Below are 56910 nucleotides of genomic sequence, written 5' to 3' on the forward strand. Positions count from 1 at the left end.
TTGCTGTTTACAGCCGCTAGGAGAATCACCCCAGGTGCAAGTACCGCGCTTGGATGAATACTCACCTCACCACTAATGTAAGAATCAAAGTTATTGCTGAGGTGTAGTAGCGGCACAGACATGGAAATTTTAACCTCGGAAGCCGGAAAATTAGAGAGTTAGGAGTTAGAAGTGAGGAGTTAGGAGTTGATTAAAAGTTAGGAGTTAGTTAAAAGTAAGAGTTATAAATTTTAAGTTTAGAGTTATGAATTAACAATTTTTTTCAACTCCTAACTCCCAACTCTTAACTCCTAACTCCTAACTCTTAACTCCTTAAGGTCGTTGAATAATCGTTTCTAATACCCGACGCTTGGCTTTGGGGTCAACACCAATTAAGCGCACGTATTCACCTGGATATTCGCCGAGGTGCCCCTCTACGGCTGCGATCGCTTCTCTTTCTGAGGAGGCTTGAATTTGACCGCTACTAGTCCAGGAACCTGTACGGAAGCGGCGCTCATCTACGTGTTCAATGCTAATTTTAGAGCCGCCAGCCAATAATTGCCGGAGTTGGTCTACTACTTCAGTACTCAAGCGGGTACTGGTAGCTGTTGCTCTAGCAGTAGCAGAGGGTGCACTGCTAGTAAATGATTTCTGACTTCCAGAAGAGGCTACTTGACCATTTGGACGTTGGATAATGGTCTCTAATACCCGCCGTTTGGCTTTGGGGTCAATCCCAATTAAACGCACATATTCCCCTTGGTATTCGCCGATCTGTCTTTCTACGGCTGCGAGCGCTTCTCTTTCTGAGGAGGCTTGAATCTGACCGGTACTAGTCCAGGAACCTGTACGGAAGCGGCGCTCATCTACGTGTTCAATGCTAATTTTATATCCACCACTCAATAATTGCCGGAGTTGGTCTACTACTTCAGTACTTAAGCGAGTACTGGTAGCTGTTGCCGTTGCTGGACTGTTAGTAAATGATTTCTGACTCCCAGAGGAGGCTACTTGACCATTTGGACGTTGGATAATGCTTTCTAATACCCGCCGTTTTGCTTTGGTATCAATGCCGATTAAACGCACATACTCGCCTTGATGGCTTGCTATACATTCTTCCAAGGCGGAGATCACTTGATTTATGGAAGTTGCTTCAATTGGCTTGCAACTAGTCCAGGAACCAGTTCGGAAGCGACGCTCATCTACGTGTTCCATACCAATTTTGTAACCACCTGCCAAAAGTTGGCGGATTTGCTCTACAGTTTCGTCATTGACTTTGCCACTGCTAGAGGCATTACTATTACCATTACTGCTGCTGTAGCTGCTATTGCCACGACTAGCAGGAGCTTTAAAGCTGGTAGCTGGTTTAGCATCACCATCTGGGCGTTGGATAATGTTTTCCAATACGCGCCGTCTACCTTTGTCAATGCCAAACAGTCGGACATACTCGCCGCTATGGTCTTTTACACAGCTTTCTAATGCTGCGATCGCTTCACCGATCGATCTCGGTTCAATTGGTTGGCAACTAGTCCAAGAACCCGTGCGGAACCGTCTTTGGTCTACATGTTCCGTACCAATCTTATACCCTTGCTCCAATAGATAGCGCAACTGCTCTATTGTTTCTGCACCCAAGCTATTGCTCGACACTTCACTACTCCTTTCCAACTCTAGGACAGTAATACCATTACCTGTATAAGATTTAGCAATTTCATCCCGAATGGGTGCTATACATTGGCTATCCGCAGCACAGAGATAACCAGCTCGTAGCGCCTGATTAATCCCAACCACATGATGAGCAAATTCCTTATCCTGATCTTGTACATCTGGCAAGCGGTCAGCTTGCTGCTGGCTGGTAATTATCGCTCCCGAAGGTACGTATTTACCTGAGGGAATCTCTACGTCTTGAATTAAAGCGTGCATCATCACGATGCAACCTGCACCCACCCTGGCATTAAACACTGTAGAGCGAAAGCCAATGAAGGAATTATCCCCTACATAAGCTGGCCCGTGAATTAGAGCCATGTGGGTAATGCAAGTATTTTTACCAATCCATACCGAGTATTTATTTTGGTCATCGCCAATTACTCGACCTTGCTCCAAACCATGAATCACAACACCATCTTGAATATTAGTGTTTTCACCAAGATAAAAAGGTGTGCCTTCATCCGCTCTAATCGTAGTCCCCGGAGCAACGATTACATTTGCACCTATTCGTAAATCCCCAATCAGGTTGGAGAATGAATGTACAAAGGCAGTTTCATGGATTTTGGGTTCAGCTAAATTCCTTGACCACGGGGTTGGGGGTGCCGCCGTGCTGCGGACTGCCATCGCGAGATTCCTCCTGTATTAAGTTAGGAGTTAGGAGTTATGAGTTTTAACTCCTCACTTTTCTAACTGTTGACTATCGATTTAAGTTATGAATCATGAGTTATGAATTATGAGTTTTAACTCTTAACTCCTCACTCCTCACTCCTCACTTCTCTAACTGTTGACTATCGATATTGATCTTTTTTGCTGTAAATCAGACGGTCTTCAACGTGAATGGTGTCTATGATCGCCACCACCACTGCATCTAATGGACGTTGCTCATTGCCTATAACTTGACGAGCAGCACTGCCACGACTGACAAGTACCCACTCATCTACTCCTGCTCCCACACTATCTGCTGCTACCTCGTATTGTGGGAGGATGTTTCCATCTTCATCTACTAATTGTAACAACAGTAGTTTGACACCTCTGAGACTTGGGTCTTTTTGGGTGCTAACTACTGTGCCGCGAACTTTGGCGACTTGCATTACAAATTACGGTCTTCTACCGAAAGGACGAATTGCATTCACATTTTCACGGAACTGCTCTACGTCTTCGGTATAACGAATTGGCAAGACATATTCCAAGTTTTCGTGAGGACGAGCAATGATGTGAGTAGATAGCACTTGTCCGCCGTTGACTCGCTTTACAGATTCAACACCTGCGGCCACGGAAGCTTGCACTTCCGACACGTCACCCCGGACAATCACTGTAACCCGACCACTACCGATTTTTTCATAGCCTACTAAAGTGACGCGGGCAGCTTTCACCATTGCATCAGCAGCTTCCACCACTGCTGGAAAGCCTAGCGTTTCAACCATTCCTACTGCAATTGACATTAGTTTTAATTCCTATTTAAAGTTTTTAGCCTTGGACAAAAGTGATGCTCAATTAAGCAAAGAGCGTTAATTACTTTGTTTAAACAGCTTTTAAGTGCGGAACTGTTCCACAGCTTCTGTGTAACGTATCGGCAAGACGTATTCTAGGTTTTCGTGGGGACGAGCAATGATGTGAGTGGATAACACTTCACCACCATTGACTCTTCTAGCAGCTTCAACCCCAGCTGCTACGGAAGCTTGGACTTCCGATACATCTCCCCTAACTATCACGGTGACGCGAGCGCTACCAATTTTCTCATATCCTACTAAAGTGACACGGGCGGCTTTCACCATCGCATCAGCAGCTTCTACGACTGCTGGAAAGCCTTTAGTTTCAATCATTCCAACTGCAATTGGCACCGCAGAACTCCTACAAAATTAATCCAATCTGTACTGTCTTTTGAAATTTTTGACGGGGAGAGCTTTATCTTAAGCTAAGAAAACACTTCCAAATTAAGCATAGGAAAGCTTGGCGTCCCTGGCAATATAAATTACTATAATAGTTTATGATAAGAAAGTTTTAAAAAACTTAACAAATATTTATCTGTGCTTCTGAGCAATTAAAGTTTACTAATTCCTAGAGCAGCCACTTATGCTTTATAATTTCTTTATCACATTTAAAAAATGACATTCATAACCAAGGCTAATTCTATCTGCCGAGGGAGGATCAGCGGCTGTATCTTATGCTGTCTCTATCTTTCGTGAAATTTAGTTATATGCACAATGACTAGGTGAAAAATATATAATTTTTTTAAATATATCCTATAAAGTAGTTTGCTCAAAGTAGAAATAGAAATGTAAAAAGGGAGGTGAGGTTAAGGGAAGTAACTGCTTTTACATATGTAAAGTTATATTTTATCGAACTTTAATAGGGTAAACTAAAGTAAAAATACTTCTGAGAATTTAGTTGAAAAAATAGTAAAAAAACATTGATATTTGACTAAAATTAATTTTTTAAAATAAATAATTGTCTGAAAACTTTTTTAAAATCAAGGCTGAGTCGTCAAGGGAAATTTAAATGAATCAATTTCTATTTTCAACAAGTTGGTTTGTGCCTTTATATAGCTTATTGGGCGCAATTTTGACGTTGCCGTGGGGAATAGGAATAATTCGGCGAACAGGGCCAAGACCTGCGGCATACATCAACTTGTTAACGACCGTTTTGGCTTTTGCCCATAGCCTGTTTGTATTTAAAAATATCTGGGATAGAGAACCAGAAAACTTACTGGTCAATTGGTTCAAGGCTGCGGATTTAGACTTATCTTTTAGCTTGGAACTATCGCCAGTCAGCATTGGGACAACAGTCTTAATTACAGGGTTAAGCTTACTGGCACAAGTTTACGCTCTGGGTTATATGGAAAAAGACTGGTCGTTGGCGCGTTTTTTTGCATTGCTGGGATTTTTCGAAGCAGCGCTGAGTGGTCTAGCGATCAGTGATTCTTTGTTTCTCAGTTATGCACTTTTGGAACTCCTGACGCTTTCGACTTACTTGCTGGTGGGGTTCTGGTATGCTCAACCGCTAGTAGTAACAGCAGCGCGAGATGCGTTTTGGACTAAACGGGTGGGAGACTTGTTGCTACTGATGGCTGTGGTGACGCTTTCCACCTTAGCCGGCAGTTTGAACTTTTCGGATTTATATGAGTGGGCGCAAACAGCTAATTTAAGCCCAATGACATCAGCATTGCTGGGGTTGGCGTTAATTGCTGGGCCTGCTGGTAAATGCGCCCAATTTCCACTACACCTGTGGTTAGATGAGGCGATGGAAGGGCCCAATCCCGCCTCGGTAATGCGAAACTCACTAGTAGTCGCTGGTGGTGCTTATCTACTGTATAAACTGCAACCATTGTTAGCCCTGTCGCCAGTTGCCTTGAATACCTTGGTAGTCATGGGCACGGTGACAGCTATTGGGGCAACATTAGTATCCATAGCTCAAATTGACATTAAGCGATCGCTGTCTCATTCCACCAGTGCATACATGGGCTTAGTGTTTTTGGCGGTGGGGTTGCAGCAAGGGGGTGTGGCCTTGATGTTGCTGTTAACTCATGCGATCGCTAAAGCATTATTATTCATGAGTTCAGGTTCAGTAATCTTGACTACCCAAAGCCAAGACTTAACAGAAATGGGCGGTCTGTGGTCACGGATGCCAGCCACCACCACCGCCTTTGTTGTCGGTTCAGCGGGGATGGTAACACTGCTACCATTGGGAAGTTTCTGGGCAATGCTAGCATGGGCTGACGGTTTCGTGAATATTAGCCCTTGGGTAATTGGGGTTTTATTATTGGTCAATGGCTTGACAGCATTGAACTTGACCAGAGTCTTCAGATTAGTCTTCTGGGGGAAACCGCAACAGAAGACCCGTCGCACCCCAGAAGTTGGTTGGCAGATGGCCTTGCCAATGGTGATTCTCACAGTCTTGACTCTGCTTGTGCCTCTGATGCTACAGCAATGGTACTTGCTACCCGATTGGGAAAGTATTAATTGGTATTTGGCGTTAGCGTTGTTTACTTCTACCGTAGTGGGGGTGGGTTTAGGGTGTACAGTTCATCTGCACAAAGCTTGGTCAAGATCCAGAATCTTGGCGTGGAGATTTCTGCAAGACTTGTTAGGTTATGATTTCTATATTGACCGAGTTTATCTCGTAACGGTGGTGAGTGCAGTAGCACTGCTATCTAAAATCTCTGCTTGGAGCGATCGCTACTTGGTTGACGGTTTAGTAAACTTGATTGGGTTTGCGACAATTCTCAGCGGACAAACTTTAAAGTACAGTATTTCTGGGCAATCTCAGGGCTATATGTTGACCATCCTAGCAGTTGTCAGCGTCCTGGGTTTTTTCATCAGCTGGTCATCGGGTTTACTAGATAAATTGCCTTTTTAAAGATGTTAATTAGTGGGCATTGAGCATTGGGGAAAATGAAAAATTACTTCTTTCCCCTGTGTTCCCTGCTCCCTGCTCCCCACTCCCCACTCCCCATTCCATAACTGCTTATGCTTAGTGTTTTAATTCTAGTGCCGTTAATCGGCGCAGCTTTAATTGGTTTCTCGCCCTCTGGCATCAGTGGGAAATTTGCCCGTGGGGTGGCTTTGGTCTTTGCCAGTATCGCTTTCTTGTGGACAATCGTACTAGCAATTCAGTTCCATCCACGGGAAATTACTCAACAGTTTGCCGAGTCTTTCCCTTGGGTAGATGTTTTAGGCTTGAACTATAACCTTGGGATAGATGGTTTATCTTTGCCGTTGCTGGTTTTAAATGGATTGTTAACTTGCATTGCCATTTACAGCAGTGATGAATCCTTGCAGCGTCCTAAATTTTATTACTCTTTGATCCTATTATTAAGCGCTGGGGTGACTGGAGCCTTCTTGGCACAGGATTTACTGCTATTTTTCCTGTTTTACGAATTGGAACTGATTCCGCTGTATCTATTGATAGCTATTTGGGGTGGTGCCAAGCGGGGTTATGCTGCTACCAAATTTCTCATTTATACAGCCGTTTCAGGAATCCTGATTTTAGCAAGTTTCCTCGGCATGGTTTGGCTGAGTGGTTCTTCTAACTTTGCACTAGCAACCTTGAACGCTACGACTTTACCTCTAGCAACACAGCTTTTACTACTAGCAGGAATTTTGGTAGGTTTTGGAATAAAAATTCCCTTGGTTCCCTTCCATACTTGGTTGCCAGATGCTCACGTTGAAGCTTCCACACCAATTTCAGTGCTGTTAGCTGGGGTGCTGTTGAAGTTGGGAACTTACGGCTTACTGCGATTTGGCATGAACTTGTTACCAGAAGCTTGGGCTTATGTGGCTCCTTGGTTAGCGACTTGGGCAGTAGTAAGTGTACTGTATGGTTCATCCTGTGCGATCGCCCAAACCGATATGAAAAAAATGGTGGCATACAGTTCCATTGGACATATGGGCTATGTGCTTTTAGCAGCGGCGGCAGCTACACCCTTAAGTGTTTTGGGTGCTGTCATGCAAATGATTAGCCACGGCTTAATTTCGGCAATGCTGTTTTTGCTGGTAGGGGTTGTGTATAAAAAAGCCGGAAGCCGGGATTTAGAAGTCCTCCAAGGACTACTGAACCCAGAACGGGGTATGCCCGTAATCGGTAGCTTGATTGTTGTGGGAGTCATGGCCAGCGCTGGTATACCGGGAATGGTAGGGTTTATTTCCGAATTCGTAGTTTATCGGGGGAGTTTTCCAGTTTTTCCAGTGCAAACCTTGCTATGCATGATTGGTACAGGCTTAACTGCGGTTTACTTCTTAATACTCCTCAACCGCGCCTTTTTTGGACGCCTATCTGCACAAGTTACCAACTTGCCGCGTGTGTATTGGAGCGATCGCGTCCCAGCTGCAATTTTAGCTGTACTGATTGTGATTTTCGGTATTCAACCTGGTTGGTTAGTGCGCTGGACTGAACCAACAATTACAGCAATGGTGAATAGCCAAAATGTAGTATTAGCAGTGTCCTTGGATAAAGCAATGGGGAGTAGGGAGTAGGGAGTAGGGAGTAGGGGGAGCAAGAATTTTAGATTTTGGATTTTAGATTGAAGTTTAATCCAAAATTTAAAATCCAAAATCCAAAATTGCATTGCCCAATGCCCAATACCCAATGCCCAATGCCCTAATTCCTATACTTTTTGGAGAGATTGCAATGGTAACTATTAAAAAGAAAGCTACTCACAATCCATTAGCTGAGTATATTGAACGTCTGCAAAAAGGAGAAGCATTACTTCCCAATAGTCCAGAGAATGTGCTGGAAGTTGTTGGTATTCTTAAAAGCTATGGCGTAGTTTTAGATGCCTACTCAAAAAATCTTAACTATATTGCCGAGCATCAGTTTTTAGTCTTTTTCCCATTTTTTAAATACTTTAATGGAGAGGTTTCTGTTCAGAAATTACTCCGTCACTGGTGGCATGATCGAATTAATTTTGAATATGCCGAATATTGTATGAAAGCCATGATGTGGCACGGTGGCGGTGGATTAGATACATATTTAGATACAACAGAATTTCAAGAAAGAGCGCAAGCCGTTATTGCCGCAAAATTTAAAAATAATCCTTTAATTCCGGGTATTAACCAACTGTTTCCAGACTTCTTAACGGAACACTTGCGCGTTTCTGCTTACTACACAGGTTTAGGTCAGTTCTGGCGAGTAATGGCTGATATGTTCCTCAGTTTATCAGACCGCTACGACCAAGGCGAAATCAAATCGATTTCCCAAGTTGTAGACCATATTAAAACAGCGTTAGTGGCAAATGCCTCAAACCCAATTACCTATGCCGTCAAAATTCGGGGTGAAGTCTATGAAATCATTCCCAAAAGCGTTGGTTTGACCTTCTTAGCAGATACAGCAATACCTTATGTAGAAGCAGTATTCTTCCGAGGAACTCCCTTCCACGGTACAGTTTCATACAACGCCCAAGGATATCAAATTCCCCCAGATCAAACCCGATTTCAGTACGGTGCATTGTATGCCGATCCTTTACCCATTGGGGGCGCGGGTATTCCCCCCACATTGTTGATGCAAGATATGCGTCACTATCTTCCAGAGTATTTGCACGAAATTTATCGTCGCAGTCTTCGGGGTGAAGATGATTTGCGAGTCCAAATTTGTATAAGTTTCCAAAAATCGATGTTTTGCGTGACAACAGCAACGATTTTGGGGCTGATGCCTTATCCTTTGGATACTAAAGATCCAAATGAGGAGAAAGGTAATCGAGTTTATTTAGAGAAGTGGATGAGTCGGTTACAAACTTCGCGGTTGCTGGATGTGAATAAATAGTTGCTTTTAGGCTTTTCTAATGACTTAGGCGTTCTAAGCTTGATTTTAAAGTCTAATTTTGATATTTAGCTAATAATTTGGCATAAGCTGACGCGCATCTAAATTTGATAATTTAGCGCCTGAAACCGTTTGCTGCTTTACATTGCCTTGTAAAACTAGATGGCGAACAGCTTAGCAAGTACTGAAGAACCTTTCTTCTTCTGATCAAAGATTGACCTATTATATTTTTGGGCCGATGTACCCAATGATGATTTTGCCAGCCCCTAATTCTGTAGAAAAATGAAGCCGCCAAGGTCCTGCACCAGTCATTCTTAAGTGCAAACTGAATAGGCGATACACATCATCAGGACACTTAAAGGTTAACTTATCCTCTAACTTCTGAAGCCTAGAGTCACTTTCTGGAGTAGCTTTACTAGCAAGAGTGTCTAAATTAAAATCTCCATCTGTCCAAGTTTTACAGCCGTTTTCTAGTTCAAACAACTTTCTCAGAATTTGTCGTAACATAGGACTACCATTCCCAAGGCTTTGTATCTGCTTGCTAACACTTTCGCAAAAGAGTAGAGAAGGGAATAATTCTCCTCTGCGGTTCCATAAATCTAAGCCGTCACTAACTCCTTGACGTATACGCTCTTGAAAACCGTCAATCCAATCATAGTGTTCCTGCACATGGTTACTACAACTGGCATGTAACACATTTTCATACCTGATAATTAATGGCTCTTCTTGTTCTTCTTCATCTACTGTTATTACCTGCAACTGCAAGCTACTGCAATCCCACTGTGGTTCAGATTTTAGGCTCACTGCAAGAGAATTAAACACAAAAGCATAATAAAGTCCAGTAGCTTGTTGTCCTTGATAACTTACCTCAATTCCCGGATCTGGAATTTCTTCTAAAGGGAGATCGTTTTTATCTTGAAGAGTTTTAAGGAATCTTCGAGCTTCTAAATCTACATCTGGATCGTTACGCCACTGCACTACTCTATAATCTGGTGCAAGTTCTGAGTAATTAAAATCACTTTTAGTGCGAAGCTTTCTCTTTATTCCACTAGGAGTCTTGATTGAAAATATTGTATTAATAAATTCTGTCATCAATTGTCTTGCTGTAGTAATATCAGAAGCACAAGTGTGTAATGAGAGTTCATTAAAAACGATTTCTAAATCCACCGTTTTATTCTCCCACTGGTTCTAATAAAACTTCCAAACTCTTGTCCCATTCATCAAAGAATCCATCTGGCCATTTGTCAATTCTTCCACTGCGATTAATTCGTGGTGATATTACCTCTGTCAAAGCTTGTCCTTGTTTTTCTTGTTGCTGAAAGTAATGCAACTGGACATAATGCGGGGGAATAATACCACCATGAACAGCAAGACGAATCCCGTTTAAAACATGATCACTATGAGTTTCTATCACAAGCTGAATATCACAACTAGCCGCTAGTGCTAATAATTCTCCCATTTTGGCTTGTCCTCTAGGATGAAGATGAGCTTCTGGGTTTTCAACTAGGATTAGTGTACCAGGAGGAGATGAAAGTATAGCGACAATAATTGATAAAGTGTAAGTAATTCCGAAACCAACATTGGTTGCACGGTAAAGATTACCATCTCCATAAAAATATTTTATAGTCACCAAACCCATCTCTGAATTAGCTTCAATTTTTAGGCGTATACCAGGGCTAACCTCTCTCATCCATGCTTCTACTTGGTCTATTAAATCCATCGATTTAGCTTGTGGATAGCTAAGATTTGATATGGGAATTGGTTCACGTCCATAAATATAAAGAAAATGTGCTGTATATTCTCCTCTAGTGCCAATTTGTCTAAGCCGTGTGACTTGATAATCAGACATTTCGTTAAATGAACGTGGGCCAATACGTTCTGCTTGAAGGTAGTGAAAATATTTACTAAAAATATTTGATTTATAGATTTCAGAATCATTTGGTTCTGAAATTACATTTATGACATCTTCTTGTTTTTTTTCTGGGTTGTAATTAAAATCCCATATACCTTCATACTTTTCCGAAATAATCTCAAAGCTTATATGGTTATCTTTAGCACTCTCATACAAAGCATCTTGTGCTGTACCAATATTTACTAAGTCACCGTTTAGCGCCAAGCCAGTTTTTGGCAATAAACCCTGTTGATATGATTGACGTAGTAGTAGTAGTGATTGAAGCACAGAAGATTTACCAGTGCTATTGAGACCAGAAATTAGTGTTAAAGGTCTAAATTCAAAAAACTGATTATTAAAACGTTTGAAGTTGATCAGGCGAAGAGAATTAATCATGAAAGCACTTCCTGAATTATTTTTTCTATAGTACTAAATCTATACTGTACTTTCTCGGCAGCCTGAGATATAGATTCTAAAAAATATTTGTCATTGTCTATATATGTCTTGAATACATCAATCAATTTTTGTTTTCTATCTATTAAGAATAGTATTTGATCGTCACTCAATTTACTCAGAAGTACTGACCAAGATTCAAATAGAGCTTTATTTATAGGAAACTTTCTTTTCTGAGAATTAGATATTTTCCGAAATGCATATTTACCAAAGATGTTCCAGGTAGCTATAATTGTTCTTTGAAAATTATTTTCAATGTTAGATAACTCAGCTTCAGAGAGTTTATTTGTTTTAGATAGTGCTTTAGTTAAAAAAATATCTCTGTTGTCGGTATAATCTTTATAAGGGGTCAAACTAAAGGCTAAAAAACCTAGTATAAATTCCCGATCATCCATACGCATTTTGCGATCTTTACCAAGTTGAACTACTTGCTGAAACTCTGGAGATGCTGCAAGTTTAGTTAAAAACTTTGTTCCCTTTCCAGGATTAAGAGCATGGCGTAATTCTTGAGGAGATAAAGCAAGCCCTCCTGTATTAATGCGTTTAAAAATATTATATTTTATTTCTGGAGGTGTGCCTTTTTCGATTAAATATACTGTTAGTTGAGTTTCTTCAAGGCGGCGTTGGTATCTGCGATCAATTTGATCGTAAGTTCTACCTTCCAGATTTGTAAGATATTCTAATCCAGATAGTTTGAGTTTTTTGTCGAGAATAAAGCGCTTTAGTGCAAATAAACGCTGTAATCCATCGACTACTAACCATTTATCTTCATTAGTAGCATCTATATAAAATGCTGGTATGGGGATGCGGATAATAATAGATTCTATAAGCCTGCTTTGGGCATCTTCTTTCCATATATCCGCATGACGTTGGAAATCAGGTGCTAAATCAAGGGCTTCTTCATTGATTCTTTTAAGCAATAACTCTATTGTTGGTTCCCTAGTTACAATGTTAATTTTATCAGGATCATACTGGAAAATAACTTTTTCTTCTTGATCTTCTTCTTCTTCTAAAGTTTCTTCATCAGCTAATTCTATATTGTAATTACTCAAATCTGTCATAGAGCTTATTCCTTAGTATTAACATTTATTTGTTCACTCAGTTATTAGTGATGCTTGATGTAACTACATCAGCAAATGGGGCTTTTTAACTGGTGTACTTCAATCCTACTATCTCTACAAATTATAGAGACGCGAAATTTCGCGTCTCTACGTACCTAGTCTATTACTTGTTTACCTTCCCCAAACAAATCCAAAATTGGCGCGATCGCACCTTGAAGCCAAAGACCTAAACCTCTGGCTCAACGCCGAGCGATCGCAATTGGGCAGTTAAGCGATCGGCTCTTTGTCTTTCCTGTTCAGCCCGTTGTCTTTCCTGTTCAGCCCGTTGGTGTTCTTGTTCGGCTCTTTCCTCGCCAGTCAACAACAAATTACCCTGCAAATCCCACCAACGCAACCAGGGCAATTGGGCGTTTTGATATTCTCCTTGCCAAATACCTAACTCAACACCCAAGGGTGTAATCAGATAATGTCCGCGTTCATTTGCTGTTAATAACTGATATTGTCCACCAATTAATTCATAAACTTCTACACTGGCTTTATTCACTTCATAAATGCCATAATAAGCTGGATGAATTACTTGCTCGTAAATCCAAAATTTGCCTTGAAAAGGAGTTTTGTCTCGTTCCTCATTACCATCCCCAGAGACAAATTCTAAAGCAATCAAAGGGGCAATATACTCTCGCCACAACACATAAGACCTCCGCGTTTGTCCATCAAGCAAGGGCGGTACATTGCCTACATAAAACCAATCTGGTGCTTCTGCGCCTTTTTCTAGGGGGTCTGTCAAGCGCCAGTAAATACCTAAGTCCTGACCTATACAATATTGACCATCAGGATGTAATTGTTTCAGAATGGGTGTAATTGAGTCAGTGAGTAAGATGCTTTGGGGATGCTCTTGCCAATTTTTCACAAATGTGCCATCAGACTCTGGTAGCTGCGTATGGTCTGGGAACGGTGTGAGGGCGGTGGATGGATCGGTTGCAGAGGTCATAAGGCTACCTTTGCAGGAGTAAGGGTTGTTTTTTAGTTTAGCTTGCTATTAGGCTTCTGGTTCAATACCGAGCGATCGCAATTGAGCAGTTAAGCGATCGGCTCTTTGGCGTTCTAATTCTGCTCTTTGGCTTTCCTCTTCCGCTCTTTCCTCACCACTCAACAACAAATTACCTTGCAAATCCCACCAGCGCAGCCAGGGTAATTCTGCATTCTGATATTCTCCTTGCCATAAGCCTAACTCAACTCCCAAAGGCGCAATAGTATAATGTCCCCGTTCATTTGCTGCTAATAGTTGATATTGTCCTTCAATAATGTGGTAAACTTCTACACTGGCTTTATTCACTTCATAAATGCCGTAAAAAGCCGGATGAATTACCTGCTCATAAATCCAAAATTTGCCCGTCCAAGGGGTTTTATCTCGTTCCTCTGCACCGTTTCCAGAGACAAATTCCAAGGCAATCAATGGAGCAATGTGTTCTTGCCAAAGTACATAAGAGCGGCGCATTTGCCCATTCAGTGTAGGTGGCACATTCGGTACATAGAACCAATCGGGAGCTTCTGCACCTCGTTCTGGTGGGTCAGTAATCCGCCAATAAATACCACTGTCTTGACCTATGCAATATTGCCCGTCAGGATGACGTTTTTGCAATACTGGTTTAATCGACTCCGTTAGTAAAATGCTTTGGGGATGTTCCTGGAAGTTTTTCACAAAGGTGCCGTCAGACTCTGGAAGTTGAGTATGATCTGGAAGTGTAGTACTAGTAGCTGGATTCGTTGCAGTCATAGGGCTACCCTCGCGTTTTTCGTGAGGTTTGTTATTTAGTCTACCAAAGGTAAGCACAAACAGAAATTTGAAAAAACTAAGTATTCTAGTCTGCGGGAACACTTAATAGCGATCGCTAAAAGAGTAATCTCAAAGTACACGCAGTAAGCTAGGAATGCTTTCAATCGCTGACAAATTCCGAATTTCTGCCAAAGCTTGCCGAAAGTTACCTTCCCGTACATCATGGGTGACAACCACAATCTCTGCTAGTTCCCCTTGAAAGCCAGTTTGGACAATTGACTCTAAGCTAACGCCATAGTTACCAAAGCAAGTCCCCAATTTACCGATAACTCCAGGTTGGTCATTGGTGAGGAAACGGGCGTAAAACCGAGTTATCAGTTCTGCCATTGGCGCAATTTGGCAGTATTCCTGATGTCCACAAGCTAATAATGGATTTGGAACTGCTGTATTGGTTTTGAGGACAGCAACTAGATTCAAGATATCTGATGTGACAGCACTGGCGGTTGCACCAGCACCAGCACCGGGGCCGAAAAACATTACTTGCCCGATGGGTTCTCCTTCGACAAGAATGGCATTGTAAACGCCGTTGATGCTAGCCAAAGGGTGGGCTTGAGGCACTAAAGTAGGATGAACTCTGACCGATAAGGGAGATGAGGGAGTATTACGTTTAGCGATCGCTAATAATTTAATCACAAATCCCAATTTTTCGGCGTAGGCAATATCTGTTTTGCTGATTTGCTGAATGCCCTCGGTATAAACATCTTGCAGGTTGATGCGTCCACCAAAGCCTAATGATGCCAGGATGGCAATTTTATCTGCTGCGTCTAAGCCATCAACATCAGCTGTAGGGTCAGCCTCAGCATAACCCAGACGTTGGGCATCAGCTAAGACATCGCTGAAGTTGCTGCCTTCTGTTTGCATCCGCGTCAGGATGTAGTTAGTTGTACCGTTCACGATGCCAGTTATAGTGTGAATGCGGTTAACACTTAAAGACTGCTTCAGGGGTTGAATCACGGGAATACCACCACCCACAGCGGCTTCTAACATGACATATACGCCAGCTTGATTAGCAGTTGTGAAAATTTCTGCCCCAAAGCGGGCGATCGCTGCTTTGTTGGCGGTGACTACGTGTTTACCATTACTTAAAGCTTTGAGGATGAGCGATCGCGCCGGCTCCAGTCCGCCCATCACTTCCACAACTATATCTACCGCCGGATCGTTGACAATCGCTTCTAAATCTGTAGTTAAGACTTCCGTAGACAATTCTACTGCCCGGGGTTTATCGAGCGATCGCACTCCCACCCGATAGATTTCTATCTCTTGCAACAAAGGGTGACGCCCAACCAAATCTTGCAACAACTGCACTGTCCCCGTTCCCACGGTGCCTAATCCCAGTATTCCTAGTTTCACACCCACAAATTTTGCACCCAATTTATTTTTTAGTGCTGAGTACTGAGTGCTGTTAGCGATAGCGGGGCGTTTAGCCCGTGCCGAGTAGTTATAAGTATTTAGTACTTTACCACTCATCACCTAGAACTCTTTCCTCAGTTATTGATAATATTCATAACAAAACAATTGTAGGGTGAGCACCGCCCACCCTACTGATTCATAACTCAGAATTCAGAACTCAGCCCTTAGTAGGTTTCTACATGCCAGCGATGAGCTTTCTTGAGTTCCTTCTGGTAATCACTCCAGGTTACGCCTTCCTTAGCAGCAGCAGTTGTTAAGGCAGCATCAATACCTTCTTCCATACCCCGCAAACCGCAGATGTAGGTGTGAGTTTTTTCATTTTTAATCAACTGCCACAATTCATCAGCATGTTCCGCTACGCGGTCTTGGATGTACATTCTACCGCCTTGGGGATTTTTCTGTTCGCGGCTGATGGCACCAGTGAGGCGGAAGTTCTCAGGATATTTTTGTTGAATTTCTTCCAGTTCTTCCTTATATAAAAGGTTTGGAGTTGTCGGCACACCAAATATTAGCCAAGAGAATCCTTTAAATTCGTAGTCTGGGTTAGCTGCTCTTTCCGCATCTTTAAACTGACGCCAGAGATAAGCCCGCATCGGGGCAATACCTGTTCCAGTTGCCAACATGATCACATTAGCATCAGGGTCTTGGGGTAACAACATTTCCTTACCCACAGGCCCTGTAATTTTTACATCTGCCCCTGGTTCCAAAAAACACAGGTGTGTAGAGCAAACACCGTACACTGTTTCGCCAGTTTCCGGGTGCTTATATTCCAACTGGCGGACGCACAGTGATACTGTCTTGTCATCTACATCATCGCCATGACGAGTTGAGGCGATGGAATATAGTCTAAGTTTTTCCGGCTTGCCGTTCTTGTCTAATCCTGGTGGAATAATGCCAATACTTTGACCTTCTATATACTTCAAATCCCCGGCGGAAATGTCAAATTTGAGGTGTTGAACAATACCAATCCCACCTTCTTTGACTAGCGGTTCATTAGATATTACCTTGCCAATAAACGGAGCATTGGGACGGTAAGTGTTGACAGGAATGTCACCGTGGTCTTTTTTGGCTTTCGCTTGAGTCATGGTGTTGCCTTTCTTGTCCTTGTTCTTGAGCTGTTCTTCAGCTGGTGGTTTAGCGAAGCCTTTGGCTTCACTATGAGCATTTACAGGTGTGGCTTTACCATTCCCTTCACTGTTAGCAGTTTCCTCTGATGTAGCTAACTCGCTGACTTCGCTTGTAGCACTCCCAAATGAGGCTTTACCATTAACTTGCTCTAGAGCAGTTACAGGCTGGATGCTAACAATTGTGCCGCCTAGACGAGTGATACGTCGCATTTCTTGATTCATGCGGTTGTAAGGCACTCTGATGAACACACTGCCACTTTTACGAATTGGGTAGTTAGTTTGATCAGTTTCTTCGCTCTGACGCAAACCCACTACTTCATATACGAAGACGCGGCTACCTAATTCTGTGTTGGCAGCACCCTCAACAGCACCTTGATTGTACATTCGTTCTACCACTCCGATAATTTACTTAACCGTTTTTCAAAAAAACTATTCCCATCCCATGCCAGCTTTAGTTTACCGGATTTTCGTTTCACAAAACTGGAGAAAGAAGGAAAAACGGCATCATTAAATTAATGCCTTGCTAAGTACACTCACCAAAGACATGCAGGCACAGCAAAAAACACACCTGTTCACCTTCTAAGGTAAAGGATAAGTCTTGTGGAGAATGTTAATAATGAGTCAATTTAATCTTTTTTTCGTTAACTACCATCCCGATCAGGGAGATAGCTTTTTACCTTACTACCCAACGAGCAATTCACAATGACAGATATTGTAGGAGGCTTGCTTTGATTGGTGGAAGCTACTGCTTAGTTTCCCTCCAAAAATTGCGGTTGTGCTTGCCTACTCCAAGGGTTTAAATCGGAGAATGCCAATCCCGCAAGGTTTTCTTCCGATTGGTTTTATTTCTCCCAATCTACTACTGTCCTGGAATGTTGTTAGCTATATTCATGACCTGTCTATGGATAATTACATGACTAGGACAAATTCCAGCTACAAACATAACTACAGAGAGAACCGTGATTTAAGCAACTATAATCAGTTTTACTTGATGTGAATAATCTGTCAACCTCTATCAGTACTTTGCCATAACGCCGACACTTCTATTTGAGCATATCCATAAATTTACAGCGAATAATTTGACTAGTGCAACTTGTTGACTCATTCGTTAGATAGATTTTGGCTTTGAATATCTAAAGCATTGTCGAGTAGGAATTACAATTTAGGAACGTCAAAAAATTCATCGCAAAGAATAAATTATACCTTATAGACTTGATTATATAGAGTCACAACTAGCAGAATGACAGCGCCGCAACACTTATGGAGATGCTGATCCCCATTTTTAAATTAACAACTAAATCAACAAATGATTGATGAACCATGCTAATTCTTCTTGAGGGCAAATATTGTATGGGATACCCCCTTCTGTTAAAATCAAATATACCACTAGGATTAAATACTTACCGGCACCAAAATTCAGGCTAGTCCAGCGAGTAGCAACTTAATTACTTTGTTGTCTACGCGTTTGGTGTCTTATAGCTGTGCTGGGTAGCAAGAACGCAGGATAAACCAAAGGGGTAAACTCCTGGCTTCAGAATCTGCTGTGTGAAAAATTATTGACACAACTTTAGTATTTTAGAGGAAATTTATGACAAGTAAGCCGGAACGCGTGGTACTGATTGGAGTAGCCGGAGACTCTGGGTGCGGTAAATCTACGTTTTTGCGTCGTTTGATAGATTTGTTTGGTGAAGATTTAATGACAGTCATCTGCTTGGATGATTATCACTCCCTGGATCGCAAACAGCGCAAAGAAACGGGGATAACGGCACTAGACCCCAGGGCGAACAATTTTGACCTGATGTATGAGCAAATTAAAGCGCTCAAAAGTGGTCAAGGCATTGATAAGCCGATTTACAACCACGAAACCGGCTTGATTGATCCGCCAGAGCGGGTAGAGGCGAATCACATTATAGTTGTTGAAGGGCTGCATCCTTTATATGATGAGCGGGTGCGATCGCTAATCGACTTTAGTGTTTATTTTGACATTAGTGATGAAGTCAAAATTGCCTGGAAAATCCAGCGAGATATGGCTGAACGCGGTCATCGCTACGAAGATGTCTTAGCACAAATCAATTCCCGCAAACCTGACTTTGAAAAGTTTATCGAACCACAAAGAGAATTTGCCGATGTAGTTCTCCAAGTATTACCCACGAACTTAATCAAAAACGACACCGAGCGCAGAGTCCTAAGGGTACGTATGCTCCAGCGGGAAGGTAAGGAAGGCTTTGATCCGACCTACCTATTTGATGAAGGGTCAACAATTAATTGGACTCCCTGTGGACGCAAGCTGACCTGTTCCTACCCTGGTATGCAACTATACTACGGTTCAGATGTTTACTACGGTCGCTATGTCTCAGTCCTAGAGGTGGATGGTCAATTTGACAACTTGGAAGAAGTAATTTATATCGAAACCCATCTCAGCAATACATCCACGAAATATCAGGGTGAATTGACTCACTTGTTACTCCAGCACCGCGAGTATCCAGGTTCCAATAATGGTACTGGTTTCTTCCAAGTGCTTACAGGTTTGAAAATGCGTGCTGCGTATGAGCGGTTGACAGCTACGGAAGCAAAGTTAGCAGTTCAGGTTTAAAAGCAGCAGTGTTTGTGTCAAAGTTTGTGGGGGCGCTTCTGAGTGCCCCCCTTTTTTTGTGTTATTAAATACATTTAGCCCACAAAATAACTAGCATAAATTTATCTTCTTTACAGATACTTACCTTAGAGCTAGTAGTTTTTATCAATATTTAGAAGATACTAACTACTGAAGTATAAATATTGTTATGATTTCATAAATTAGGTAGTTGAACTAAATACCACATTTAGTCAGCGAAAAAACTCAAGTCAGGAGGAATTTCCTTTGTCTCGTCGATATTTATTTACCTCTGAGTCAGTCACCGAAGGTCATCCAGATAAAATCTGCGATCAGATTTCTGATACCATTCTGGATGCCTTACTGACACAAGACCCCAGCAGCCGTGTTGCTGCTGAAGTAGTAGTTAATACTGGTTTGGTGCTAATCACAGGTGAAATAACCACCAAAGCCAATGTGAATTTCGTCAATCTCGCCCGCAAAAAAATTGCCGAAATTGGCTATACCAATGCTGATAATGGCTTTTCTGCTAACAGTACTAGCGTTCTGCTGGCTTTAGACGAACAATCACCCGATATTGCCCAAGGCGTTAATACCGCCCAAGAAACCCGCGAGCAAGATAGTGATGAACAATTCGACAAAATTGGCGCGGGCGATCAAGGTATAATGTTCGGTTTTGCCAGCAACGAAACACCAGAACTGATGCCCTTACCCATCAGTCTCGCCCACCGCATTGCTCGCCGATTGGCAGCAGTCCGCAAAACAGGTGAATTGCCATACCTGCGTCCTGACGGCAAAACCCAAGTAACAGTGGTTTATGAAGACGGACGCCCCGTAGGCATTGATACTATCCTGATTTCCACCCAGCATACAGCCACTATTGGGGAAATCACAGATGAGGCAGCGGTACAAGCCAAGATTAAACAAGACCTCTGGTCAGCAGTAGTCGAACCTGTTTTTGGTGACATTGACGTTAAGCCGAATCAGGAAACACGTTTTTTAGTCAACCCCACTGGCAAATTTGTCATTGGCGGTCCTCAGGGAGACTCTGGTCTGACAGGACGGAAAATAATTGTTGACACCTACGGTGGTTATTCACGGCATGGTGGCGGCGCTTTTTCCGGCAAAGACCCCACGAAGGTAGACCGTTCTGCTGCCTATGCGGCTCGCTATGTAGCGAAAAATATTGTCGCCGCCGGGTTGGCAGACAAAGTTGAAATCCAGCTATCCTATGCTATTGGCGTAGCACGACCAACAAGCATTCTGGTAGATACCTTTGGCACCGGTAAAGTGGATGAAGAAACCTTACTGGAATTAATCAACCAGCACTTTGAACTCCGTCCGGCGGGGATTATTCATACCTTCAACTTACGCAACTTACCAAGTGAACGAGGCGGACGTTTTTATCAGGACGTCGCGGCTTACGGTCACTTTGGGCGGGCTGATTTAGACTTGCCTTGGGAACAGACCGATAAAGCTGAGTTGTTGAAGCAAGCAGCAAATGAGTCACTTTCGGCAGCAGTTGCTCAGGCACTAACTTAGACTAAGCTGAAAAACATCTAACATTTAACTTTTAATGTTTGGTAACGCTTGCGCTCAACCCAAACGTATTCGGGTATAGGCAACTTAATAACTTACCTATGCCCTCATTTTTTTCATAGCCACAAGATTAACAATTCAAAATTGAAGAAAGTTTCAGTAAACTTGAAATCAGAATATTAATAACTCCTAACTAATGACTAAATCCAGTAATAAGCCAGGATGAGAGTTAGGACAGTTAGCGGTAGACCAAAACGTAAATGTTCCCAGAATGATAACTGATAACCAAGTTTTGCAACAGCCTCAGCAACAATTAAATTAGCAACTGAACCTAATAAAGTTAGATTACCTGCCAAGGTAGAACCTGCTGCTAATAGTAACCAGGTTTTTGTGTCTGGATGGGGAAGTAAATGTTGTAATAGCAATACTGCTGGAACATTGGAAACTAAATTTGAAAGGAGAGCAGTAACTCCTAAGATGCTCAGGGGAGTATGAACTAAACCGCTAAATAAATTCAATATTCCTAATTTTTCCACTCCAGCAGTCACAATAAATAGTCCAGAAAACATCACCAGTAAATCCCAATCTACTTTATTTAAAACTCGTTGCGGTTTGATTCGCCTAGTAATAAACAGTAAACTAGCAGCTATAAGTGTTGCTTGGGCTGGGGGTATCCCAATTAAAAATGCAATTAATAGTCCTGTGGTTATCAATAGGCTTTTAGTAAGTAAGGGTTTAAATATGCGGTAACGCACGGGGGTTACACTCGGACAAGACTTAGTAGAACGGACATCAGGATAAAGCCACCACAATAACCCAATTTGAATCAACAAACTTACTAATGCGATGGGAGTCAATGCTTTAGCAAAATCGAGATAGCTGATACCAGAGAAGGAACCAATCAGGATATTTTGCGGATTACCACTTAAAGTGGCCACTGAACCCAGATTAGTTGCTCCCGCCAAGGCAAGTAAGTAAGGAATAGGATTGAGGTTCAAAATTTGGGTTAAACCGAGAACCAAAGGAGTCAGAATTAGAGCGATGGTATCATTCAGAAAAAAAGCGGAGAGAATTCCACTGCCAAAAGTTAAAACAATTAGTAAACCCAAAGGGCTGCGGGTAAAGTGTGTAACTGTATCAAGGGTTAGTTGGAAAAAACCAGCGTAAGCTAAGTTTGTGCTGATTACCATCATGCCAAACAAGAAAATCAGCGTTTTATAGTCTATAGCTTGCCATGCTTCTTTGAGGTCTAATACCCCGAATGCCATCAGCAAAGATGCACCAACTAAAGCAATACTGGCTCGGTTCATCCGCAAACCAGGTAGATATCCTAAACCCAAACCTATATAAGTCAGCCCAATGATGATGTATCTGAAAACAATCATGATTTCGCTAGATTCTTTTGAAGTGATGCTTTTCTATTAACTCCTATTTTTGTTTCAGGTACACAAAACCAAAAAACTCCTAAAGCCACAACTGCGATTGCTGCTAAAATCAAAAAACCAACATTGTAAGCAGCACTTTTAAACACAAATCTAAGCTTTCACATTGCTCAAACCCGCACCAACGCCAATAGCAGTGTTGAGCATCCCTTGGGTAACATTAAAGCGCCCTGTGCCTTTAGCCAAATCAGCTACCATCAACACTGAAAGCACACCAAAAATCCCGGCTCCAATTCCATCCAAAATTTGCACAGAAACGAGAAAATGCGTCTCACTCGTTTGTTGCAATTGGTTGAGATGAATATTGTTCACTTGAACAATAAAGTATTCTAATGCTTGACTTGCCTTTTGTTGCTGTTGGGTTTCGTCAGACACATCATAGCAACGATAAGGTGAAGTCACTCCCAATATAAATTTCTCTTGTTCAGCTTCTAACAATTCAACGGCTGTGTTAGCAGCAAGCGAATTTTTCTGAAAAGGAAAAGAGGTAACTATACTAGCAACTATAGAAGCAATAGCTGGGCAGAGTACAGGGAGCCACTTGAGCCAAGCTTGTCCTGCTTCTAATTTGTCTACCAGAACTAAAATTGGTGTGACCCCTGATAAAAAATTTGCAACCTATAGTAAAGGTTTCTTGATACACCCCTAATTCTTTTATAATCGTCAATCAAGTCTTGGCTGTATTGTAAAGCTTTCCCTCTGGTTAGAGTCAGCGTATCTTTATCCCAAGAATTAGCATTGGTCAATAAATAACTATATAGTTCAGCTTTTTTGGTAAGTTCTGACTGATAAGCCGCCTTCTTATAGTTCTGGAATACTTGTCTATTGATGAGCAACAAAAAAAACAAAAAAGTTAAAGATACCGCTCCAGAAATTACAACTTTTTTATCATCCAAAAGGAAAATAATTAAGAGTCCAGAAGAGACAAAAGCTGCAAGTAATAAATACTCAATTACCTTCAAGTTAAACAACTTTTTTTCATCTGATGGGGAGGATAAATTTTCAATCCTATCAGAAATCTTACTTTGGTTTTTTTGCTCAATATTAGTTAATTCAGAAGTAGTCATTGCCTCTTACTCAATTCCTTATAGGGTGAAATGTAGCAATAAAATGAATAGCAACAAGTAGAATTGTTCGAGTGGGTAGAAGTCAGGATAACTTCGCAAATAGCTAACCTTCTAACTTTTGCTTAGACATCCCTTCTATTACTGCTCTTAAGTAGTTTCTCCTTTCCCAAAAACTTCTAGCATCTGCTATTGGCTCCTACTTTGCGATTGACTAGTTGCCTTAGAATGCTTTACCAAAGTCAGAAATGTTTCTTTCTGTTGATGTAAAATCATCTAAGTCCAGTAAGTCTAGTCAATCGTAACCATACATACATTTGATTGATAATATAAGGCTTTGTCATTAGTAATTTTACGTATATAAAAAGTATTTTTGACATAAGTAGGGTGCTTGCCCCAAAAAATATATGATTTGGACTTTGCAATACTTGAATTGTTTTTTTGGGGAATTTTAACCCTATCTGGGGTGTTAAGCTGTCGCGCAGAGATTGGCGACAACTTTTTCGAGAGGAAATTATCCAAGAGTCTGTGATTTATCAAGATATCCTTCAAAGAGGAAGACAGCAGGAAGCGCTAGCACTGATAAAATGCGAACAATTGCAGAAATTAACGAGAAAATCAGCCGCCAACGTGCGGTAGTGTTGACAACTGAAGAATTAAAAGCACGAGTTGTAGAAATCGGTGTTACTAAAGCTGCTAAAGAAGTTGATGTAATTACCACTGGCACCTTTGAGCCGATGGAATCAAGTGGTGCAATTATCAATCTCGGACACACTGACCCCCCGATAAAAATTCGCCGCTGCTGGTTAGATGGCGTGCCAGCATACTCTGGTTTTGGGGCAGTAGATTTATATTTGGGTGCGAGTTGTGCTATGGAAGCGATGGACGGGGAAGAAGTCCGAGAACGCGGCGGCGGTCATGTAATCGAAGATTTAATCGCGGGTAAATCTATACACGTAAAAGCCCAAGGACAAGTAACAGATTGTTACCCCAGAGCAAATTTTGAAACTACAATTACTAGTGAAACGATTAATCAGTTTTATTTATTCAATCCGCGCAATCTTTATCAAAATTTTATTGTTGGTGTAAATGGTGGCGATCGCCCCCTCTTCACCTATCTCGGTCCTTTACAACCGCGTTTGGGGAATGCCGTTTACTCTAACCCCGGCGCTATTTCCCCCTTACTCAACGACCCCGATTTGCAGCTCGTTGGTATAGGGACTCGAATTTTTTTAGGCGGCGGTGTTGGCTATGTCGCCTGGGAAGGCACTCAGCACTTCCCTTTACAAAAGCGTTTAGCTAATCGTACACCGATTGGGCCTTCCGCCACTTTAGCTTTAATTGGTGATGCCAAGCAAATGGATGCTCACTGGGTACGGGGTTGTTACTTCAAAAGTTATGGCCCCTCATTGATGTTAGGCGTTGGTGTACCACTCCCTGTATTAAATGAACAAGTAGTTGAACACTGTGCCGTGCAAGATCAAGACTTAGTAGCGCCGATCGTAGACTTTTCCATTCCTCGGCGGGTTCGTCCCACCTTTGGTTTGGTGAGTTACGCCCAACTCAAATCTGGGCGGATCACCATTGAGGGCAAAGCAGTACGCGTTGCCCCCTTAGCGAGTTTGTTTTTTTCTCGGCAAGTCGCCCTAGAGTTGAAAAAGTGGATTGAAGCAGGTACGTTTACCCTCACAGAACCAGTTTCCCCAATTCCGATGGAGCGATCTTTTCTACCCCAAGACCGGCGGACGGATTTTTGATGCAGGGGAGTGGGGAGTAAGAATTTTAGATTTTAGATTTTGGATTTTAGATTGAAATTTAATCCAAAATCTAAAATCCAAAATCCAAAATTGAATTGCCCCATCCCCAATGCCCTATTCTTGAGTCGGTTTCGGTCGCTTGATGGGCTTAGGAGCGGGCGTTTTTGGTATAGGTTTTGACACCACAGAGGGGTCGCCGCCTGCGCCTGTTTTCTTGATGGGACGCGGGGTTTCGCCACTGCGTCTGGGGGGGAATGGTTTTCTACCACCAGCACCACCAGGGCCACCAGGTCCGCCAGCACGAGGGCCACCTTTGAATGGTGGTTTGCGTTTTTTGGGCAAGTCAGCGATCGCCTCAGCTTTTTCTACTATCAAAACGTCAGCTTCCCGCTTGGCTTGGAAGTCCCAGAATTTTCCCACTGCTTTGGTGGTCAGCACACCCCTCAATTTCAACTTAAAATATTTGGGTTTATCAGTTGATTTGCGTGGAGCCTGCCTAATTTTGACTACCAAGCTTTTAGCATCAAAAGACTGGTATACTACTTCACCGCGAACAGAAAAACCACCATCTGCAACTTCTGATGAGGGAATTACGGCAATTGTGCTTAGTTCAGAGTTTTCGGATAAGCCATCATCGGTCGTCTGTAACTCTTGCAACTCCAAATCTGACTCGTCCTCATCTGTTGAGTTTTTAGCCAGATTTTCTGGCTCCCAAACTCCGACGATTTGGATATGCAAGGTATCATTTTCTTGTCTTGTTCGTGGATATACTACCCACAAGTGTTCTTTTTCTAAGTCTAGGTGATTCTTGACTAAGCTCATAATCCGGCCTAGGAGGACGGCATTGAGTTCTACACCATCTGTGGTCAGCAGCGTACCTTGAGTAAATTGTTCGCTGCTAGCATGATAGCGACCCCGGACTAAGCCGATCGCTCGATATTGCATCGGCTCACTGGGAGGCGGAATCGGTTGCTGTCGATTGATCAAGTTCCCATTTGAGTCAGTCTCAATGGGGTTGACAGGCGAATTTTCAACTTCTTTAGAGGACTGGGCGGCTATGTGAACATTAGCGGCTGCCTCTATGTTAGTTGGGCCCTGGTTAGAGGCAGAAGAATTAGAGGATTCAGGCAACGGCATCAGGTCGGAATTCATAAAAACTCCTTGCGGCGGAGACACATCCCATTGTGGGATTTTACAAAGGCAGCTGGAAAGAGCATTTGTGCGACTGATGAAAGTATATTTACTTTTCACAAAATCACACCAGACTACTCTAAAACAATCCTAAAGGCGCTAAATTTAGTGTTTATACACTAAATGTGTAATTTAGGGCCTCAACACTAGTTTCGGAAGCATATCATAGCTACAATTCTGACGGCTCCTCCTAAAGTCATCACTTACTTTAGCAGTGTAGATAGTTAATTGTTATAAAATTCACAGGCAATTGGCGGTATTCCGCAAAGTTTTGGAAAATTTTAACTTTACGATTTGTGTAAATGATAATGTCATTAGAGTTTAGGAGAAAGACAAAACTGTGACTCAAACACGCAATCGCTGGATAGTTCAAGTCGTCTTGGCGCTGGCAATTCTTGCTTTTGTGGGTGTTTCGGTGATTCCCATAATTGGAGCATTTAATAATACGCCACCCTCAAACCAGAATACCGCTAGCACCAGAGGCACTTTGCCCTCCTCTGACCAAAAATCAAAGCTGGAAGACGAAGTGCGGGGTTATGAACAGGTTTTGCAAAGGGAACCGGAAAATCAGACTGCGCTCAAGGGCTTGTTGCAGGCGCGGCTACAACTGCTGAGTCAAAAAGAAAAAAGTGAGATTAAACCAGCTGATATCCAAGTCGTCATTGAACCTTTAGAAAAGCTTGCCAAGCTGAATCCCGAACAGTCAGAATATTCAGTGCTACTGGCTCAAGCCAAACAGCAAATTGGCGATCGCGAAGGAGCCGCTCAAGCTTATCGCTCGATTTTGGAGACTAAACCAGGCGATTTGAAGGCTTTGCAAGGAATGGTGGCTCTGTTGATCAGTCAGCAACGCCCCGAAGCAGCTATTGGTTTGCTGCAAGAAACCCTCTCTAACGCAGCCCAAGCAAATACAATTCAGCCTGGAAGTGTAGATACAGTAGCCGTGCAAGTGCTGTTAGGTTCTGTTCACGCTTCCCAGAAACGCTACGCTCAAGCTAGTTCTGTATATGATCAGGCAATTAAGAAAGATCCCAAGGATTTTCGCCCCGTTGTGGCAAAAGCGATGCTCCTGAAACAACAGGGCAAAAACGCAGATGCAAAACCTTTGTTTGATAGTGCCGCAGCTTTAGCACCTGCTCAGTACAAAGACGAAATTAAGAACGCAGCAACGGCTTCCCCCATCCCTAATCGGACTGCATCTCCAGCACCTTCATTGGAAAGTACACCGAAGTAATGGGCATTGGGCAATTCAATTTTGGATTTTGGATTTTGAATTAAATTTCAATCTAAAATCTAAAATTCTTATTTCCCCTGCTTCTTCCCCTCACCCTTCAATGGCAGCAACAACACCAAAGACCAAGAACAGGCATCCGCCAATCAGGGTGAGTTGACGCTCAGAAATGCGTCCGGCAATCATTTTGCCGCCGATAACTGCGATCGCAGCACAAATGGCATGTCCTAAAATTGCACCTATTGTGACTCCAATTGGATTATTACCTGCCGCTAGGGCAATGGTGGCAATTTGCGTGCGATCGCCCCACTCTGCCATAAATGTCAATACAAAGGCTTCTATTACAATTGCCAAGGAAGTCTTTTGCTTTGGTAGCTGCAAGTCTGCCTTTTTCACCGCAGCTTCGGCTTCTTCTACAACTTCTGTATCACAAGCAGCAGGAGACATCTTACTAGCGTCATACAGCAGCTTGATACCAAAGGCAATAAATAAAGCTATTTCGGCGTAATGAATATAAGCTTTTGGCAACAAAGATATCACTTGTCCAAATAGCACCGAAAGGATTGTCATCGCGGCTAAAGCAGCTGTCACACCTGTAAATACCAGCCGCCGCGGGTGGTGCATTGCCAAAATCACAGCAATAAAAAATGTTTTATCGCCTAGTTCTGAAACTGTTATTAATAATAAAGCTGCGGTAAAAGCTGTTAACACTCTCTCAAGCTCCTGAAGAATCGTTTACCGATGTGAAGCTTGATGAGAACCAAAAGACCTCACCAAGTTTCACACTTTTCGGTGTGAACTTAGTGAAGGTCTCGCTTTCAAATATTGATTACTTGCCATCTGAACCAGGCTCATCGCCAGTATGTTGATTCAGATGTACTGGCTTTTATTTTTTTGCCAGCAGCTACTCCCCTTCAATGCGATTCTTATTGTACATCTGTTCTAGGTAAAAGTCAAGAGTAGGGAATGCAGAGGTATAAATGTAGATAAGCGGTACATACAGCCCGATTCAGTGCTTACTTAGGTAAAAACTCATCATCTGTGACTTCTGCTAACTGGTATAGACAAATCAGAGGAAAGGATTCCACTGACAAACCAGTTTCAGCTTTTGCTTGCTTAACCGCTTGTGCATAACACTCCGCAAAAATGTTCTCAAGATAAGATTTGAGACTAGGCGAATCATCTAGAGCTTCTTTGAACACATCTACGATGTTCAATGATGCTTCCTTCCCAACTACCGCTTCTCTTTTCGGGCTGAAATTGCCATTTGAGCAAATGTACCAGAATTACAATCAGATTACTTTTGAGACTCCGGCGTTCACTCCTTCCCATATCAGAAATTTCTTCGATGAGGTTCTCCCAGTCCACGTTCGCGTAGTCCTGACTTTGCAATTTTTCTACAGTCGTTTCTATCCATTGCAAGTAGTCCGTGTCATATAGGGTTTGGGAATGCGCCTTTAGGGAAGACATGGCAGTTTCTATAGGAAATGGTTAGATAATTTCTCGCATATCTTTACTGTGATTGTAGTCTGGAAGAATGCGTAGGCGTACCCCTTGTAGACATTGTACTGACGCTACAACCGCGTAACCTATTGGCTGTGTAGGGCAAAGCTACCAATAAAGTCAGAGGTGACGTAATAATCACCTCAACCATTACTTACCTGTACATAATGCCAATTCATTCAAAAAAGTCGAGCGATGAATTGATGAATCATGCACAATGGTAACGCCAAATTCTGTTCCATCACGCCAGTCCAACCAACTTTGTGCTTAGTTCCCACATGCGATCGCCTTTTTCGTCATCGCGGGCTTGAGGAGAGACTTTTTGAACAAAGGACTTGCCATCTTCCTTCTGGCGATTTCCCCAACTCCAATAAGCACCAGATTGATTGTACTCAGGATCGGCAACCACCGCCGCAACCCGTTCTCCAGCCAACTCCTGAGACACATATCCCCCAGTGATGTACTTCTGGAATAATGGGAAAATTTTCTGAAACAGGGGATAGTGGTTTCTAAATAGCGGCGTTTCTGCAACACATCCCGGATAGAGAGAGTTGAAGACGATACCGGTTGACTCGTGATAGCGCTCATGCAGTTCCCGCATAGTTAGCACGTTGCAAACTTTGCTATCCTTGTAAGCTTTGACTGGTTCAAATTTCTTGCCGTCAATCATTGCGATCGGCTCTTTAAACCCTTCTGCAAAGCCCTGCAAATCGCCCAAATCTGGACGCGGGGGAATTTTCCCACCCAGTTCGTCTGGATTGTGAGTGACTGTTCCTAAAATGACGAGCCTTGGCTCTGAAGATGACTTCTTCAGATCCTCTAGCATCAGGTTGCACAAAAGGAAATGTCCCAGGTGATTTGTGGTTACAGTTAACTCATATCCTTCTGGACTGCGTAACGGCTCCTTTATTAAGGGCATATAAATTGCGGCGTTGCACACCAATGCGTCTAGGGAGTTACCGCTTGCTCGGAAGTTCTTCACAAATTGTCGAACGCTATCCATTGAGCCAAGGTCGATATGTATGCTGGTATAACTGTTGTAGGGGATTTCCACAGCTTGGGCAGCTTTTTGTGCCTTCGCTAAATCCCGACAGGCCAGCACCACATACCAGCCCCTTTCAGCAAGAGCTTTTGCAGCGTACAAGCCGACCCCCGAAGAGGCACCTGTGATTACAACTGTTGACTTCCTATCCTGTGGCATTTTATTCAGCTTCCATTGACTGTCTCTAGGATCTCACACCAGTGAACCATCTTTACTGGATTAGGCTGAACTAACCCGTACTCCAAACAATAACTACTCTTGACTTCTTACTCTCGTTTTGAGAGACTTTAAAAGTAATTAATTTTTCTTGGAAAATATGTGACAAAAAAGCTAGAAACAAATGCATTTAATTGCAATTCGCAACCTTCGCGCTGATACCGCTCAGTATCCCGATGTCAAGAAGCAGATTGACAACTGGTATGCAACTGTCAAGAAGACTGAATGGCAAAACTTAGAGGACATTCGTAAGATTTATCGGGATGCTGAAGCAGTTGGAAACTTCATTGTTTTCAATGTCAAGGGTAATGATTATCGCCTAATTGTCGGTATTGATTATGAAGACCAGGTAGTTTACTACAAATACTTTCTCACACATACTGAATACGATAAAGGCAAATGGAAAAATGACTTTTACTTTTGACGAAACTGCTTATCGCAATCTGGTAGCTGAAGTTGCCCCCAAGGTGATTGAGACTGAAGAGGAATATGAACGTGTGTTGACAGTAGTAGAGCGTCTAACCTTTGCGACAAATCGTACTCCGGAGCAGCGAGTTCTACATAAACTGCTGGTGAAGCTGATTGAAGCATATGAAGCACAGAACTACCCGATGGATTTATCTGTGCCTCATGAGATACTTCAACACATTATGGAAGCAAGTGGAACCCGTCAAGCTGACTTGGTAGGCGTTATTGGATCGAGTGGTGTGGTGTCTGAGGTTGTTAATGGTAAGCGTTCGATTAGTAAGGCTCAAGCCAAAATACTTGGTGATTACTTTAAGGTTTCACCTAGCCTATTTATCTAAGCCTCAATTTAAAATATAGGCGAGAGGCAATCAGTCAGTTCGATTGAGTTTCTCTAAAAGGAGAGCTTCTACCTCACTCTCAGGATTGTCTAGATCAAAAGGATAAGGTTGTTGTGTAGCAGAGTCACAACGACTCATCAAAACTTGCAATGCAGCCCGAAACGCTTTTTCCTGATTTCTATGTTTTGAAATATACCGTTTTAGTTCAATATTGGTCATTTGGTTGAGGTTCTGAATCATAGAACAAATTTCCAATTCCCATCTTGATTAATTATGACTGCAATTTCATCGTTCAAACCAGCTTGAATATAAAGCGTTTTCAACTTTGAGTCGTAGCGGAAAACCTCGATGGGCTGATACAGATTAGAAAATAACTGGCAAAGGAATATCGCTGTATCCGATTGTTTCTGTGTTGGCATGATATGGCTGTTGCCATTTTAGTGTAAAAATGTTACAGATGTAATGTAAACAAAGCATTATGCATAATATATACGATGCCAGTTATCAGAATACCCGATCCTATTTACAAGAGGCTCCAAGCCCTCGCTGTCCCTTTCGAGGATACACCCATCACTGTTATTGAGAAGTTATTGAATGAATATGAAGCACGTTACCAGCCTCAGCAAGCTTCTGAAACTGAAAACTATAGAGTTGTTGAGCCTGATATTGTAAGCAATTTGCAGCATACCAGAGTGCTTCGTACCATCATGGGGGGTGAAGAAATTCATCAACCGAACTGGAACAAAATTGTAGACGCAGCACACGAAATTGCTATTCGACAGGGACTTTCTGTAGATGAACTCATGAAGCTAACCCTTGCTCATGTTGTTAAGGGTGAAAAAATTAACTCTGGTTTTCATTATTTGCCAGAGGTAAACATTTCAATACAAGGTGTAGATTCAAATCTTGCTTGGCGTAACACTTTGCACTTAATGAAGAATTTGAAAATGCCAATTGAAATACACTTCGAGTGGCGTGACAAAGAGGGAGCAGCACATCCGCGTGAGAAAGGTAAGCTAATTTGGAATACTAAGTAGGATGTGAGAGTAATAACTATGGGAAAGCTAACAGATAGTTTTATTCTAATATATTTGTTACATATAAAATTCTACATATAAATTTATGATAAAAAAACTAACAGATCGACGATCTACAACCAACAGCAGAGCAGCTACAATGCTTATATAGACTTTGCCATCAACTTACAAATGTGATGTTTCAGCCAATTCATATTGTGCGATTAGATGAACGATCGCTCAATATATTTATATTAGCTGGACAAAATGAAGGAATAGAGCTAGAAATTAGACCAGATGGTAGTGTAGTATAGAGCCATGAATAAGGTAAACTATGCAGCAATGAGTGACCAAGAGCTAAAGAGTTACTTTCTCACCCATAGGGATGATAAGGAAGCCTTTTATGCTTATATGGATAGACGAAAATCTCTTCCTCGTCATGCTGCAATAAAATTAGATGATCCGGCTTGGGAAGAAAAGATAATAGCTGTGATTCAGAAACAATTAGGTTCTGATTGATAACTTAATCATTTATATTAATATTGTTAATCGAGGTGGACTACATTTTTATAGTCACCTCGATTTTGCAAATAAATTTATCTTTGGCTAATACTTCCGCTCTTTTGGCTCAAACATAGTAATCGCCACTGGACGATATTGAATCTCAATTCCTGCTGGTGAATAGTAAGCCATTGTGTGTTTCAGAAAGTTGGTATCATCTCGCTCGGAATAATCCTCGCGGAAATGAGCGCCACGACTTTCCTGGCGATTCAGGGCTGATGCCAAAATAGTCTGTCCCACTACCATCAAACTTCGCAATTCCAGAGCTTCCACTAGTTCGGTATTCCAGCAAGTCCCCTTATCGTCTAAATAAATTTGCGGATATCGCTGTTGTATTTCTTCTAATTTGTGTAACCCTTCACTCATTAATGCCTCAGTGCGGAAAACGCCGCAGTAATCCGTCATACAATCCTGGAAGGCTTGACGGACTTGGTTAATCCGGTACTGCCCTGGTTGTTCTAGCAAAGCTTGGATTTCTTGCTGGGCTTCCGTTACATACCGTTGCTCATCTACAGAGGGCAACTTACGTTTTTGGACAAATTTTGCGATCGCAGCCCCAGTCCGCTTACCATAAACTACACACTCCAGCAGTGAATTACTCCCCAAGCGATTAGCACCATGTACGGAAACACAAGCTGTTTCACCAGCGGCAAAGAAAGCATCAACTAAACCATCGCCACTACTACGGACTTGCCCATCAGTGTTAACTGGGATACCACCCATACAATAGTGAATTGTCGGACGGACTGGCATTGGTTGAGTTACTGCGTCAACACCTACCAAACGGTGTGCTTCTTCCCAACAGAAGGGAACGCGACTCATAATTTTTTCTTTGCCCAGATGGCGCAGATCCAGATAGACAAAGGGGCCACCAGCACTACCGTCGAGATGAACACCACGACCGGCGCGAATCTCGTAAGCGATCGCTCGTGAGGTAATATCACGAGGAGCCAGTTCCATGCGACTGGGTGCATAGTTCGCCATAAAGCGATCGCCTTCGGAGTTGATGAGATACGCCCCTTCACCCCGTACCGCTTCTGAAATCAGCACCCCTACCGGATATAAACCAGTGGGATGAAATTGGACAAATTCCATATCTTCGAGGGGCAAACCTGCGATCGCAGTCATTGCCAAACCATCACCAGAAGAAGCGTAATCATTAGAGGTAGTGTTATAAACGCGACCATAGCCCCCTGTGGCAAACATCACCGCCTTAGCCTGCACCACCTCGATATGTCCATCCAAAAGATGGAACATTACCACACCCTTGGCCTCATTTTCTTCTAAAATGAGACGCATCACGTACCATTCTTCATAAACTTGCACCCCATAACGCCGCAGATTGTTAACCAATTCGTGCAAAATCGCGTGACCGGTCTTATCAGCGGCGTAGCAAGTGCGGTTGTGGGAATGTCCGCCAAAAGCCCGTTGGGCAATACGACCATCGGGTAAGCGAGAGAACAAAACACCCATGTGTTCCAAGTCAATCACCACATCTGGCGCTTCCTGGGCGAGGATTGCCACAGCGTCTTGGTCTGCCAAGTAATCAGAACCCTTGACAGTATCAAAAGCATGTGCTTCCCAACTATCTTCGGAATCAACATTTTTCAGCGACGCAGCCATACCACCTTGAGCCGCAACCGAGTGGGAACGAATTGGGTGGGTTTTCGCAACCACAGCAATATTTAAACTAGGGTCAATACGGGCAATTTCTACAGCAGCGCGACATCCTGCCAATCCACCCCCGACAATAATCACATCATGTTCCAGCATAATTAGCCCCCTAATTGCAAACCACTGCTGTTCTATTGTAGAGAGGTGAGTAATCAGGCAGTGCGTAGCGACGGTTGCCGTGGCGTCTCGACAAAAAAATTCCCTGCCTATAGACAGGGATGTAATTATAAATTTTGAAATTAGGAGTGAAAAGTTAAAAATCAACAATTATGGGACAGATTAAGTGACTCATAACTCCTAACTCTTAACTCCTAACTCTTAACTCTTAACTCCTAACTCTTAACTCCTAACTCCTAACTCTTTAGCTAGTGGCTTGTACAGGTTGTTGCTGAGACACATTGCCTGGTATGGGTTCCATTTTTGTTCCAGGCCCTACAGGAGTGACTTCAATATGATTTAACAAGGTAGTGACAAACGCAAACAACAAGAAAGGTAGCGATAGCAGAACGACAAGACCCGCTGTTGCTAAAGCGTACACGGGTCGCTTGGCACCCATCAGCGCCAATGCTGATGCCAAACTTAGGGTAATTGTAATCAACCAAACAATTATTTGACCGTAGATATCACCGAAAGTCAGGGTACAGACAAACCGATATTTTTGAATATTATTTCCGCTCATCACATTTGCCTCAAGTCTCTCCTAATAGGTTCTACGTTAGAACCATGTTTGCCTTGTAGACAATTTCTAAATATTTTTGCAAGCTTTGTAATATCACTTCACAATCAACTTTTTTTGTTACAAAGCGCAATCCCTAGTACAGTATACAGTATGGCGTAAATAGACTAACCATACCCTACGGCAAGCCCTTCTCCTATAGTCGTCGCTGCCTGTAGCAAGTTTTCAGAGCCTACTGTGTACACACAAGTCCTAAAAACCTAGTTAGTTTTGTCGGGTGTGTTATGCCGTAGGCTAATGCACCATCCCAGATTTTCGGTGCGTTAGAACTAATGTCCATAAAGCACCCTACCAGATTCAAGCCAATGTGGATAAGGTTTTTCGACTTGTGTGTACACCGTAGCTTCTGTCATCGAGCATAATTCTACGGCGCTGTGTGTTTGTCTGAGACTTTTTATTTTTCTCGTATTTATTGAGACGATAGAGTTATGATTCTGTCGTTCCAATTAATATAATTGCTATAATCGCCCTCCAGACGCGATAATCTCAACTAGCCCCAGCATTTGTGAGGAAAAGCCAAATGGTTTTGACTCCTCAACAATTAGAGTTACAGCAGGAACGCCAATGTGCCAACTGTTCAGCACAAAGACTAAGAAAGCTCGGTGTTGATGTAAACTAAGTTTTTTGGTAAAAGTTTTCGCAATCCTGATGACCTCCTCAACAAATCGACTCTTTGCTTAAAGCCAAGATAATTTTTGTCATCAGTCAAATTTCGGATATTCAGGATATAGTATTTAATTTTTTGCTAGTAAATATTAACTAGATAAATCCAGTAAAGTCAGGATGTAAAAACCGATTTTTTGGTGTTAAATTTTGAGTATTGCCCGAATTTGTTGAATTCAATCAACAAAACCCTTTATTTTTCGTGGCAATATTGTTTTAGGAGTGAATGTGAATACTATTTTTCTTCGTAAAGGTGTTTTTTGGTTGCCAAGTATAGCTGCTTTTGCAGTCCTGAGCAGCGGCTTATCTGCAAGTGCCCAGACAGTGGACAAGGTGAGCAGTCAGCCATTAACTGAGCCTTCCGCAACTGTTGCGTCTCCCAACGAGTTTAGTACAGAACTAGACACTGAAAGCCAAAATCTCTCTACACAAACAACTGAAACATTTACAGCAACAAATTTAACTAAGGTACAGCAGTTACCCAATACTGCTATACAGGAAAACGCCAGTGTAACGCCTACACCCGTTCCAGGTACAGTGGCAACCTCATCTGCGACGCTCTCCTCTGAGTCTGTGCAACCCACTTCTCAAACTACTTCTCAACCATCTGCTCCCAAAGTGGCGCAATCGGATATTGATTTAGGTAGAACTAACCGTGGTGGCAGTAGCTATATTGGCGTCGCTGCTAACATTGGTTTGAATGGTGGTGACTCATCTTTAGGCGACGGTAACTTCGCGGTAGTCAGCAAAATCGGACTGACAAATTCTATATCTGTGCGACCCTCAGCCGTATTTGGGAACAACACTACAATTCTACTTCCGATCACCTACGATTTTTCCTTCAAGTCAGCAGATGCTTTTAGCGAACCATTAGCCATTGCACCTTACATCGGAGTGGGTGGAGCTTACAAAACTGGTGATGATTCGCAATTTGCCTTTTTAGTAACTGGTGGCATTGATTTTCCTTTAACTCCTCAATTCACTGCAACGGCTGCTGTGAATGCCGGATTTTTTGATCAAACTGATATAGGCTTGTTGTTAGGAGTTGGTTACAACTTCACTGGCTTTTAAGAGTTAGGAGTTATGAGTTAGGAGTTAAGAGTTAGTAATATTTCACTCGTAACTCTTAACTGATAACTCCTAACTTTCTACTTGGGGGTAACTTTGTCAATTACCTTGATTTTGCCATCGTCTCCTACTGTCCAAACATCGTAAACACCGACGACATCGCCGTTAGCATCAACATCTACGTTGCCACTGGCTCCTTGGTAGTTAATCTTCTTACCATCTTTAAGTAACTTCAGTCCCTCGCAGACATCGGTAACTTCCGTGCCAGGCCCATCAGCAACTTCACGGATTTTGCTGGCTATACCAACGCCTGTATTTTCCTTAGCAGCTTGTGCCGCCAACGTCAATAAGGCAGCCGCATCCCAAGCTTGAGGAGCGTATTCCCCTGGCTCACTACCCTTTTTATCCTTCCACAGCTTGTTGAAAGCTAAGAGTGCTTTGCCATTGGAACCCGGTACTGTACCGATCGCTCCAGTTAAAATATATTTACCATCACTACCTTTGCCAACTTGTTCGGGGAAAGTAGGTGATTTCACCCCATCTGTAAGCAATATTTGTACTCCCTTCGCCACACCTTGCTGATACGCAGCTTTCAAAAACAAACTGCCAGTTTCAGCGTACAGTACAGCCAAGACTGCATCTGGCTTACCAGCAAAAGCAGCTGCTGCTTCTGTATCAAATGTCTGGGCTTTCGGGTCGTAGCGGACAGGCTTATCTTTATTAACTATGGTTCCACCCAATTTTTCAAAAGTTTGCACAAATGCTTTTTCAAAGCCCACGCCATAGTCGTTATTAATCACGACTGTAGAAACTCGCTTGAAACCTTTTTTCCTGGCAAGTTGAGCTAAAGCTAGTGCTTGGTAGGTGTCGGGGGGAGCAGTACGCGCCCAAAAGCCTTTAAAGTCGCCTTTTTGCGCCTTTTCTGTAAATACGGGGCTGGTACTACCAGGGGAAATCAGCATGACTTTATTCGGCGTGGCAATGGAGACTGCTGCACTAGAAACGCTACTGGCAAACGAGCCAACTACACCTGCCACTTTATCTAAAGTTGCTAGTTTGGTCATACCGGCAGCACCCGCTCTGGGGTCGGTTTGGTCGTCTACTTGCACCAAGGTAACAGGTTCGCCATTCACCCCACCGCAAGCGTTGACCGTATCGACGAGTAAAGGGACAGAACCTAACATCTGCTGTCCGACAGAAGCCAAGTCGCCTGTTGTCGGTAGCAGGGAACCAATTTTTAGCCCTTGAGTACTGCTTGTAGTAGTTGAGTTTGCCGCTGGGGTAGCGCTACTTCCGTTGTTAGCTGTGCCATTGGGGGTACTAGTATCACCACAAGCCCCAACTAGGAACCCAGTTGCTAGGGTAGCTATACTAAAGGTTAAGGCGGTGCTAATTTTTCTCATAAATCACTTTCACTCCTCAGATATTTAGCAGCCTAAAAGTAAGATCCAAACTAAATTTGTAAGTTAGCTGGATCTTATCAAGACTCCAAAGGATAAATCATATCATCCATCTTCGGGAGTAGAAGTATTTACCCCTACATTAATATTTACCTTTCTACACAGAATATATTCCGTGTATCAAAGGCTGGAAAACGGAGAGGGAGGGATTCGAACCCTCGGTACGGAGTTGCCTGCCGTACAACAGATTAGCAATCTGCCGCTTTCGACCACTCAGCCACCTCTCCTGACTCACGAATACTAATGTTAGCAGATTTATTGGGGAGAGTCAATAGTCATTTGTAATTGGGCATTGGGCATTGGGTATTGGTCATTGGGCATTGGGCATTAGTCAGTGGTCGTTAGTTATTTGCTAATGACAAATGACAAATGACTAATGACAAATTCAAAGAACTTGCGATCGCATCCAAGCTACGGGCAAAGTGCGTAACTTTTTCCACTGGGGAACGTAAGCTCGCTGACTGAAAACATCGTAACCGTTGCGTTCAATCACCTCCAAAATTTGACCGTACAGCATCGATGCTGCCCATACGGGCCAACGGGCATCGGATGCTAAATAAGTAATTCCCTGGTCTGATGTGGTATAAAATTGGCGGGCGCGGTCAATTTGAAAGCGCATCAATGCCCGCCAACGCTCATCTACCACACCTTTGAAGAAGTCTTGCTCGGTGTAGTTGAATTTTGCCAAGTCCTCAAGGGGAATGTAGATCCGCCCCCGTTTGGCATCTTCTCCCACATCCCGCAGGATGTTGGTGAGTTGATTGGCAATTCCGAGAGCGATCGCTTCTTCTGTGGGAAGATATGGTTGTTTGTTCTGGTGCCACGGTGCTGTGTATATGGTGTTATCCACACCCATAACTGCTGTTGACATTAAGCCAACAGTGCCAGCAACGCGGTAACAGTAGAGGTATAACTCCTCAAAGGTTTCATAACGACTGCGATATAAGTCCATGCGCTGACCGGCAATCATATCCCGAAAGGGCTGAATGTCCATCGGAAAGCGCTGGAGGGTATCAGCTAAAGCTACATCGTAATTTTCTAATGGGCGTCCCGCAAAAATCGATTCCAGCTGCTGTTCCCATAGGTCTAGGGTTTCTGGCGTGGTAATAGCAGATGCGGGCCCATCCACCAATTCATCTGTACGGCGACACCAAGCGTAAATTGACCAAATAGATTGACGTTTTACCGGACTCATCAGCAAAGTACCCAGGTAAAAAGTCTTGGCATACTTTGCTGTGAGATGCCGACAAAGTTTGTATGACTCGTCTACAGAGACCAGCGTTTTCATGCGCGGGGGGGAATCAGGCAGTTGCAGCATTCGTTGCGGGCGGTCGGGTGAGCGTTTGCAGGTTTGAGGAATTTGCTACCGGGAGAGCCTCAGAAATGGCCTGCGCTGTCAGCTTACCAGAAAGTACGGCACCTTCCATACTGCCTAAGTAGCGTTGCATGGTATAACTTCCGGCGAGATAGAAGTTGGCAATGGGCGTAACTTGTGCGGGACGGTACTGTTGACGACCAGGGGTCGCTTTGTAAACTGAACGCGGCGTTTTCACCACATGAGATTTCAGCAATGTTGCTGGATTGTCTCCCCCAAAATGGTCGGGGAAAAGTTTTTCCAACTCAGCAATCGTTGCAGCCACAATCTCCTCATCGGATTTGGCAATCCAATCTTTTGCCGGAGCTAGAACTAATTCCAGCATTGAGCGATTGGGGTTGGCGTATTCACGGCAGGTATTGCTCATATCAGCATAAACGCTCAGGAGGGGCGATCGCGAAAATAGCAAGTGATCAATTTCTGTAAGTTTCCGGTCAAACCACAGATGCAGGTTAATCACTGGTACCCCTTCCAAACCTTCTAGCTTCTTGAAAAACTCCATTTGCTTCCAAGGCTTAGGCAACATGACTTTCAAAGGGTCAACCGATATGGCAGATACATACACATCAGCCGTGAAAACTTCATCTTCTGCCCCATTTAACCCCCGAATCAAGTATGCTTTCACCGTGCCATCGGCATTGAGCAAAATCTCTTTCAAGGGAGCATTCAACCGCACTTCTCCACCGCGCTCTGTGATGTAATCTACAATCGGGCTGCATAGCCGTTCTGTGGGAGAACCATCCAAAAATGCAATCTTGGAACCATATCGTTCTTGCAGAAAACGATTCAGTGCAGTTAATAGGATAGTTGCTGAAACTTCATCAGGATTGATAAAGGTGAGCGCTTTACAGGCGGCGATAAAAACGTCACTAGTTACCCGCTCATCAACACCTTGCCTTTTCAACCACTCTAAGAAGCTGTACTTGTCCATGTCTTCAACATACTTTTGACCCCGAACCACTGCGGGAAGTAGGCCAACTGCAAATCGAATCTTCTGCTCCCAAGTCAACATGTCTTTGTTGCGAAGAATCGATGCAATGACGTTGAAAGGAGATGGAATATCTGGAACATCAAAACGTGATAGTGTCCCAGGCTTGTCCGGTTGATTGAAAATCAGCGTATGCTCTTTCCACTGGAGTCTGTCTTCAATGCCCAACTCCTTGAGCAATTGCAGCATATTCGGATATGCCCCAAAGAAGGCGTGTAACCCGGTTTCGTACCAGTCGCCGTCAGAGTCTTTCCACGCCGCAACCAGACCACCCAGTACGTCCCGGCTTTCCAAGACAATGGGAGTGTGACCTGCGTCCGTGAGATATTTCGCGCAGGAAAGTCCTGCTAGACCAGCACCCGCGATCGCTACTCGCATTTAACCCTAATGCCCTTCAATATTTCTTAATGGTTTTGTCGTTCTCATTATACGTTGCAATCCGTTACATTTGGCGGTTATTGTGCGATCGCTTCCCCAAAAAACTTTTCCCAAAGAAAATTTTACCTGACACGCATCTACCAGAATAACTTGCCAATATCATTGTCACCAATGGGTTTGCGGCGTGGATTTTATCTAAATTTACACCATTGGATGTCAAAAAACAAAAGTCATTCCTTTGACCGAGAATAGGTAGTTACAAACTTAGGACTTACGCAAAATTATCTCAAAAACCTGATTTGTCGTAGCGGTAATTCATGAATTACCGCTACTTCAGAACTTTTTTGCGTAAGTCCTGAAACTCTTGTCTTAAAGTAGTTGATTTCTTTGGGAATCCGTGTATTTGCTCTGAGGAAATGTCTGGAGCATTGATAAAGCCTGCTAGTTGATATCCACGTTAATTTCCTTCGGCAAACACATTCAGGACTTACGCAACTGGCACAGTGCGATCGCATTTATATAGTACATAAATACTATATAAAAGTGGCATACCCAAAGGAAATTGATGAAATTAGTAACAGTAATCGGCTGTGTTAAGTATTCATCAAACCATGAGAAAATTAGCTGAGGATGCATAAAATCAATCCTGTAGGTTTATGAGATTTACTAAACTTAATTATTGCCAGTACTTGTTAAGTAGTCAGATTAATTATACTCTCACCAATTTGGCGGAGCATTTAGAGCAGATCAGTCACGATAAAATCAACTGTTATTTAAATAACGAAAAATTAACACCTCGGATTCTTTGGGATAATGTCAAAGATTTAATAGAAATAAATGATAATGCGTATTTGGTTTTTGATGACACAGTAATTGATAAACGATACGCTGTAGAAATAGAGCCGAGTCAACGCCAGTATAGTGGCAATGAGCATGGTGTAATTCAAGCAATTGGGCTAGTAAATTGTGTATATGTCAATCATGAAATCGGAAAATTTTGGGTAGTTGACTATCGAATCTATGATCCAGATAGAGATGGTAAAACAAAGATAGACCATGTGATGGAGATGCTGCGAAACCTTGTGTATAATAAGTTTTTGCCATTCAAAGCTGTCTTGATGGACACTTGGTATGCCACAAATAAATTGATGTTATATATAGATGGGTTAGGGAAATATTATTATTGTCCTCTGAAACGTAATCGACTTGTTGATGATCCGTCAGGTCAAAAAGATTATCAAAGAATTGAATTGTTATTTTGGGATGAAAAGGAGTTAGAATTAGGTAAACTAGTTAAAATAAAAAAGTTTCCTCAAGCTAAAAAAGTGAAACTATTCCGGGTAACTGTCTCCACCGACAGAACGGATTTTATCGCTACAAACGATATATCTCAAGATTCTACGGACGTTGTACAAAAAGTGTGTAAAGTTCGATGGAAGGTTGAAGAGTTTCACAGAGAATTAAAACAATTGACTGGCATTGAATCATGTCAATGCCGTAAAGGACGTATTCAAAGAAATCATGAAAGCCTCGCGCTATTTTAGTTTGGCTTAGGCTCAAAGATCTAGCTTATAAAACTGGTCAAACAATCTATCAAATTAAGCATGGATTATTATCAAATTATTTAGTTCAGCAACTAAAACGTCCGGCTGTTCCCATGTTTGTCGTGTAGTTGTTTGGCGCGCGGCGCGGTTACACCGCGCCATTGCTTGTGACAGTTGCGTAAGTCCTGACATTCTCTTTCCTAATTCGACAGTCGTCTTCTTTTAAAGCTACATCCAGTATCCAATGTAATGAATTCTCAATTGCCCAATAATTGCGAACACAATTAGCAAATTCTTCAGCATTATTGGCGCGACTACTGATAATATAACGACAACTATAGGTAAAATATTATGCCAGTATTGCAGGAGCTAAGGCGCTTTGGACATCACCTGATTCTAGGTATTTCCGGCACTACATTAAACGATGACGATAAACGCGCACTCAATGAATTAAAACCAATTGGAGTGATCTTTTTTGCTAAGAACTTTTTGGATGGCACCCCGTATGAGATTTGGCTAGAAAGCTTCAAGGATTTGAACAGCCAAATACGCGAATATACTGAACGTGATTCGATGTTTATCACCCTCGATCATGAAGGAGGTCGGGTAATTCGGACACCACTGCCAATTACTCGCTTTCCTCATGCATTGTTGCTGCGATCGCACGTCCGCGAAGTAGCAAAAGCTACGGCATTAGAACTCAAATCACTGGGAATAAATTTATCCTGGGCACCTGTAGCAGATATTTTTTCTCATCCCCATAACCCCGTCATTGGGCTTCGCGCCTTTGGTAACACTCCCGAAATCGCCGCAAAATATGCCCGTGACTACTATCTTGGACTTCAAGAGTCAGGAATTTTGGGATGCGCCAAACATTTCCCTGGACATGGAGACACTAGCAAAGACTCTCACATTGAACTACCAATACTGAATTTAACTTTAGAAGACCTGCGACTTCGAGAACTTATACCTTTCAAAGCGCTAATCGAAGTACACATTCCTTTAATCATGACTGCCCATATCTTATTTCCTAAGATAGATGCTGATGTACCAGCAACCCTTTCCAAGGCTATCCTCAAAACTATACTTAGGGAGGAACTTGGCTTTGAGGGAGTAGTTGTATCTGACGACTTGGATATGAAAGCAATCTCAGATATGTTTATGAAAGCTGGTACTGTGGCGCGGTCATTTCATGCAGGCTGCGACTTGTTTATTGTCTCGCGTAATATTAATTCATCATCTATTGAAAGAACTTATCAGATTGCTGAAGATTTCATCGATTCCCTGACCAAGGGTAGCTTAGATGAATCAGTAGTGGAAGCAGCTAGAGAAAGAATCGATAAATTACTGGCAGTAACACCGCAATATCCCGTACAAACTTTGGATAAAGATATATTATTGCAACATGCTCAATTAGCGATCGCTAGTTCTTATTCATAATGGGTGGTATAGGGGTCGAACCTATTTCTGCGGGTTAAAAGCCTGCTGCACAGCCGGTATGCCAACCACCCTAGTTAATTTAAATAAAGAAATGAGCGCTGCGATCGTATTACATCGCAAGCCTTGTAACACCAAAACTAATAGTCTGTCAAGAAATAATTGACGAATAAATTTTCTGTAGAGACGGCGATTTATCGCGTCTCTCCAACCGTCAAAATGGGTTTGACAGACCACTTATAAATCCACCTGGGAGGTACTGCCCCTCCTATATCTGTGTTATCAGCACAGCGCCTCACTTTTCGGCTTCAGGTGGAAAAAATTGCTGAATCTACACTGTGGAATTTCTAGACTGATTTTTCTTAGCCCAGTAACCCCTTGGAGGTCTAGGAATACCGTATTTTTTGCACCACTTAGCGATTGCAACGTCAGACACTCCAAACTTCTGACTCACTTCAAGAACAGAAGTTTCCCAAATCATCTTTTCTAGGTCTTCCTTAGAGGGACGCTCAACTTTCCTAGATTTAAGCGAAACTCTGTCTTTCTTTATTAAAGTCACACCAGAATCTTTTTGAATTCGCTGCCTTTTGGATAAGACTTTCGTTGATGTATTCTCAACCGAATCACTAGACTCTACGGTTAATTCATTGAGTTCTATTAAGTCCTCAGCTATGTCCTTGTTAGAGTGGCAGATACGTTGTGGGTTAGCTAACTCTGATATAGAAAGAAGTTTAGATTGGTGTACTGTTGTCTCTCTCAAAGCAATATAATTTTTCCCAGCAACTTCAGAAGAATGTAGAAAGCATATTTTGTCGAGACGCTCTATATACACAGCAAGAACATCACAGGATGCAAAGTCAAAAGGGACTATGCGGTTTCCTGTGCGATTAGAACGTATACTGGCAATTTTTACCTCCCATGACCCCCACTTGCTTCGCCTCTGGGTAGATTTGACATTAACTCTGTACAAGTAACCATCCTTGTAAGCTACTAGGTCAAAAGGTGCTTTGCCTGTTGTTTGAGTAAAAACGTGAAAGCGATGCCTACTTAGCTCTGCTGCCACCTTGCTTTCTCCCAAACTACCCAGCCAAGTTTTGTTGTCCACTTCAATTTTCCTTGATTGTTCTTTCACCAGTATGTAATACTGGGTGCTGAGAATCAACAGATAAGTATAGCCTCCTTAGGTTTTATAGACAGAGGAAGATGGAGGAATCGAACCCCTACAGTTGCCTGTACCCCAAGGTTCAAGCTTGGTTGCCGTCCATTCAGCGGCATCTTCCATTGAGGGGTGTCTGACCGGACTTGAACCCGCTATGACTGGTTCCACAAACCAGCGCCTCGACCACTTTGGCTTCAGACACCATCAGTGGAATCAATGGGAATTGAACCCATAACCTCCTGCTTGCAAGACAGGCGCTCTAGCCATTTGAGCTATGACCCCATAACAATTCAAAATTCAAAATTAAAGACACTTTCAGGCGGGAGTGGTAGGACTCGAACCCACAACTTTCGAGGTAGAAGCTCGAAGCTCTATTCCATTGAGCTACACTCCCAAAATTTGGTAGTCCTGGCAGGAATTGAACCCGCGACATTCTTCTTGTAAGGAAGACACTCTACCAATTGAGCTACAGGACTACGCAAGCGAGTGGAGGGACTTGAACCCACGCACTGAGTATGGCGTACTCAGATGCTACCGATTACATCACACCCGCAAGTTTCAGAGCGGACGGCGAGATTTGAACTCGCACGAAGACGTTGGAAGCGTCTCATGCTGCCGTTACATCACACCCGCATCAGTCAAGCTGGTGACAGGAATTGAACCTGCAACCTACTGATTACAAATCAGTTGCTCTGCCAATTGAGCTACACCAGCACTAATTTTGGTGACGGGGGCAGGAGTCGAACCTACCGATGTTCAGGTTATGCAGCCCGACGAGCCACCGTTGCTCTATCCCCGCATATTCACCAATACCCCTGACTGGATTTGAACCAGCATCCTCTTTACCCTAAATAAAGCGCCTCTTCCGTTGGGCTACAAGGGCAAAATCTGCGTGGCAGGGATTGAACCTGCGACCTGGAGTTCCCGAAACTCCCGCGCTCCCAACTGCGCTACACCCAGATATTTTGGTACTCCCGACAGGATTTGAACCTGCAAAAAACTAGATCCTCGGTCTAGTGCGTCTTCCGTTCCGCCACGAGAGCTTAAGCTGTCGCGTCTTTAATTTTCGAGAGTGTTCTCGTTGCAACAAGGGTTCCAGACCATAAAAAGTGCAAGTTACACGCGCGACAGCTTAGTACCCCTGACAGGATTTGAACCTGCAAAATCTGGACTCTGATTCCAGCACGTATTCCAGTTCCGTCACAGGGGCATATCGGGATGGCAGGATTTGAACCTGCGACTCCATGCTCCCAAAGCATGGCTTCTGGCCACTGAATTACATCCCGTGGTACTCCTGGTGGGAGTCGAACCCACAAACAAACAGATTTTAAGTCTGCCGCCTCTTCCAATTGGGCTACAGGAGCAAAGTTTGGTACTCTTGGTGGGAATTGAACCCACAACATACCGTTTTTGAGACGGCAGCCTCTTCCAATTGGGCTACAAGAGCAAAGTTTGGCAGCCCCACCAGGACTCGAACCTGGAATCTTCGCCTTCAAAGGGCGCTATGTTGCCAATTACACCACAGGGCTTTATTGCCAGGGCAGGGTTTGAACCTGCAACCTCATCGTTCAGAGCGATGCGACTTACCAATTCGTCCACCCGGCAATGAATGGCTGCCTCAGTAGGACTCGAACCTACAACCGCGCGGTTAACAGCCGCTTGCTCTACCATTGAGCTATGAGGCAACGAAGCCCCCCAGGTCGGAATCGAACCGACGACCTCCTGTTCTTGTCTTTCAGACACGCTACGCGAACAGACAGGCGCTAACTACCAACTGAGCTACCGGGGGATAAGAGAAGAGATGATGACGAGAGCGGAGGGAATCGAACCCTCAAATCTTCAGTTTCGTAGACTGAGATGTTATCCAGTTACACCACGCTCTCAAGGCGGAGAAAGAGGGATTTGAACCCTCGGTACGGAAACCGTACAACAGATTAGCAATCTGCCGCTTTCAGCCACTCAGCCACCTCTCCACAGTGGGTCGAGCAGGATTTGAACCTGCGTGCAAAAAAGAACAGTTTTACAGACTGTCGCCTTCAGCCAGACTCGGCCACCGACCCATAATCATTCCCTCGACGAGAATTGAACTCGCATCTGTGCTTTGAAAGAACACTGACTTAACCATTCGTCCACGAGGGCATAATTTATCGAATTTTAGATTTTAAATTTTAGATTTTGGATTAAATTTTTTAATCTAAAATCGGCAATCCAAAATCCAAAATTGTCTGACGCAGAGACTAGGATTTGAACCTAGAACATCGGATTTGGAGTCACGAGGTGTTGCCATTACACCATCCCTGCATTTGGTGGCAGTGGCGGGATTTGCACCCGCATATACCAGGGTATGAACCTGGGGCTTTGCTAATTAAGCTACGCTGCGATCGCACCAGAGGCTGAGGTGAGATTTGAACTCACGATATCGGTTTTGCAGACCGACGCCTTCGACCACTTGGCTACTCAGCCATTTGGGAGTCCCGACGAGATTTGCACTCGCAATCTTCAGCTTGAGGAGGCAGCGCGTTGGGGAGGTTCCCTCCGTTGTAGCGACTGCCGTAGGCTGACGGCTTAAACTATTCGCCTACGGGACTATAACCAGGGTGACGGGATTTGAACCCGCAACATTTCCGCAGACAACGGAACGCTCTAGCCAGTTGAGCTACACCCCGATTTTTTGGAATCTGTACCTAAACTTTTAGGTTTTTAGGCACAGAATTTTGGTGAACTTGCCCATTTCTTATTCAGTTTTCAAGGTTCAGAAAGTTTACTTTTTACTGTTAGAAACTATTAGGAAAACAACCGAAATTCTAGGTAGCAAACCTGTTGTATATTACGGATGTATTCTGTGGTTTTGCTGAGTGCAAACTTAAAACTTTTTTGGTTGATTGCCTCCACTTCGGATGGTTTACAAGTAGAAGCGGCTTTCTTGACGGGAGACTCTGGTTGATTCCAGCGCCTCTGTTTGAGTTGTATGTAGAACATTACTTTGACCCTTGAGAAGCTTTGTCTTTCGCTTCACTACATTTATACTACAAAATACTACAAGATGTGTCAAGGGGTTTGAGAAAGTTTTTTTGAAATTGTCTAGAAAAGCTTCTACACTTAGATTTGAACTTGCTCACACCGATTAAAAGTCAAACTACAGCTTATGATTGGGTGAGTTTTTTAAAAGCCTGACGTGACAGATAACTACCTCAAGCGACAAAAGATAATTAGTTTTGTCGCGATCGCCTCTACGATTACAGCTTGTAGTATTGCCCCAAGCACCTCCCCACAATTGGGGTTGAACCTGCCAATAAGCAAAATCCATACTGCACAAGTTCAAGATCATCCAGTAAAGGGCCAAATTAATGCCCAATTACCGCCATCAGCTAAAGTAGAAAACCTTACATTTACAGTCCCAGCTAAATTTCAGGGAAAAACAGTTTATCAGGTGCATCCCAGTAACAATGAGAAGGTTATTGCTCTAGGCATTGATGATGGCCCCTGGCCAAAGACAACCCTAGAAATGCTGGATATTCTGAAGCAAAATGATGTTAAAGTGACATTCTTTTGGGTAGGACAAGCTTTGCAAGCAAATCCTGACCTAGCCAAGCAAGAGGTAGCCGAGGGACATGCCATTGGCAACCATACTTGGCATCATTGGTATCGACGAATGGATGAAGCCACAGCCAAGAGTGAAATTGATCGCACAGCTGATCTGATATACAAAACTACAGGAGTCAAAACTGCTCTGTTTCGTCCTCCTGGAGGTGTTTTAAATAACGGACTAGCCGCTTACGCCAAAAGCCAGAAGGACGCTGTAATTATGTGGTCACTAACTTCAGCCGATACTGACCCTCACGCCAAACCGCAGGCATTTGTAAATAATGTCCTGAAAGGCGCGAAACCTGGTTCCATTGTTTTAATGCATGATGGTGGTGGCGATCGCCAAAGAACTGTACAAGCATTGCCACAAATCATCAGCGGACTCAAACAGCAAGGCTACCGATTTGTGACAATTCCCGAACTGCTAAAAATGGCGCAATAGGTGAGAAATTTTACTCACCGAATTTTAGATTTTAAATTTTGGATTTTGGATTGAATAATCCAAAATCTAAAAAGGTCTGTTCGCGCAGCGTCTTGTAAGAGTTGCCCCCGAATTTCAACGCGAGAACAAATCTAAAATCCAAAATCCAAAATTGAGTCACCCTACTATTTTGTTTATTCGCTCATGACGGAAGCATTGCTTTCTTGAGCTTCTTGCCAAAGTTTGTGCAAAAAGAACTCAGCGCGATCGCTCATAGTGGTGACAAACACACCTACAGCATCCTTATAACTATCTGATAGCCAAGAACCCCGCAGGGTGACTTCCATATATTCGGCATCGCAGGCACAGAAGGCAATGATTCCTCTATCATCTCTTTTTACCTCAGCTTTAAGCACTTCTACTCCTGGCAAATCAACAGGAAGCAAAAAGGAAGCGGTACTGGGTTCAATGCATAAACTTTGCCCAACTCGCAGGGCTAAAATCACTCGCTGCGCTACCCATTCCTCCAGCGACAGAGTGACACATTCCAAATCAAAGCTACTTTCAGTGTAAGTTAATTTCAGCATTCCTTATGCTCTCCTGTTATTCCAGGTTTGCTTGCATATCTATCCAAAACTGTTCGGCAAAAGAAATCGCGGGGTGCATTGGTGCTTTTGGTTTGGTACGCAGTTGCATACCAGCTTCAAACAAGGTGCGATCGCCTTTACGGGAGTTACATCTCTCACAAGCTGTGACTACGTTATCCCAAGTGTGAGAACCGCCTTTAGATCGCGGCATCACATGATCTAGCGTTAGATGTTTGCCGCTACCGCAATATTGGCAATTGTGATGGTCTCGTCGCAACACTTCCCGCCGATTCACTGGCGGAACTTTCCACATCCGCTCATTAGAAGTGATTGTCAAGCGAATGTGTTTTGGCACATCAATTACTAAACTGGGTGAATGAACTCGCCATCCGCCTTCTGTGGTAAAACCCAGAGGTTGAGCTTTGTTAGTTACTAACAACACAATTGCCCGCTTAATATTGATCCGACACAGTGGCAAGTAATTTTGAGAAAACACCACCACAGATTGCTCTAACACTTGCATTGCGTTCGCGCCGCGCATGGAAGATATCGTCACAGCTTCACTCCTTATAAAAAAACCCCCGCTTCAAGTTTTAAGTGAAGCGGGGGTTAGAATTGACCGGAAAACTTTCTGGTCTTATATCGGTACAGTATTTCTTTGCCTGTACCCCCCGCTTTCTTCATCTAGTTGTGGTTTTGCAATCAGTGCACTAATGCTGAGATGTCTAAAATCATAATTACCCTCTGTGATTTGCCCATAATTCCGGCTACCATCGCCCATAAATATATACTCCACTTCCATAGCAGCTGATTCCCAACCGGCTCGGCAATTGGTAGCGCCAAAAGAAGTAGAGATGGGGTAAATGGATTTCACAGAAAATTTCACCTATTGAACATTCCTTTAAACATACTACACTTGTATTACTATCCTGTCTATACCTTTAAGGAGAAATAGTGATGCATACGATCGCTCGCACCCCAACCACCGATATGGAAGTTACCAGCATCCGCCTAGAGCGGGAACTCAAAGATAAACTCAAAGAAATAGCTGGGAATCAGGGATATCAAGCTCTGATCCGAGATATCCTTTGGAATTATGTCCAGCAAAAATCAGGTGAGTGGAAGCCTCGATTTTCGCGATCCGACATTCGAGCTAGCATAGCTGCCACAGCTCAGCAAGAAGAACGCTGTGTGCTCACAGGTCAACTAATTCAACCCCAACAACCAATGTTGTTAGGACTAACGAGGAATGGTGATATGGTTCCTCTGAGTGTCGAGAGCTTGGCTGGACAGTCTTAATATTCAGACGAATACAGCCCAGTTATTAGTAAAAATAATTGGGCTGCATTCAAAATTTAGCTTCATTGATATTTTACTGAGAGTTACGGAGATCAAAGAGTAGCTTGTTAAACCTACTAGCTTTAAAAAAAAATGTCACAAAAATTTATCAAATCAGTTAAGTAATTTTACGTGATCGGAAGGGCAATTTTGCTAGAATTCCAGAGAAATTACGGTTTATGTATACTTACAGACAGGATAAGGTTAGTAAATTATTTCACATAGAGCAGTCATAAATAAGCTAACTGAAGCATTTATAAGATATCTTAAATATTCTATTACTTATGTACCAATGTAGCAATTTGGTTGATACATTGGGAACTTGGCCATCTGAGATAGAAAAGGGCTATAACAGGTGAGAGAAAGTATTCAGACAAGATTTGTCAATTATCAGGGTGTAGCAACACAACTAACGGTGAAAAATATGCCAAGAAGTTGGGTGCAAAAACAATGGTGTTATTATCCGAGGGCATACCAAGAATGAAAAAGCCTTTATCGTCGCCGCCACATTACGTCGATGACATAGATCGACTACAACCTTACCAAGTCAAGCTGATGCAGCATCATGAAGAATCTGCCCGCCAGTTGGTACAAAAGATTAACCAAATCATTGCTAATAGCTCTGCGTCGGCATTGATGCTGCAAGATATTGCCCAATTGCTAGGAGTTGCTTTTGAAGTAGATTGCTGCTGCTTGGTTTCAGTAACGGGTGAGACATCCGACGAAGCGACTACTACTAATTGGTGTGCTGATGAGTATCTAGGGATGCCACACCCAGAAGAGATGTTTTCGATGGAACAGTTGCTTATGCACTCGCCAGTGCTACAATGTGCTGCTGAACCATTGACTATTGAAGATATTTCCATCATTCAGAACAGTCTGGTAATTGGCTGTCAATATTTGCCACTACCGATAAAAGCAGTTTTGGCAATTCCCACCCGGTTTGGTGGCAATAATAATGGGGTGATTAGTCTGATTAAATTCCAACCTTATAATTGGAGTGAATCAGAAAAACAACTGCTCAAAGAGGTGGAGTCGGCTTGCGCGATCGCTTTTTCTCGCGTAGCACAAGCCCAGCTAATTGCTCATCAACAACAGCATCTGCAAAAGAACAACCAGTATCAAAGTTTGATCAAGCAATTAACCATACTGAGTCGTAGCAACTTGGAGCTTAATCAAATGCTCCAGTTAGTTATCGCCTCTACTGCCGAATCTCTACAAGCAGATCGGGGTTTGCTTATACAACTTAAATATACAGATCCACTATTTAGGACTCAAGCTAAAAAACAAATTCCTAAAGCTAAAGCTACCGTGATCGGTGAATGGACTAGGGAAATACAAAGTCCCCGCACTAGTACACCAAATACCTTAGAGCGGTCTTTCTTGGTTTCGGAGTGTGGTTTATGCCAGCGTGCCTTCATAGATTCTGTAAAACCAGTAATCTTCGATGATTATACAGAAAAAAACGATACCTCCGCTGCTGCTCCATTATTTGCAATAAAGGAATTGCCTGCGGTATTATTAGTGCCATTGGAGAATCAAGGTAAAATCTTAGGATTCTTAGTGCTACAGCAAGCTGTCGCTCGCAGTTGGCAAGCAGCAGAATTAAATATTGTGGAAATGGTTTGTGCTCAAGTAAGTAACGCCATAATTCAGTCACAGACATTGCGCCAAGTGCAAACTTTGGTAGATGAGCGGACGGCGAAACTCCAGAGTAGTCTGGAACTCCAGGCGAAATTGCATGAAAGAACACGGCAGTATGTCGAGCAACTACGAAAACTTAACGAACTCAAAGATGAATTTTTGAGCAACATGAGCGATCGCTTGCGTTATCCTTTGACAAATATGCTGATGTCCATTCGGAACTTACGTTTGCCAGGAATAGCGCCAGAGCGTCAAGTTAGATACATGGATATCCTAGAGCAGGAATGTACAAAGGAAATTAACTTGATTAATGACTTGTTGACACTCCAGAAACTAGAGTCGCCTCACGAAGCTCCACAATTAAAAACTATAGATTTAAATACTAGAATCCAGGATATAGCAGCATCTTTTGAGGAAAAGCTCGCAGAGAAGGGATTAAAGATTTCTGTAGATTTACCAGAGGAATCGCTAAAACTGCAAACTGAACTAGAAAGTTTTGACCGTATTTTCCAGGAGTTGTTAACCAATGCTTGTAAATACTCACAGGATGATACCATCGTCCACTTACAAGCCTCTCACCGAGTTGATCAACAAATTGATCAAGTTATCATAAAGGTAACGAATACAGGACGTGCCATCTCCAAAGAAGAAGCAACCTACATCTTTGACAAGTTCCGTCGCGGAAAAGGGCGCTGGACTCCAGGGACTGGCTTGGGACTTGCTCTTGTCAAGTCTTTAGTGCAGCATTTGAATGGGGCGATCGCTGTTGAAAGTCTCCAAATCTCGGATTCTGAACAGAGCGAAATTTGCTTCACCCTGACTCTGCCGCAATTTTCTGACGAAAGCAAACCATAATTCTGAAAGTGACTAAAAAACAGAACGCAACAGAGAACCTTGATTTCCAGTCTCCTAGTGATGACATCAACCTCGAAGCGGATTTACCTACTCATCCAGTTGCTTTGTTGGCTAAGGTAGAAATTCAAATTGAGAAAATAGGAGAGCGACAGCGACAAATCAGCGCTAAAGTCCAAATTCCCCAACCAGTGGAACAAATCTGGAAGGTTCTGACAGATTATGAAGCCTTACCTGACTTTCTCCCCAACCTCGCCAAGAGTCGTCTAATCGAGCATCCCAATGGTGGAATTAGACTTGAGCAAGTAGGCTCCCAGCGCTTACTAAATTTCAACTTTTCTGCGCGGGTAATTCTGGATCTGGAAGAATACTTCCCTAAAGAAATTAATTTCCGTATGGTAGAGGGAGATTTTAAAGGCTTTTCTGGTAGCTGGTGCCTAGAGCCTTATTCCTTCGGTGAGTATATAGGAACAAATCTCTGCTATACAATTCAAGTTTGGCCTAAACTCACTATGCCAGTGAGAATCATTGAAAATCGCCTGAGTCAAGATTTACGGTTAAATCTTCTGGCTATTCACCAACGTGTAGAAAAGTTAGCCAGCAAAGAACCTTATGTATAGTTAAACTATCATTCAGGAAGTATCCTGGATGATAGTCTTGCTTCACAGATTTCCAACAAAAAACACTTTTGCTTTTTATTGTTTTTAAGTACCCCCAGGGGAATTCGAATCCCCGTTACCTCCGTGAAAGGGAGGTGTCCTAGGCCTCTAGACGATGGGGGCATCGGACTCAAACCTTTTATAAGGTAACTAATTTCCTTGCCGTTGTCAACAACTTTTGCCAAAAAAAGTTTGTGACAGCTAAACTGGGTGGAGGCAAAAGCTTGAAGAGGATACAACAATATGGAGACACAAAAAGAATTCCGTAGATGCTTCTGTGGGAAGCCGCAGGATGCACCAGCGACAGGCGCTCGGAATTTAGGGGAATACACAGATCGAAAAAACGCTAAATTCAGGAAAGGACAAAGGGTATGATGTTGTACCCTGTAGAGTTAATATCTCCGATTTTTTACAAAAGATTTTGAAATAAATCGCTCAAAATCTACAACATGGAAGCATCTTTTGAAATCACCTTACAGATGGCGATCGCTGTCCTTGCAGGCATAAGCGCCCAGGTGTTGGCTGCATACTTTCGCATACCCAGCATCGTCTTGTTATTGCTGTTAGGCATATTGTTTGGCTCTGATGGCATAGGGCTGTTGCATCCCCATTTGCTAGGCACTGGACTGGAAGTTATTGTCGCCCTAGCAACGGCAATTATTTTGTTTGAAGGCGGACTTAACTTGGATCTGCGAGAGTTAGGTAGAGTTTCAGTCAGCCTGCAATTGCTCGTTACTCTAGGAACGCTGATCACACTGCTTGGTGGGAGTATGGCTGCTCACTGGCTGGGTGAATTTCCCTGGAAGATAGCTTTTCTCTATGCTTCCATAGTTGTGGTGACAGGCCCAACCGTCGTTGGCCCTTTGCTCAAACAAATCAATGTAGATCGGCAAGTGGCAACACTTTTGGAAGGAGAAGGGGTTTTAATTGACCCTGTAGGGGCTATCCTCGCCTTCGTTGTCCTGGATACCATTTTGAACGACGATACTGACCCCATTAATGCCATCATTGGTTTACTCATCCGCCTGGGCGTTGGTGGGGCAATTGGTGGTGCTGGCGGTTATCTAATGAGTTTGATTTTCAAACGCGCTAGTTTTCTGTCATTCGAGCTCAAAAACTTAGTGGTGTTGGCAATACTTTGGAGCCTGTTTAGCTTATCGCAAATGATCCGTAGTGAATCGGGAGTAATGACAACAGTAGTTGCAGGAGCAGTCTTTGCTAATTCCTCAGTCCCAGAAGAACGTCTGTTACGGAGCTTTAAGGGCCAGTTAACAATTCTCAGTGTCTCGGTGCTATTTATCTTATTAGCTGCTGACCTATCCATTGCCAGTGTGTTTGCTTTGGGTTGGGGTAGTTTATTCACTGTTTTGGTATTAATGTTTGTCGTTCGCCCGATTAATATCCTTTTGTGTACCTGGAACAGTGACTTAAATTGGCGACAGAAACTGTTTTTAAGCTGGGTTGCTCCTAGAGGAATTGTTGCTGCCTCCGTAGCTTCTTTTTTTGCGATTTCGCTGACCCAGCGTGGCATTAACGGCGGTGATTCCATCAAAGCTCTAGTTTTCCTGACAATTATCATGACTGTTGTCTGCCAAGGTCTAACGGCTGGCTGGGTTGCTAAATGGCTACAAATCACCTCCAAAGACATAACTGGAGCAGTGATTGTGGGTTGTAATCCCTTGAGTCTTTTGATTGCCCGGTTCTTTCAAGAACGGGGAGAAAACGTAGTCATGATTGATACTGACCCCGAATGTCTTGTTCAGGCTGAGGCCCAAAATCTGCGGGTTATTGCCAGTAGTGCGCTGGATGCTGCTGTTTTGGAAGAGGCAGGACTTGCCTCTATGGGTACTTTTTTAGCTATGACAAGTAATGGCGAGGTGAATTTTGTTTTGGCTCAAAGGGCAGCTGAGGAATTTAAGCCCCCGCGTGTCTTAGCTGTTTTCCCCCGTGATCCGCAAGCGAGTACCTCGGTTAGTAATAAAGTTAATCAAGCTTTTATCCCAGACTTAGCGATTAAGACTTGGAATGAATATTTAAATGATGGGCGGGTCAAGCTGGGGACAACTACGCTAAATGAGTTGGAGTTTTCCACTCAATGCGATCGCATCCAAGAAAAAATTCGGACTGGGGTGTTGATACCGCTATTGGTAGAACGAGAAGAGCGCTTACAGGTTATGCCAGCTAACCAAGAGTGGGAAATTGGCGATTGCATTATTTACCTGTTGCATGACCCCAGACCTAGCCTTTTAAAACGCTTATCTGGTGCTACCCAATCCACTCCCCTCTCTCTAGAAAAGTTACCAGAGGTTGAAGACCTATCCCTCGCCCAATTATCTCAATTTTCCGCTAGTGAGGCTCCTGGGGTATAAGGAAGGAGGCTGAGGAAGAATATAACTCCTAATTCAGCCCTCTTTATTAGCTTTGAGAAGGAATAAATTCGCCTTCTGGTGGTTGTTACAAACTAGCAATTTCTGGACTTGGCGCTTCTTGATACATTTGCCATTCCTGCCACAGTAAAGCAGATAAATGAACTATGGCAAGAATTAGCGTCGCCATCGAAATCAGATAACTGTGTATTGTGTAAAGGTGTTCGACAGTAACTGTGTTAATGGCTCCACCACCAGTTAAAATTTCGCGCAGTTGTCCACCAATGAAAGGAATGGCTTCGATGGTT

General features: G+C 43.0%; 50 protein-coding genes, 30 tRNA genes and 5 pseudogenes (2 of these 85 cut by a window edge). 20 read left to right on the top strand and 65 right to left on the bottom strand.

Annotation, left to right across the window (positions count from 1 at the left end; genetic code table 11):
* The 6 genes and pseudogenes from V7K30_RS09505 to V7K30_RS09525 all read right to left on the bottom strand — a co-directional run.
* Positions 1–122: the 5' end (the start) of a transferase gene (locus V7K30_RS09505; RefSeq protein ID WP_334998838.1), read on the bottom strand. Its footprint begins 652 nt before the window's first position; 122 of the gene's 774 nt are visible here — the first part of the coding sequence; it begins with the start codon at positions 120–122; its stop codon lies off the left edge, out of view.
* A 190-nt stretch (positions 123–312) separates the two neighbouring features.
* Positions 313–570, bottom strand: coding sequence for a ribulose bisphosphate carboxylase small subunit (locus V7K30_RS34205; RefSeq protein WP_442941053.1), 258 nt, complete (start codon positions 568–570; stop codon positions 313–315).
* 90 nt (positions 571–660) lie between these two features.
* A pseudogene (locus tag V7K30_RS09510) lies at positions 661–2301 on the bottom strand (ribulose bisphosphate carboxylase small subunit); the annotation flags it as partial.
* 164 nt (positions 2302–2465) lie between these two features.
* Positions 2466–2768, bottom strand: a complete 303-nt coding sequence (locus V7K30_RS09515) for a EutN/CcmL family microcompartment protein (protein WP_100899927.1) — start codon at positions 2766–2768, stop codon at positions 2466–2468.
* A 6-nt stretch (positions 2769–2774) separates the two neighbouring features.
* The gene (locus V7K30_RS09520; protein WP_010995041.1) at positions 2775–3119 is read right to left on the bottom strand and encodes a carbon dioxide-concentrating mechanism protein CcmK; all 345 of its coding nucleotides are present in this window, start codon (positions 3117–3119) and stop codon (positions 2775–2777) included.
* Positions 3120–3209: 90 nt separating this feature from the next.
* The gene (locus tag V7K30_RS09525; protein WP_015209255.1) at positions 3210–3518 is read right to left on the bottom strand and encodes a carbon dioxide-concentrating mechanism protein CcmK; all 309 of its coding nucleotides are present in this window, start codon (positions 3516–3518) and stop codon (positions 3210–3212) included.
* A 658-nt stretch (positions 3519–4176) separates the two neighbouring features.
* On the opposite strand from V7K30_RS09525, the gene V7K30_RS09530 reads away from it, so the two are divergent.
* The 3 genes from V7K30_RS09530 to V7K30_RS09540 all read left to right on the top strand — a co-directional run bounded on the left by V7K30_RS09530 (position 4177) and on the right by V7K30_RS09540 (position 8934).
* The gene (locus V7K30_RS09530) at positions 4177–6033 is read left to right on the top strand and encodes an NAD(P)H-quinone oxidoreductase subunit F (RefSeq protein WP_334998840.1); all 1857 of its coding nucleotides are present in this window, start codon (positions 4177–4179) and stop codon (positions 6031–6033) included.
* 110 nt (positions 6034–6143) lie between these two features.
* Positions 6144–7649, top strand: a complete 1506-nt coding sequence (locus tag V7K30_RS09535; protein ID WP_334998841.1) for an NADH-quinone oxidoreductase subunit M — start codon at positions 6144–6146, stop codon at positions 7647–7649.
* Between the two features lie 154 nt (positions 7650–7803).
* On the top strand, positions 7804–8934 hold the full coding sequence (locus V7K30_RS09540; RefSeq protein WP_334998842.1) for a CO2 hydration protein: 1131 nt from the start codon (positions 7804–7806) through the stop codon (positions 8932–8934).
* Positions 8935–9153: 219 nt separating this feature from the next.
* Here V7K30_RS09540 and V7K30_RS09545 read toward each other — a convergent pair whose 3' ends face one another.
* From V7K30_RS09545 to petH, 7 genes are all read right to left on the bottom strand, one after another.
* Complete coding sequence (locus V7K30_RS09545; protein ID WP_334998843.1) at positions 9154–10098, bottom strand: hypothetical protein; 945 nt, start codon at positions 10096–10098, stop codon at positions 9154–9156.
* Positions 10099–10102: 4 nt separating this feature from the next.
* Positions 10103–11218, bottom strand: coding sequence for an AAA family ATPase (locus V7K30_RS09550; protein WP_334998844.1), 1116 nt, complete (start codon positions 11216–11218; stop codon positions 10103–10105).
* Positions 11215–12336, bottom strand: a complete 1122-nt coding sequence (locus tag V7K30_RS09555) for a DUF262 domain-containing protein (protein ID WP_334998845.1) — start codon at positions 12334–12336, stop codon at positions 11215–11217. The genes V7K30_RS09550 and V7K30_RS09555 overlap by 4 nt, the downstream gene beginning before the upstream one ends.
* Positions 12337–12562: 226 nt before the next feature.
* Entirely contained in the window at positions 12563–13327 is a 765-nt protein-coding gene (locus tag V7K30_RS09560; RefSeq protein WP_334998846.1) for a Uma2 family endonuclease, read from the bottom strand.
* A gap of 48 nt (positions 13328–13375) precedes the next feature.
* Positions 13376–14113: a Uma2 family endonuclease gene (locus V7K30_RS09565; RefSeq protein WP_334998847.1), complete on the bottom strand. Its 738-nt coding sequence runs from the start codon at positions 14111–14113 to the stop codon at positions 13376–13378.
* Positions 14114–14242: 129 nt separating this feature from the next.
* Complete coding sequence (locus V7K30_RS09570; protein WP_334998884.1) at positions 14243–15529, bottom strand: homoserine dehydrogenase; 1287 nt, start codon at positions 15527–15529, stop codon at positions 14243–14245.
* Between the two features lie 218 nt (positions 15530–15747).
* Positions 15748–17094, bottom strand: coding sequence for a ferredoxin--NADP reductase (gene petH, locus V7K30_RS09575; protein WP_334998848.1), 1347 nt, complete (start codon positions 17092–17094; stop codon positions 15748–15750).
* 1204 nt (positions 17095–18298) lie between these two features.
* Here petH and V7K30_RS09580 point away from each other — a divergent pair.
* Both V7K30_RS09580 and metK read left to right on the top strand, forming a co-directional pair.
* Entirely contained in the window at positions 18299–19303 is a 1005-nt protein-coding gene (locus V7K30_RS09580) for a phosphoribulokinase (RefSeq protein WP_334998849.1), read from the top strand.
* A gap of 264 nt (positions 19304–19567) precedes the next feature.
* Positions 19568–20842 (top strand): methionine adenosyltransferase, encoded by a 1275-nt coding sequence (metK, locus tag V7K30_RS09585; RefSeq protein WP_334998850.1) that lies wholly within the window; start codon positions 19568–19570, stop codon positions 20840–20842.
* A 197-nt stretch (positions 20843–21039) separates the two neighbouring features.
* Here metK and V7K30_RS09590 read toward each other — a convergent pair whose 3' ends face one another.
* The 3 genes and pseudogenes from V7K30_RS09590 to V7K30_RS09600 form a co-directional block, all read right to left on the bottom strand.
* Positions 21040–22224, bottom strand: coding sequence for an anion transporter (locus tag V7K30_RS09590; RefSeq protein WP_334998851.1), 1185 nt, complete (start codon positions 22222–22224; stop codon positions 21040–21042).
* Positions 22221–22370: a hypothetical protein gene (locus tag V7K30_RS09595; protein ID WP_334998852.1), complete on the bottom strand. Its 150-nt coding sequence runs from the start codon at positions 22368–22370 to the stop codon at positions 22221–22223. The genes V7K30_RS09590 and V7K30_RS09595 overlap by 4 nt, the downstream gene beginning before the upstream one ends.
* 181 nt (positions 22371–22551) lie before the next feature.
* Positions 22552–23348, bottom strand: a pseudogene (locus tag V7K30_RS09600) (DUF4231 domain-containing protein); the annotation flags it as partial.
* Positions 23349–23932: 584 nt separating this feature from the next.
* On the opposite strand from V7K30_RS09600, the gene V7K30_RS09605 reads away from it, so the two are divergent.
* On the top strand, positions 23933–25102 hold the full coding sequence (locus V7K30_RS09605; protein WP_334998853.1) for a homocysteine biosynthesis protein: 1170 nt from the start codon (positions 23933–23935) through the stop codon (positions 25100–25102).
* Positions 25103–25216: 114 nt separating this feature from the next.
* Here the strand turns inward: V7K30_RS09605 and V7K30_RS09610 are convergent, their stop codons facing one another.
* Entirely contained in the window at positions 25217–26254 is a 1038-nt protein-coding gene (locus V7K30_RS09610; protein WP_334998854.1) for a hypothetical protein, read from the bottom strand.
* Positions 26255–26633: 379 nt separating this feature from the next.
* On the opposite strand from V7K30_RS09610, the gene V7K30_RS09615 reads away from it, so the two are divergent.
* Positions 26634–27527 carry a tetratricopeptide repeat protein gene (locus V7K30_RS09615; protein ID WP_334998855.1) on the top strand — a complete coding sequence of 298 codons (894 nt, stop codon included), beginning with the start codon at positions 26634–26636 and terminating at the stop codon, positions 27525–27527.
* Positions 27528–27617: 90 nt separating this feature from the next.
* Here the strand turns inward: V7K30_RS09615 and V7K30_RS09620 are convergent, their stop codons facing one another.
* From V7K30_RS09620 to V7K30_RS09630, 3 genes and pseudogenes are all read right to left on the bottom strand, one after another.
* Complete coding sequence (locus V7K30_RS09620) at positions 27618–28235, bottom strand: TMEM165/GDT1 family protein (RefSeq protein ID WP_334998856.1); 618 nt, start codon at positions 28233–28235, stop codon at positions 27618–27620.
* A gap of 305 nt (positions 28236–28540) precedes the next feature.
* Positions 28541–28994 (bottom strand): annotated as a pseudogene (locus tag V7K30_RS09625) (DUF29 domain-containing protein).
* 274 nt (positions 28995–29268) lie between these two features.
* Positions 29269–30228, bottom strand: coding sequence for a protochlorophyllide reductase (locus V7K30_RS09630; RefSeq protein WP_334998857.1), 960 nt, complete (start codon positions 30226–30228; stop codon positions 29269–29271).
* Between the two features lie 181 nt (positions 30229–30409).
* Between V7K30_RS09630 and V7K30_RS09635 the strand changes: the two genes are divergently transcribed.
* Positions 30410–30709 carry a type II toxin-antitoxin system HigB family toxin gene (locus V7K30_RS09635; protein WP_334998858.1) on the top strand — a complete coding sequence of 100 codons (300 nt, stop codon included), beginning with the start codon at positions 30410–30412 and terminating at the stop codon, positions 30707–30709.
* Positions 30693–31091 carry a helix-turn-helix domain-containing protein gene (locus tag V7K30_RS09640; protein ID WP_334998859.1) on the top strand — a complete coding sequence of 133 codons (399 nt, stop codon included), beginning with the start codon at positions 30693–30695 and terminating at the stop codon, positions 31089–31091. Before V7K30_RS09635 ends, V7K30_RS09640 begins: the two co-directional genes overlap by 17 nt.
* A gap of 30 nt (positions 31092–31121) precedes the next feature.
* On the opposite strand, the gene V7K30_RS09645 is transcribed toward V7K30_RS09640, so the two are convergent.
* Positions 31122–31331, bottom strand: coding sequence for a DUF6887 family protein (locus V7K30_RS09645; RefSeq protein ID WP_334998860.1), 210 nt, complete (start codon positions 31329–31331; stop codon positions 31122–31124).
* Complete coding sequence (locus tag V7K30_RS09650) at positions 31328–31510, bottom strand: DUF6888 family protein (RefSeq protein WP_334998861.1); 183 nt, start codon at positions 31508–31510, stop codon at positions 31328–31330. The genes V7K30_RS09645 and V7K30_RS09650 overlap by 4 nt, the downstream gene beginning before the upstream one ends.
* 75 nt (positions 31511–31585) lie before the next feature.
* On the opposite strand from V7K30_RS09650, the gene V7K30_RS09655 reads away from it, so the two are divergent.
* From V7K30_RS09655 to V7K30_RS09660, 3 genes are all read left to right on the top strand, one after another.
* Positions 31586–32128 (top strand): T4SS efffector SepA family protein, encoded by a 543-nt coding sequence (locus V7K30_RS09655; RefSeq protein WP_334998862.1) that lies wholly within the window; start codon positions 31586–31588, stop codon positions 32126–32128.
* A 104-nt stretch (positions 32129–32232) separates the two neighbouring features.
* Positions 32233–32421 carry a DUF6888 family protein gene (locus tag V7K30_RS34210; protein ID WP_442941054.1) on the top strand — a complete coding sequence of 63 codons (189 nt, stop codon included), beginning with the start codon at positions 32233–32235 and terminating at the stop codon, positions 32419–32421.
* Positions 32422–32425: 4 nt separating this feature from the next.
* Positions 32426–32626, top strand: coding sequence for a DUF6887 family protein (locus V7K30_RS09660; protein WP_334998863.1), 201 nt, complete (start codon positions 32426–32428; stop codon positions 32624–32626).
* An 87-nt stretch (positions 32627–32713) separates the two neighbouring features.
* Here V7K30_RS09660 and V7K30_RS09665 read toward each other — a convergent pair whose 3' ends face one another.
* Positions 32714–34441, bottom strand: coding sequence for a succinate dehydrogenase/fumarate reductase flavoprotein subunit (locus tag V7K30_RS09665; RefSeq protein ID WP_334998864.1), 1728 nt, complete (start codon positions 34439–34441; stop codon positions 32714–32716).
* A gap of 262 nt (positions 34442–34703) precedes the next feature.
* The gene (locus V7K30_RS09670) at positions 34704–35021 is read right to left on the bottom strand and encodes a hypothetical protein (protein WP_322678631.1); all 318 of its coding nucleotides are present in this window, start codon (positions 35019–35021) and stop codon (positions 34704–34706) included.
* Positions 35022–35969: 948 nt separating this feature from the next.
* On the opposite strand from V7K30_RS09670, the gene V7K30_RS09675 reads away from it, so the two are divergent.
* Entirely contained in the window at positions 35970–36812 is an 843-nt protein-coding gene (locus tag V7K30_RS09675; RefSeq protein WP_334998865.1) for a hypothetical protein, read from the top strand.
* A gap of 77 nt (positions 36813–36889) precedes the next feature.
* On the opposite strand, the gene V7K30_RS09680 is transcribed toward V7K30_RS09675, so the two are convergent.
* The 5 genes from V7K30_RS09680 to V7K30_RS09700 form a co-directional block, all read right to left on the bottom strand.
* On the bottom strand, positions 36890–38212 hold the full coding sequence (locus tag V7K30_RS09680) for an ABC transporter substrate-binding protein (protein WP_334998866.1): 1323 nt from the start codon (positions 38210–38212) through the stop codon (positions 36890–36892).
* A gap of 192 nt (positions 38213–38404) precedes the next feature.
* Positions 38405–38496 (bottom strand) — tRNA-Ser (locus V7K30_RS09685).
* A gap of 158 nt (positions 38497–38654) precedes the next feature.
* Positions 38655–39587 (bottom strand): 15-cis-phytoene synthase CrtB, encoded by a 933-nt coding sequence (gene crtB, locus V7K30_RS09690; protein WP_334998867.1) that lies wholly within the window; start codon positions 39585–39587, stop codon positions 38655–38657.
* Positions 39571–41010, bottom strand: coding sequence for a 15-cis-phytoene desaturase (pds, locus tag V7K30_RS09695; RefSeq protein ID WP_334998868.1), 1440 nt, complete (start codon positions 41008–41010; stop codon positions 39571–39573). The genes crtB and pds overlap by 17 nt, the downstream gene beginning before the upstream one ends.
* A gap of 64 nt (positions 41011–41074) precedes the next feature.
* Positions 41075–41230, bottom strand: a complete 156-nt coding sequence (locus V7K30_RS09700) for a hypothetical protein (protein ID WP_334998869.1) — start codon at positions 41228–41230, stop codon at positions 41075–41077.
* Between the two features lie 436 nt (positions 41231–41666).
* Here V7K30_RS09700 and V7K30_RS09705 point away from each other — a divergent pair.
* A pseudogene (locus V7K30_RS09705) lies at positions 41667–42682 on the top strand (IS701 family transposase).
* Between the two features lie 62 nt (positions 42683–42744).
* Here V7K30_RS09705 and V7K30_RS09710 read toward each other — a convergent pair.
* Positions 42745–42885 (bottom strand): annotated as a pseudogene (locus V7K30_RS09710) (ISAs1 family transposase); the annotation flags it as partial.
* A gap of 20 nt (positions 42886–42905) precedes the next feature.
* On the opposite strand from V7K30_RS09710, the gene nagZ reads away from it, so the two are divergent.
* Positions 42906–43994: a beta-N-acetylhexosaminidase gene (gene nagZ, locus V7K30_RS09715; RefSeq protein WP_334998870.1), complete on the top strand. Its 1089-nt coding sequence runs from the start codon at positions 42906–42908 to the stop codon at positions 43992–43994.
* On the opposite strand, the gene V7K30_RS09720 is transcribed toward nagZ, so the two are convergent.
* The 30 genes from V7K30_RS09720 to V7K30_RS09865 all read right to left on the bottom strand — a co-directional run bounded on the left by V7K30_RS09720 (position 43995) and on the right by V7K30_RS09865 (position 48129).
* A tRNA-Lys gene (locus V7K30_RS09720) sits at positions 43995–44065 on the bottom strand.
* Positions 44066–44322: 257 nt separating this feature from the next.
* Positions 44323–45096: a group I intron-associated PD-(D/E)XK endonuclease gene (locus V7K30_RS09725; protein WP_334998871.1), complete on the bottom strand. Its 774-nt coding sequence runs from the start codon at positions 45094–45096 to the stop codon at positions 44323–44325.
* A 182-nt stretch (positions 45097–45278) separates the two neighbouring features.
* Positions 45279–45352: transfer RNA gene (locus V7K30_RS09730), tRNA-His, on the bottom strand.
* Between the two features lie 6 nt (positions 45353–45358).
* Positions 45359–45432: transfer RNA gene (locus V7K30_RS09735), tRNA-Ala, on the bottom strand.
* A 38-nt stretch (positions 45433–45470) separates the two neighbouring features.
* Positions 45471–45544: transfer RNA gene (locus V7K30_RS09740), tRNA-Arg, on the bottom strand.
* 6 nt (positions 45545–45550) lie between these two features.
* Positions 45551–45626: transfer RNA gene (locus V7K30_RS09745), tRNA-Val, on the bottom strand.
* A gap of 5 nt (positions 45627–45631) precedes the next feature.
* Positions 45632–45703 (bottom strand) — tRNA-Gly (locus V7K30_RS09750).
* A 9-nt stretch (positions 45704–45712) separates the two neighbouring features.
* Positions 45713–45783, bottom strand: a tRNA-Gly gene (locus tag V7K30_RS09755).
* A gap of 8 nt (positions 45784–45791) precedes the next feature.
* A tRNA-Thr gene (locus V7K30_RS09760) sits at positions 45792–45864 on the bottom strand.
* 96 nt (positions 45865–45960) lie between these two features.
* Positions 45961–46033 (bottom strand) — tRNA-Leu (locus V7K30_RS09765).
* Between the two features lie 3 nt (positions 46034–46036).
* A tRNA-Pro gene (locus tag V7K30_RS09770) sits at positions 46037–46111 on the bottom strand.
* A gap of 5 nt (positions 46112–46116) precedes the next feature.
* Positions 46117–46193: transfer RNA gene (locus tag V7K30_RS09775), tRNA-Leu, on the bottom strand.
* Between the two features lie 93 nt (positions 46194–46286).
* A tRNA-Leu gene (locus tag V7K30_RS09780) sits at positions 46287–46360 on the bottom strand.
* A 3-nt stretch (positions 46361–46363) separates the two neighbouring features.
* Positions 46364–46436 (bottom strand) — tRNA-Pro (locus tag V7K30_RS09785).
* Positions 46437–46514: transfer RNA gene (locus V7K30_RS09790), tRNA-Leu, on the bottom strand. It abuts the tRNA gene before it with no gap.
* Between the two features lie 6 nt (positions 46515–46520).
* A tRNA-Leu gene (locus V7K30_RS09795) sits at positions 46521–46597 on the bottom strand.
* Between the two features lie 6 nt (positions 46598–46603).
* Positions 46604–46679, bottom strand: a tRNA-Gln gene (locus tag V7K30_RS09800).
* A gap of 3 nt (positions 46680–46682) precedes the next feature.
* Positions 46683–46755 (bottom strand) — tRNA-Gln (locus V7K30_RS09805).
* 5 nt (positions 46756–46760) lie between these two features.
* Positions 46761–46835 (bottom strand) — tRNA-Asn (locus V7K30_RS09810).
* 6 nt (positions 46836–46841) lie between these two features.
* A tRNA-OTHER gene (locus V7K30_RS09815) sits at positions 46842–46939 on the bottom strand.
* 19 nt (positions 46940–46958) lie between these two features.
* A tRNA-Arg gene (locus V7K30_RS09820) sits at positions 46959–47033 on the bottom strand.
* 4 nt (positions 47034–47037) lie between these two features.
* Positions 47038–47123 (bottom strand) — tRNA-Ser (locus V7K30_RS09825).
* 4 nt (positions 47124–47127) lie between these two features.
* Positions 47128–47210: transfer RNA gene (locus V7K30_RS09830), tRNA-Tyr, on the bottom strand.
* Between the two features lie 7 nt (positions 47211–47217).
* A tRNA-Glu gene (locus V7K30_RS09835) sits at positions 47218–47288 on the bottom strand.
* Positions 47289–47379: 91 nt separating this feature from the next.
* Positions 47380–47451, bottom strand: a tRNA-Trp gene (locus V7K30_RS09840).
* Between the two features lie 3 nt (positions 47452–47454).
* Positions 47455–47530 (bottom strand) — tRNA-Met (locus tag V7K30_RS09845).
* Positions 47531–47540: 10 nt separating this feature from the next.
* Positions 47541–47613: transfer RNA gene (locus V7K30_RS09850), tRNA-Cys, on the bottom strand.
* A gap of 3 nt (positions 47614–47616) precedes the next feature.
* Positions 47617–47738: transfer RNA gene (locus V7K30_RS09855), tRNA-OTHER, on the bottom strand.
* Positions 47739–47742: 4 nt separating this feature from the next.
* Positions 47743–47816 (bottom strand) — tRNA-Asp (locus V7K30_RS09860).
* Positions 47817–47934: 118 nt separating this feature from the next.
* Complete coding sequence (locus V7K30_RS09865) at positions 47935–48129, bottom strand: hypothetical protein (protein ID WP_334998872.1); 195 nt, start codon at positions 48127–48129, stop codon at positions 47935–47937.
* 196 nt (positions 48130–48325) lie between these two features.
* On the opposite strand from V7K30_RS09865, the gene V7K30_RS09870 reads away from it, so the two are divergent.
* Positions 48326–49177, top strand: coding sequence for a polysaccharide deacetylase family protein (locus V7K30_RS09870; RefSeq protein ID WP_334998873.1), 852 nt, complete (start codon positions 48326–48328; stop codon positions 49175–49177).
* Between the two features lie 173 nt (positions 49178–49350).
* Here V7K30_RS09870 and V7K30_RS09875 read toward each other — a convergent pair whose 3' ends face one another.
* The 3 genes from V7K30_RS09875 to V7K30_RS09885 all read right to left on the bottom strand — a co-directional run bounded on the left by V7K30_RS09875 (position 49351) and on the right by V7K30_RS09885 (position 50629).
* Positions 49351–49743: an alr0857 family protein gene (locus V7K30_RS09875; protein ID WP_334998874.1), complete on the bottom strand. Its 393-nt coding sequence runs from the start codon at positions 49741–49743 to the stop codon at positions 49351–49353.
* Between the two features lie 16 nt (positions 49744–49759).
* A complete protein-coding gene (locus V7K30_RS09880; protein WP_334998885.1) occupies positions 49760–50266 on the bottom strand; it encodes an HNH endonuclease in 507 nt (168 codons plus the stop codon).
* A 114-nt stretch (positions 50267–50380) separates the two neighbouring features.
* Positions 50381–50629, bottom strand: a complete 249-nt coding sequence (locus V7K30_RS09885) for a hypothetical protein (protein ID WP_334998875.1) — start codon at positions 50627–50629, stop codon at positions 50381–50383.
* A gap of 71 nt (positions 50630–50700) precedes the next feature.
* On the opposite strand from V7K30_RS09885, the gene V7K30_RS09890 reads away from it, so the two are divergent.
* The 3 genes from V7K30_RS09890 (at position 50701) to V7K30_RS09900 (ending at position 54197) form a co-directional block, all read left to right on the top strand.
* Complete coding sequence (locus V7K30_RS09890) at positions 50701–51042, top strand: hypothetical protein (protein ID WP_334998876.1); 342 nt, start codon at positions 50701–50703, stop codon at positions 51040–51042.
* A 519-nt stretch (positions 51043–51561) separates the two neighbouring features.
* Positions 51562–53580 (top strand): GAF domain-containing protein, encoded by a 2019-nt coding sequence (locus V7K30_RS09895; protein WP_442941055.1) that lies wholly within the window; start codon positions 51562–51564, stop codon positions 53578–53580.
* Between the two features lie 8 nt (positions 53581–53588).
* Positions 53589–54197, top strand: a complete 609-nt coding sequence (locus tag V7K30_RS09900) for an SRPBCC family protein (protein ID WP_334998878.1) — start codon at positions 53589–53591, stop codon at positions 54195–54197.
* A gap of 89 nt (positions 54198–54286) precedes the next feature.
* Here the strand turns inward: V7K30_RS09900 and V7K30_RS09905 are convergent.
* Positions 54287–54359: transfer RNA gene (locus V7K30_RS09905), tRNA-Glu, on the bottom strand.
* A 326-nt stretch (positions 54360–54685) separates the two neighbouring features.
* On the opposite strand from V7K30_RS09905, the gene V7K30_RS09910 reads away from it, so the two are divergent.
* Entirely contained in the window at positions 54686–56605 is a 1920-nt protein-coding gene (locus tag V7K30_RS09910) for a cation:proton antiporter (protein WP_334998879.1), read from the top strand.
* Positions 56606–56690: 85 nt separating this feature from the next.
* On the opposite strand, the gene V7K30_RS09915 is transcribed toward V7K30_RS09910, so the two are convergent.
* Positions 56691–56910, bottom strand: partial view of a cytochrome b N-terminal domain-containing protein gene (locus V7K30_RS09915; RefSeq protein WP_334998880.1) — the final stretch only. The gene runs 401 nt beyond the window's last position; 220 of the gene's 621 nt are visible here — the last part of the coding sequence; the start codon falls outside the window, past its right edge; the stop codon is at positions 56691–56693.

This window comes from Nostoc sp., assembly GCF_036917655.1.
Taxonomy (GTDB): Bacteria; Cyanobacteriota; Cyanobacteriia; order Cyanobacteriales; family Nostocaceae; genus Nostoc.

What these genes read in the sequence shown, in the direction of transcription:
- V7K30_RS09515 (WP_100899927.1), bottom strand. Translation starts at nt 2,768, where the DNA reads ATGCAAGTCGCCAAAGTTCGCGGCACAGTAGTTAGCACCCAAAAAGAC.
- V7K30_RS09520 (WP_010995041.1), bottom strand. Translation starts at nt 3,119, where the DNA reads ATGTCAATTGCAGTAGGAATGGTTGAAACGCTAGGCTTTCCAGCAGTG.
- V7K30_RS09530 (WP_334998840.1), top strand. Translation starts at nt 4,177, where the DNA reads ATGAATCAATTTCTATTTTCAACAAGTTGGTTTGTGCCTTTATATAGC.
- V7K30_RS09535 (WP_334998841.1), top strand. Translation starts at nt 6,144, where the DNA reads ATGCTTAGTGTTTTAATTCTAGTGCCGTTAATCGGCGCAGCTTTAATT.
- V7K30_RS09540 (WP_334998842.1), top strand. Translation starts at nt 7,804, where the DNA reads ATGGTAACTATTAAAAAGAAAGCTACTCACAATCCATTAGCTGAGTAT.
- V7K30_RS09550 (WP_334998844.1), bottom strand. Translation starts at nt 11,218, where the DNA reads ATGATTAATTCTCTTCGCCTGATCAACTTCAAACGTTTTAATAATCAG.
- V7K30_RS09555 (WP_334998845.1), bottom strand. Translation starts at nt 12,336, where the DNA reads ATGACAGATTTGAGTAATTACAATATAGAATTAGCTGATGAAGAAACT.
- V7K30_RS09560 (WP_334998846.1), bottom strand. Translation starts at nt 13,327, where the DNA reads ATGACCTCTGCAACCGATCCATCCACCGCCCTCACACCGTTCCCAGAC.
- V7K30_RS09565 (WP_334998847.1), bottom strand. Translation starts at nt 14,113, where the DNA reads ATGACTGCAACGAATCCAGCTACTAGTACTACACTTCCAGATCATACT.
- petH (WP_334998848.1), bottom strand. Translation starts at nt 17,094, where the DNA reads ATGTACAATCAAGGTGCTGTTGAGGGTGCTGCCAACACAGAATTAGGT.
- V7K30_RS09580 (WP_334998849.1), top strand. Translation starts at nt 18,299, where the DNA reads ATGACAAGTAAGCCGGAACGCGTGGTACTGATTGGAGTAGCCGGAGAC.
- V7K30_RS09590 (WP_334998851.1), bottom strand. Translation starts at nt 22,224, where the DNA reads ATGATTGTTTTCAGATACATCATCATTGGGCTGACTTATATAGGTTTG.
- V7K30_RS09605 (WP_334998853.1), top strand. Translation starts at nt 23,933, where the DNA reads ATGCGAACAATTGCAGAAATTAACGAGAAAATCAGCCGCCAACGTGCG.
- V7K30_RS09610 (WP_334998854.1), bottom strand. Translation starts at nt 26,254, where the DNA reads ATGAATTCCGACCTGATGCCGTTGCCTGAATCCTCTAATTCTTCTGCC.
- V7K30_RS09630 (WP_334998857.1), bottom strand. Translation starts at nt 30,228, where the DNA reads ATGCCACAGGATAGGAAGTCAACAGTTGTAATCACAGGTGCCTCTTCG.
- V7K30_RS09635 (WP_334998858.1), top strand. Translation starts at nt 30,410, where the DNA reads ATGCATTTAATTGCAATTCGCAACCTTCGCGCTGATACCGCTCAGTAT.
- V7K30_RS09640 (WP_334998859.1), top strand. Translation starts at nt 30,693, where the DNA reads ATGACTTTTACTTTTGACGAAACTGCTTATCGCAATCTGGTAGCTGAA.
- V7K30_RS09645 (WP_334998860.1), bottom strand. Translation starts at nt 31,331, where the DNA reads ATGATTCAGAACCTCAACCAAATGACCAATATTGAACTAAAACGGTAT.
- V7K30_RS09650 (WP_334998861.1), bottom strand. Translation starts at nt 31,510, where the DNA reads ATGCCAACACAGAAACAATCGGATACAGCGATATTCCTTTGCCAGTTA.
- V7K30_RS09655 (WP_334998862.1), top strand. Translation starts at nt 31,586, where the DNA reads ATGCCAGTTATCAGAATACCCGATCCTATTTACAAGAGGCTCCAAGCC.
- V7K30_RS09660 (WP_334998863.1), top strand. Translation starts at nt 32,426, where the DNA reads ATGAATAAGGTAAACTATGCAGCAATGAGTGACCAAGAGCTAAAGAGT.
- V7K30_RS09665 (WP_334998864.1), bottom strand. Translation starts at nt 34,441, where the DNA reads ATGCTGGAACATGATGTGATTATTGTCGGGGGTGGATTGGCAGGATGT.
- V7K30_RS09670 (WP_322678631.1), bottom strand. Translation starts at nt 35,021, where the DNA reads ATGAGCGGAAATAATATTCAAAAATATCGGTTTGTCTGTACCCTGACT.
- V7K30_RS09680 (WP_334998866.1), bottom strand. Translation starts at nt 38,212, where the DNA reads ATGAGAAAAATTAGCACCGCCTTAACCTTTAGTATAGCTACCCTAGCA.
- crtB (WP_334998867.1), bottom strand. Translation starts at nt 39,587, where the DNA reads ATGCTGCAACTGCCTGATTCCCCCCCGCGCATGAAAACGCTGGTCTCT.
- pds (WP_334998868.1), bottom strand. Translation starts at nt 41,010, where the DNA reads ATGCGAGTAGCGATCGCGGGTGCTGGTCTAGCAGGACTTTCCTGCGCG.
- nagZ (WP_334998870.1), top strand. Translation starts at nt 42,906, where the DNA reads ATGCCAGTATTGCAGGAGCTAAGGCGCTTTGGACATCACCTGATTCTA.
- V7K30_RS09865 (WP_334998872.1), bottom strand. Translation starts at nt 48,129, where the DNA reads ATGTTCTACATACAACTCAAACAGAGGCGCTGGAATCAACCAGAGTCT.
- V7K30_RS09875 (WP_334998874.1), bottom strand. Translation starts at nt 49,743, where the DNA reads ATGCTGAAATTAACTTACACTGAAAGTAGCTTTGATTTGGAATGTGTC.
- V7K30_RS09880 (WP_334998885.1), bottom strand. Translation starts at nt 50,266, where the DNA reads ATGCAAGTGTTAGAGCAATCTGTGGTGGTGTTTTCTCAAAATTACTTG.
- V7K30_RS09890 (WP_334998876.1), top strand. Translation starts at nt 50,701, where the DNA reads ATGCATACGATCGCTCGCACCCCAACCACCGATATGGAAGTTACCAGC.
- V7K30_RS09895 (WP_442941055.1), top strand. Translation starts at nt 51,562, where the DNA reads ATGAAAAAGCCTTTATCGTCGCCGCCACATTACGTCGATGACATAGAT.
- V7K30_RS09910 (WP_334998879.1), top strand. Translation starts at nt 54,686, where the DNA reads ATGGAAGCATCTTTTGAAATCACCTTACAGATGGCGATCGCTGTCCTT.